At 45.8% G+C, this 57671-nt stretch carries 48 protein-coding genes (2 of these 48 cut by a window edge); 27 read left to right on the top strand and 21 right to left on the bottom strand.

Annotated elements, in window-relative coordinates; all coding sequences use genetic code 11:
• Positions 1 to 1044: the 5' portion of a response regulator gene (locus HQN90_RS15285; protein ID WP_173220101.1), read on the bottom strand. It extends 2703 nt beyond the left edge of the window; only the first 1044 of its 3747 coding nucleotides appear in the window; it begins with the start codon at positions 1042 to 1044; its stop codon lies off the left edge, out of view.
• Between the two features lie 161 nt (positions 1045 to 1205).
• Between HQN90_RS15285 and HQN90_RS15280 the strand changes: the two genes are divergently transcribed.
• From HQN90_RS15280 to HQN90_RS15265, 4 genes are all read left to right on the top strand, one after another.
• Complete coding sequence (locus HQN90_RS15280; RefSeq protein WP_173220098.1) at positions 1206 to 2912, top strand: methyl-accepting chemotaxis protein; 1707 nt, start codon at positions 1206 to 1208, stop codon at positions 2910 to 2912.
• A 180-nt stretch (positions 2913 to 3092) separates the two neighbouring features.
• Positions 3093 to 3413 (top strand): SPW repeat protein, encoded by a 321-nt coding sequence (locus HQN90_RS15275; protein ID WP_173220095.1) that lies wholly within the window; start codon positions 3093 to 3095, stop codon positions 3411 to 3413.
• Positions 3414 to 3496: 83 nt separating this feature from the next.
• Complete coding sequence (locus HQN90_RS15270) at positions 3497 to 4942, top strand: nicotinate phosphoribosyltransferase (protein ID WP_173220092.1); 1446 nt, start codon at positions 3497 to 3499, stop codon at positions 4940 to 4942.
• A gap of 86 nt (positions 4943 to 5028) precedes the next feature.
• On the top strand, positions 5029 to 5868 hold the full coding sequence (locus HQN90_RS15265) for an aldo/keto reductase (RefSeq protein WP_173220090.1): 840 nt from the start codon (positions 5029 to 5031) through the stop codon (positions 5866 to 5868).
• A gap of 56 nt (positions 5869 to 5924) precedes the next feature.
• Here HQN90_RS15265 and HQN90_RS15260 read toward each other — a convergent pair whose 3' ends face one another.
• The 3 genes from HQN90_RS15260 to HQN90_RS15250 all read right to left on the bottom strand — a co-directional run bounded on the left by HQN90_RS15260 (position 5925) and on the right by HQN90_RS15250 (position 8051).
• Positions 5925 to 6719 carry a hypothetical protein gene (locus tag HQN90_RS15260; RefSeq protein WP_173220087.1) on the bottom strand — a complete coding sequence of 265 codons (795 nt, stop codon included), beginning with the start codon at positions 6717 to 6719 and terminating at the stop codon, positions 5925 to 5927.
• Positions 6720 to 6866: 147 nt separating this feature from the next.
• Positions 6867 to 7079 carry a hypothetical protein gene (locus tag HQN90_RS15255; protein ID WP_144028689.1) on the bottom strand — a complete coding sequence of 71 codons (213 nt, stop codon included), beginning with the start codon at positions 7077 to 7079 and terminating at the stop codon, positions 6867 to 6869.
• A gap of 690 nt (positions 7080 to 7769) precedes the next feature.
• The gene (locus tag HQN90_RS15250; RefSeq protein ID WP_173220084.1) at positions 7770 to 8051 is read right to left on the bottom strand and encodes a hypothetical protein; all 282 of its coding nucleotides are present in this window, start codon (positions 8049 to 8051) and stop codon (positions 7770 to 7772) included.
• Positions 8052 to 8288: 237 nt separating this feature from the next.
• Here HQN90_RS15250 and HQN90_RS15245 point away from each other — a divergent pair, with 237 nt between their 5' ends.
• Positions 8289 to 8876, top strand: a complete 588-nt coding sequence (locus tag HQN90_RS15245; protein ID WP_173220081.1) for a Uma2 family endonuclease — start codon at positions 8289 to 8291, stop codon at positions 8874 to 8876.
• A gap of 78 nt (positions 8877 to 8954) precedes the next feature.
• Here HQN90_RS15245 and HQN90_RS15240 read toward each other — a convergent pair whose 3' ends face one another.
• Together HQN90_RS15240 and yhbH are read right to left on the bottom strand one after the other, a co-directional pair.
• Positions 8955 to 10373 (bottom strand): SpoVR family protein, encoded by a 1419-nt coding sequence (locus tag HQN90_RS15240; protein ID WP_173220245.1) that lies wholly within the window; start codon positions 10371 to 10373, stop codon positions 8955 to 8957.
• An 8-nt stretch (positions 10374 to 10381) separates the two neighbouring features.
• Positions 10382 to 11539 (bottom strand): sporulation protein YhbH, encoded by a 1158-nt coding sequence (gene yhbH / locus HQN90_RS15235; protein ID WP_079421254.1) that lies wholly within the window; start codon positions 11537 to 11539, stop codon positions 10382 to 10384.
• 459 nt (positions 11540 to 11998) lie between these two features.
• Between yhbH and HQN90_RS15230 the strand changes: the two genes are divergently transcribed.
• From HQN90_RS15230 to HQN90_RS15210, 5 genes are all read left to right on the top strand, one after another.
• Positions 11999 to 12268: a hypothetical protein gene (locus HQN90_RS15230; protein WP_173220078.1), complete on the top strand. Its 270-nt coding sequence runs from the start codon at positions 11999 to 12001 to the stop codon at positions 12266 to 12268.
• A gap of 69 nt (positions 12269 to 12337) precedes the next feature.
• Positions 12338 to 12490, top strand: coding sequence for a hypothetical protein (locus HQN90_RS15225; RefSeq protein ID WP_173220075.1), 153 nt, complete (start codon positions 12338 to 12340; stop codon positions 12488 to 12490).
• Between the two features lie 322 nt (positions 12491 to 12812).
• Entirely contained in the window at positions 12813 to 13388 is a 576-nt protein-coding gene (locus tag HQN90_RS15220; protein ID WP_173220072.1) for a Uma2 family endonuclease, read from the top strand.
• 29 nt (positions 13389 to 13417) lie between these two features.
• Positions 13418 to 14455, top strand: coding sequence for a DUF7309 domain-containing protein (locus tag HQN90_RS15215; RefSeq protein WP_173220069.1), 1038 nt, complete (start codon positions 13418 to 13420; stop codon positions 14453 to 14455).
• 342 nt (positions 14456 to 14797) lie between these two features.
• On the top strand, positions 14798 to 20098 hold the full coding sequence (locus HQN90_RS15210; protein ID WP_173220066.1) for an S-layer homology domain-containing protein: 5301 nt from the start codon (positions 14798 to 14800) through the stop codon (positions 20096 to 20098).
• 84 nt (positions 20099 to 20182) lie between these two features.
• On the opposite strand, the gene HQN90_RS15205 is transcribed toward HQN90_RS15210, so the two are convergent.
• Genes HQN90_RS15205 through HQN90_RS15195 form a run of 3 tightly spaced genes read right to left on the bottom strand, consistent with a single transcriptional unit; the run spans position 20183 to position 23632 of the window.
• Positions 20183 to 21484 carry a protoporphyrinogen/coproporphyrinogen oxidase gene (locus HQN90_RS15205; RefSeq protein ID WP_173220063.1) on the bottom strand — a complete coding sequence of 434 codons (1302 nt, stop codon included), beginning with the start codon at positions 21482 to 21484 and terminating at the stop codon, positions 20183 to 20185.
• 14 nt (positions 21485 to 21498) lie between these two features.
• A complete protein-coding gene (locus tag HQN90_RS15200; RefSeq protein ID WP_173220060.1) occupies positions 21499 to 22611 on the bottom strand; it encodes a glycosyltransferase family 4 protein in 1113 nt (370 codons plus the stop codon).
• A gap of 10 nt (positions 22612 to 22621) precedes the next feature.
• Complete coding sequence (locus HQN90_RS15195; RefSeq protein WP_173220057.1) at positions 22622 to 23632, bottom strand: MraY family glycosyltransferase; 1011 nt, start codon at positions 23630 to 23632, stop codon at positions 22622 to 22624.
• Positions 23633 to 23862: 230 nt separating this feature from the next.
• Between HQN90_RS15195 and HQN90_RS15190 the strand changes: the two genes are divergently transcribed.
• The 4 genes from HQN90_RS15190 to HQN90_RS15175 are packed head-to-tail and all read left to right on the top strand — an operon-like array spanning position 23863 to position 31576.
• Positions 23863 to 24903 carry a Wadjet anti-phage system protein JetD domain-containing protein gene (locus HQN90_RS15190; protein WP_173220054.1) on the top strand — a complete coding sequence of 347 codons (1041 nt, stop codon included), beginning with the start codon at positions 23863 to 23865 and terminating at the stop codon, positions 24901 to 24903.
• Positions 24891 to 26417, top strand: a complete 1527-nt coding sequence (locus HQN90_RS15185; RefSeq protein WP_173220051.1) for a replicative DNA helicase — start codon at positions 24891 to 24893, stop codon at positions 26415 to 26417. Before HQN90_RS15190 ends, HQN90_RS15185 begins: the two co-directional genes overlap by 13 nt.
• Positions 26401 to 27162 (top strand): DUF6063 family protein, encoded by a 762-nt coding sequence (locus tag HQN90_RS15180; RefSeq protein WP_246362435.1) that lies wholly within the window; start codon positions 26401 to 26403, stop codon positions 27160 to 27162. The genes HQN90_RS15185 and HQN90_RS15180 overlap by 17 nt, the downstream gene beginning before the upstream one ends.
• Positions 27146 to 31576 carry a coiled-coil domain-containing protein gene (locus HQN90_RS15175; RefSeq protein WP_173220048.1) on the top strand — a complete coding sequence of 1477 codons (4431 nt, stop codon included), beginning with the start codon at positions 27146 to 27148 and terminating at the stop codon, positions 31574 to 31576. Before HQN90_RS15180 ends, HQN90_RS15175 begins: the two co-directional genes overlap by 17 nt.
• A 78-nt stretch (positions 31577 to 31654) precedes the next feature.
• On the opposite strand, the gene HQN90_RS15170 is transcribed toward HQN90_RS15175, so the two are convergent.
• From HQN90_RS15170 to HQN90_RS15155, 4 genes are read right to left on the bottom strand one after another with little or no spacing between them, the layout of a single operon-like run.
• Positions 31655 to 32413 (bottom strand): PHP-associated domain-containing protein, encoded by a 759-nt coding sequence (locus tag HQN90_RS15170; RefSeq protein ID WP_173220045.1) that lies wholly within the window; start codon positions 32411 to 32413, stop codon positions 31655 to 31657.
• A complete protein-coding gene (locus HQN90_RS15165) occupies positions 32410 to 33525 on the bottom strand; it encodes an ABC transporter ATP-binding protein (protein WP_173220042.1) in 1116 nt (371 codons plus the stop codon). Before HQN90_RS15165 ends, HQN90_RS15170 begins: the two co-directional genes overlap by 4 nt.
• Position 33526: 1 nt before the next feature.
• On the bottom strand, positions 33527 to 35362 hold the full coding sequence (locus HQN90_RS15160) for an ABC transporter permease (RefSeq protein ID WP_216855329.1): 1836 nt from the start codon (positions 35360 to 35362) through the stop codon (positions 33527 to 33529).
• Positions 35363 to 35396: 34 nt separating this feature from the next.
• Complete coding sequence (locus HQN90_RS15155; protein WP_216855328.1) at positions 35397 to 36599, bottom strand: ABC transporter substrate-binding protein; 1203 nt, start codon at positions 36597 to 36599, stop codon at positions 35397 to 35399.
• A 225-nt stretch (positions 36600 to 36824) separates the two neighbouring features.
• Here HQN90_RS15155 and HQN90_RS15150 point away from each other — a divergent pair, with 225 nt between their 5' ends.
• The 6 genes from HQN90_RS15150 to HQN90_RS15125 all read left to right on the top strand — a co-directional run bounded on the left by HQN90_RS15150 (position 36825) and on the right by HQN90_RS15125 (position 42640).
• On the top strand, positions 36825 to 37661 hold the full coding sequence (locus tag HQN90_RS15150; protein WP_173220039.1) for a MurR/RpiR family transcriptional regulator: 837 nt from the start codon (positions 36825 to 36827) through the stop codon (positions 37659 to 37661).
• Positions 37662 to 37765: 104 nt separating this feature from the next.
• Positions 37766 to 38632 (top strand): phosphatase domain-containing protein, encoded by an 867-nt coding sequence (locus tag HQN90_RS15145; protein ID WP_173220037.1) that lies wholly within the window; start codon positions 37766 to 37768, stop codon positions 38630 to 38632.
• Positions 38633 to 38647: 15 nt separating this feature from the next.
• Positions 38648 to 39448, top strand: coding sequence for an HAD family hydrolase (locus tag HQN90_RS15140; RefSeq protein WP_173220034.1), 801 nt, complete (start codon positions 38648 to 38650; stop codon positions 39446 to 39448).
• 254 nt (positions 39449 to 39702) lie between these two features.
• A complete protein-coding gene (locus HQN90_RS15135) occupies positions 39703 to 40746 on the top strand; it encodes a FecCD family ABC transporter permease (RefSeq protein WP_246362433.1) in 1044 nt (347 codons plus the stop codon).
• Positions 40746 to 41777, top strand: coding sequence for a FecCD family ABC transporter permease (locus tag HQN90_RS15130; RefSeq protein WP_173220027.1), 1032 nt, complete (start codon positions 40746 to 40748; stop codon positions 41775 to 41777). Before HQN90_RS15135 ends, HQN90_RS15130 begins: the two co-directional genes overlap by 1 nt.
• A 29-nt stretch (positions 41778 to 41806) precedes the next feature.
• Positions 41807 to 42640 (top strand): (2Fe-2S)-binding protein, encoded by an 834-nt coding sequence (locus HQN90_RS15125; RefSeq protein WP_173220023.1) that lies wholly within the window; start codon positions 41807 to 41809, stop codon positions 42638 to 42640.
• 58 nt (positions 42641 to 42698) lie between these two features.
• Here HQN90_RS15125 and HQN90_RS15120 read toward each other — a convergent pair whose 3' ends face one another.
• The 4 genes from HQN90_RS15120 to HQN90_RS15105 all read right to left on the bottom strand — a co-directional run bounded on the left by HQN90_RS15120 (position 42699) and on the right by HQN90_RS15105 (position 47465).
• Positions 42699 to 44045, bottom strand: coding sequence for an LLM class flavin-dependent oxidoreductase (locus HQN90_RS15120; RefSeq protein WP_173220020.1), 1347 nt, complete (start codon positions 44043 to 44045; stop codon positions 42699 to 42701).
• Positions 44029 to 45186 (bottom strand): NtaA/DmoA family FMN-dependent monooxygenase, encoded by a 1158-nt coding sequence (locus tag HQN90_RS15115; protein WP_173220016.1) that lies wholly within the window; start codon positions 45184 to 45186, stop codon positions 44029 to 44031. Before HQN90_RS15115 ends, HQN90_RS15120 begins: the two co-directional genes overlap by 17 nt.
• A 178-nt stretch (positions 45187 to 45364) precedes the next feature.
• Positions 45365 to 46099, bottom strand: coding sequence for a WYL domain-containing protein (locus HQN90_RS15110; protein ID WP_338042326.1), 735 nt, complete (start codon positions 46097 to 46099; stop codon positions 45365 to 45367).
• A gap of 52 nt (positions 46100 to 46151) precedes the next feature.
• A complete protein-coding gene (locus tag HQN90_RS15105) occupies positions 46152 to 47465 on the bottom strand; it encodes a helix-turn-helix transcriptional regulator (RefSeq protein ID WP_173220010.1) in 1314 nt (437 codons plus the stop codon).
• Positions 47466 to 47622: 157 nt separating this feature from the next.
• Between HQN90_RS15105 and HQN90_RS15100 the strand changes: the two genes are divergently transcribed.
• The gene (locus tag HQN90_RS15100; RefSeq protein WP_173220007.1) at positions 47623 to 49041 is read left to right on the top strand and encodes an RtcB family protein; all 1419 of its coding nucleotides are present in this window, start codon (positions 47623 to 47625) and stop codon (positions 49039 to 49041) included.
• Between the two features lie 58 nt (positions 49042 to 49099).
• On the opposite strand, the gene HQN90_RS15095 is transcribed toward HQN90_RS15100, so the two are convergent.
• Together HQN90_RS15095 and HQN90_RS15090 are read right to left on the bottom strand one after the other, a co-directional pair.
• Positions 49100 to 49498 (bottom strand): PIN domain-containing protein, encoded by a 399-nt coding sequence (locus HQN90_RS15095; RefSeq protein ID WP_173220004.1) that lies wholly within the window; start codon positions 49496 to 49498, stop codon positions 49100 to 49102.
• On the bottom strand, positions 49488 to 49712 hold the full coding sequence (locus HQN90_RS15090) for a hypothetical protein (protein WP_079421228.1): 225 nt from the start codon (positions 49710 to 49712) through the stop codon (positions 49488 to 49490). The genes HQN90_RS15095 and HQN90_RS15090 overlap by 11 nt, the downstream gene beginning before the upstream one ends.
• A 414-nt stretch (positions 49713 to 50126) precedes the next feature.
• Here HQN90_RS15090 and HQN90_RS15085 point away from each other — a divergent pair, with 414 nt between their 5' ends.
• The 5 genes from HQN90_RS15085 to HQN90_RS15065 are packed head-to-tail and all read left to right on the top strand — an operon-like array spanning position 50127 to position 55061.
• Complete coding sequence (locus tag HQN90_RS15085) at positions 50127 to 50909, top strand: nucleotidyltransferase domain-containing protein (protein WP_173220001.1); 783 nt, start codon at positions 50127 to 50129, stop codon at positions 50907 to 50909.
• A 15-nt stretch (positions 50910 to 50924) separates the two neighbouring features.
• On the top strand, positions 50925 to 52346 hold the full coding sequence (locus tag HQN90_RS15080; protein ID WP_173219997.1) for an RtcB family protein: 1422 nt from the start codon (positions 50925 to 50927) through the stop codon (positions 52344 to 52346).
• A complete protein-coding gene (locus HQN90_RS15075; RefSeq protein ID WP_173219994.1) occupies positions 52343 to 53659 on the top strand; it encodes an AAA family ATPase in 1317 nt (438 codons plus the stop codon). Before HQN90_RS15080 ends, HQN90_RS15075 begins: the two co-directional genes overlap by 4 nt.
• 36 nt (positions 53660 to 53695) lie before the next feature.
• Positions 53696 to 54286 carry an RNA 2'-phosphotransferase gene (locus HQN90_RS15070; protein WP_173219991.1) on the top strand — a complete coding sequence of 197 codons (591 nt, stop codon included), beginning with the start codon at positions 53696 to 53698 and terminating at the stop codon, positions 54284 to 54286.
• Positions 54267 to 55061, top strand: coding sequence for a TatD family hydrolase (locus HQN90_RS15065; RefSeq protein ID WP_173219988.1), 795 nt, complete (start codon positions 54267 to 54269; stop codon positions 55059 to 55061). Before HQN90_RS15070 ends, HQN90_RS15065 begins: the two co-directional genes overlap by 20 nt.
• Positions 55062 to 55077: 16 nt before the next feature.
• Here HQN90_RS15065 and HQN90_RS15060 read toward each other — a convergent pair whose 3' ends face one another.
• Positions 55078 to 55887, bottom strand: a complete 810-nt coding sequence (locus HQN90_RS15060) for a hypothetical protein (protein WP_173219985.1) — start codon at positions 55885 to 55887, stop codon at positions 55078 to 55080.
• Positions 55888 to 55977: 90 nt separating this feature from the next.
• Between HQN90_RS15060 and HQN90_RS15055 the strand changes: the two genes are divergently transcribed.
• On the top strand, positions 55978 to 56934 hold the full coding sequence (locus HQN90_RS15055; RefSeq protein WP_173219982.1) for a 3'-5' exoribonuclease YhaM family protein: 957 nt from the start codon (positions 55978 to 55980) through the stop codon (positions 56932 to 56934).
• 383 nt (positions 56935 to 57317) lie between these two features.
• On the opposite strand, the gene HQN90_RS15050 is transcribed toward HQN90_RS15055, so the two are convergent.
• A protein-coding gene (locus HQN90_RS15050) for an Lrp/AsnC family transcriptional regulator (protein WP_173219979.1) crosses the window boundary here: on the bottom strand, positions 57318 to 57671 show its 3' portion. It continues 108 nt past the right edge of the window; only the last 354 of its 462 coding nucleotides appear in the window; the start codon falls outside the window, past its right edge; the stop codon is at positions 57318 to 57320.

The following is a 57671-nucleotide window of genomic DNA, read 5'->3' as shown; positions in this document are numbered from 1 at the left end:
TAAATTCTCAATCATGCCATTGATGGAATGGGCAAGAGCGCCCAAGTCATCGTTGCTCTTGATTCTTAGCGGCTTGATGTAAAAATCACCTGCTGCGACAGATTCCGTTACATGCAGAATTTGCTTGATGCGCTTAATAATAAGCGTATTCGCTGTGAAGGAAATAAGCAGAAAAATAATCGCTGCAGCCAGTACGATCAAACCGATTGTTGACCATAGCAAAGGGCTGGCAGGAGCCTCGAAGTCTGAAACAGGCATGGAATAAGCCAAATACCAATCTAATTTCGGTACGCGTGCATAAAACCAACGGGCTTTTTGACCGCCATCGTAAGATTCATCCATATAGCCGGCATCTTGCTGAAACGCGGTTTTAAAGATAGGGGTCAAAGAAGGGTACTCTGTGAAGATGTTAAGGCCCAATAATTGCTTAGTAAAGGTATGGAATAAAACAAGTCCCTGGTGATTTACAATAATGATTTCACCTTTCTCAAGAGGCGTATGGAGATGTTCAAGAAAAGCTTGCTGCGCATCCAGAGAAAAATGGACAAAGCTTGTTACTTTATTATTTTCATCGAAAACTGGTGTTAGGATCGAAATGAGATACTTTCCTGTTATTTTACCGAAATAGGGGTCGGAGAGGCAGGTCTTTCCCTGAAGGGCATCTTGAAACCTCTCTTCATTTCTAATATTTAAGGTTTTTCCGGTGGTCAGCACTAATTGGCCGTTAAGATCGACAACGCCCATAGAAAAGTAGCGATTTCCGCCTGTTTCTAATTCTTGGGTCAAGTAGCTCAACTGCTCGCTTTGCGTTCCGTTTTTCATGACGCTTACACGACTGACAAGCTCAACCTCGGCAACCCGAATAGAGAGAAAATCATATAGGTTTTTTGCAGAATTGGACACCGAGGATATGGATTGTTCTTTTAACTGATCAATTAATTTGTTCCTGGACAGCACATAATTGGTAATCCCCACAACAGCAATCGAGATGGAAGTGATCAATACGAGGAGTGTGACAAGCTTAAAGCGCAAGGACGATGACATGAAAAACCTCCGGAAAATGCTTTAAATGTTAGGAAAACTCATAATTTAATAATGATTTTAGCGTAAGTCCTCTAATGATTCTCGATTAAACTAGAAAAAACAGGATGATTTGAGTATACAACATAGTTCGATCATTCATTCAAATTTGGAGGGATTAACTCATGCGATTTACAGTTCGAACGAAAATGATTCTGGTGTTTTCAATCATTTTTATCCTGATTGGAGGGTTAAGCTTCACGGATATGAGTCGGATGGGGGCCTTGAAGGATAATAACCAAAAGCTTACAAATGATTGGATGAAAGGGATTCAAATGATTGATCAGGTTCATTATAATTCTGAGCATATATTAACGCTCTATTATCAGAAAAAGTTAGAGCCTGATACGAAAAAACATGAGCCATTGGATGCGGGAATTGAGAAAGCAATTGGAGAGATCGATAAATTGTTAGCGAAATATAAGGAATCTTTATCTGGGCCAGAAGATGAGAAAGTGGCCAAACAACTGGATAAGGATTGGGATGATTTTAAAGCAGCTTATGTGACAAACAAACAGCTATCCGCGGATCCAACCAAAGTAAAGGAAGCTGCAGAAAGCTTTCAAGTCTTGTCGACATCCTTCGGCAAAGCGCAAAAAACGATGGCGGACATGGTGAAATATAATCAAGATGGCGGCGTGCAGGCAGAACAAGATAGCATAAATGTATATAATCAAAGCGTAAAAACATCACTTATCGTGTTAAGTATAATTGTTCTATTCATGCTGGCAGCGTGTTACTTTCTAGTCAGCAATATCTCCACCCCTGTTCGTAAAGCTTCTCAAGCCTTGAATCGGATTGCGAACGGTGATCTGACAATTGAGCCTATTCAAATTAAAAATAAGGACGAGATCGGCATGTTAGTCAACTCCGTTAATCTTATGGTGGAGCACTTGCGTCACTCGGTTACGCAAATGCTGCAAGCCTCGAATAGCGTAGCGGCCTCTTCACAGCAATTGTTCGCCAGCTCAGAGCAAAATGCATCTGCTTCGGATCATGTAGCTAAGGCAGTTCAGGAATTCGCAACTGGTGCTGATAGTCAAGCTCAAAGCGCGATGGAGTGCGGCAGAGCGATGGAAGAAATGTCCTCCGGGATACAGCGGATCGCTGAGACGACTTCCGATGTGTCTGATTTATCGATCACCGCAACGCAAATGGCTGAACAAGGAACCCACTCTATGGAGCGTGTCTTGAACAAGATGCAATCTGTCAGCGGATCTGTGAATGCAGCAAATCAAGTGATTCAAGAGCTTGAAAAGCATTCGCAGAGCATAGGGCAAATCTCCACCCTCATTGGCAACATTGCTTCACAAACGAATCTGCTTGCATTGAATGCGGCAATTGAAGCGGCGCGTGCAGGCGAAAGCGGCAAAGGCTTTGCGGTTGTCGCTGGCGAGGTCCGCAAATTAGCTGCACAGACGGATGATTCTGTCCGTGATATTACCCAGCTGATTTCAAGCATTCAAAGAGATTCCGTACGTGCCGCTCAAGTGATGAACGCAGGGCTTTCAGATGTGGAGGATGGTTTGAAGGAAGTTGGCGCCGCAGAGCATGCATTTGGGCAAATCGTAAGCGCCTCTCAAGAAGTGGCGAGCAAAATTCAAGAGACCGCGGCAGCTGCGCAACAAATGGCGGCAAGCTCTGAACAAGTTGCAGCTACTGTAGCAAGTGTTGGTTCCGTTGCGCAGCAAACAGCCGAAACGGCGCAATCTGTAGCAGCCGCTACAGAAGAGCAACTGGCTTCCACAGAGGAAATTACGTCTTCCGCCAAAAATCTGGCTGACATTGCGATGGATTTGCATCAAGTGGTGAATTCTTTTAAAATTTCATGAACAAATTAATTTGATATTTTAAACGTAAGCCTCTATTCACCTAATTATTTAGGTAAGATAGAGGCTATTCTCATAGCACATATGTGTAAGCGTTTGCATATACTATAGTAATTCGAAGCTTGCCTATTGACGAAGACATTTTTAGGCTCAGGCAAAATGTTCTGGGAGGTAGAAATGACTATGTATATGAAAAATTTATTATGCGCCTGTATGGGAATTTGGTTTCTGGTAAGCCCTTGGGTATTCGGTTTTGAGGCAAATGCTAGCGCCCTCTATAGCTGCGTACTGTTTGGGAGTTTACAGTTTGTATTAGCGATTTTGGCTCTAGGGAAATCTGGAAGCAAGGTATGGCCAAATTGGATTTGCTGTGTAATCGGCGTGTTGTTTATTTTTGTTCCCAATGTGTATCATCTGGAATTAATGGCATTTTTCTCATTTGTAGTGCTTGGCTTCATGACGATACTGGTGAATTATTCGAATCTTTATCCGGATCAGAGCTAAAGCTTCCACCGATTGTGTGAATAGCTTTAGGTTGGTTTATACTGGGTATATAGAATTGTCGTCAGTGGAAAGGATGAGTACGGATGAGTGAGAGCAATTTAACGCTGCATACGGATAAATACCAAATTAATATGATGTATGCCCACTTTCTCCAGGGGACAGATAAAGCGAAGGCCGTTTTTGAGGTGTATTTTCGGAAGCTTCCGTTCGAAGGGGGCTATGCGGTTTGTGCAGGTTTGGAGCGGGTGGTCCAGTATATCCAGAACTTGCATTTCGGTGAGGAAGAGATCGCTTACTTGCGGATGCAGGAAGAAAATTACCGAGAGGATTTCTTGTCCGCGCTGCGTGATTTCAAATTTCGCGGTGATTTGCAAGCTATACCGGAAGGCACGCTTGTCTTTCCTAATGTGCCGCTCGTTCGTGTTGTGGGGAGTATCTTTGAAGCGCAGCTCGTGGAGACAGCGATTCTCAATTTCGTGAACTACCAAACCTTAATTGCGACGAAAGCATCGCGAATTAAGCAGGTTGCGCCGAACGATGTTTTACTGGAGTTCGGGACAAGACGCGCCCAAGAGGCTGACGCCGCGATCTGGGGCGCAAGAGCCTCCTATGTCGCTGGATTCCATGCGACATCGAATCTTCGTGCCGGGATGCTGTTCGGCATCCCGACCAAGGGCACCCATGCCCACGCGTGGGTGCAGGCGCATGACACGGAAGAGGAAGCCTTCCGTGCTTATGCCGACGCGCTGCCGGAGCAGGTGACGCTGCTTGTCGATACTTACGACACGCTGCGCAGCGGTGTGCCGAACGCGATCCGAACGGCGCGGCGGCTACAGAGCCGCGGCAAGCGCATGAACGCGATTCGCCTCGACAGCGGCGATTTGGCGTACTTATCCCAGCAGGCTCGGCACATGCTGGATGAAGCGGGCTTTCCCGAGGTGAAGATTGTCGCATCCAATGATTTGGATGAGAACATCATCGAGGGGCTGAAAGCCCAGGATGCCAAGATCGACGTGTGGGGCGTCGGAACACAGCTGATTACCGCTGCCGATCAGCCTTCCCTCGGCGGGGTGTACAAGCTTGTGGCACGGGAGAAAGACGGTGTTATCGTGCCCGTCATCAAGATTTCAGGCAACCCGGAGAAGGTGACCAATCCGGGCTTCAAGGATGCTTATCGCATCATGAATAAGAAGACTGGCAAAGCAGAAGCTGATTATTTGGCGCTACAGCAAGAAGAAGATGTGAAGAATGGCGAACGGATCAAGCTATTCGATCCGATCCACCCCTACATCTTCAAATTCATTGATCATTATGAGGCGATTCCCCTGCTTCAGAACATTTTTGCAGGTGGCGAGCTTGTCTATAAACTGCCATCCTTGGATGAGATTCGCGCTTATCATGCTGAGCAGATGAAATCCTTCTGGCCCCAGTATCTTCGCAAGCTGAATCCGGAGGGCTACCGAGTGAATCTGAGCACAGCTCTGTGGAAGCTGAAAATGGATTTAATCCACGAGCATACGAGTATGTAAACAGAGCCAAAAATGGTAAACTAGTAGGTAGCGCACTCTTCCTAGAGCCGTCCTACTATTATACTTTTATTGGAGGTTATCTGTTTATGAGCACTCATGCCAATCAAGCATTCACGGAAGGTGTCATCCTCAATAATGGCGTACATATGCCGTGGCTGGGTCTTGGGGTTTACAAAACCAAAGAAGGCCAGGAAGTCATTCATTCAGTGAAAACAGCCCTTGAACTGGGGTATCGCAGCATTGATACAGCGGCAATTTATCGCAATGAAGAAGGTGTTGGACAAGGTCTACGAGACAGCGGCGTGCCGCGTGACGACATTTTCGTAACGACCAAAGTATGGAATGCAGACCAAGGTTATGAATCTACGCTGCAAGCGTTCGATGCCAGCCGGCAGCGGCTAGGTTTGGAAACGATTGATCTGTACTTGGTGCATTGGGCGGTTACCGCCACTTACCGGGAGACTTGGAAAGCCCTCGTTCATTTGCAAAAGGAAGGTTTCGTACGGGCGATCGGCGTAAGCAACTTCCAAATTCATCATCTCCAGCACGTTATTGAAGATACAGGCGTCATCCCTGCTGTGAATCAAGTGGAATACCATCCACAATTAGCACAAAAAGAGCTGCTCGCTTATACGCGTGAGCATGGCATTCAGCTGGAAGCTTGGAGTCCGCTGATGCAGGGCAAACTCGATGTGCCAGTACTGCAACAGCTAGCTGACAAATACGGCAAATCTCCGGCACAAATTGTGCTGCGGTGGGATATTCAGCATGGTGTCGTCACCATTCCGAAATCAGTTACAGAGCATCGCATTCGCGAGAACGCAGCTATTTTTGATTTTGAGCTAAGCGCTGAGGACGTAGCTCTTATTGATTCGCTTAATGAGAACAAGCGGATTGGCCCTGACCCCGATCATGTAACCTTCTAAGTGAACTGAACCCATATGCTCGGATTGTACAGAACCTAGCCGCAGGCTAGGTTTTTTCATTTCAACAAAGCAATCATCTGGAATACATCGCGATGGTCCCCGGGAAGCGTATAATCGGCGACTCTGAGCTGTGAAGAGCCATCTCCATCTAGGAAAAGCCCGTCGACCAGCTGTCCGTTCCCCACCTGTTCCAGCACCGCTGTGCGGAATTGCTCACCGGTACAAGGTGTAGGTGAAACGATAAGATAGACGTTGTTGTTATGATCGTAGACAATGCCTGAACGCATTCGCTTCTCGTCGATGACCGGCATCTCTTCGGATACGGCTTGTGCAGCCCAGCCATCCGGATTTTGGAGTCCCATGCTGACCCCTCCCTGCGCCCAGTAATGATTGCGATCCATCACCTTCAGATCTTCTGCATTTTCCACGACTTGAATCGTGAAGGTTTGGGCTTTCTCATCCCAGACGAGCGTCCCGCGTTTGCGGTCGATATTAAACCAGCCAGAGCCGTAGTCCCCCTGTTGTCCTTTGACAGGATGATCATTAATGACAGCGATGCTAAGGAGATATCCTTCCCAGAAAAACCCGCCATTGATCCCGTTGATCTTGGTGTCCACGACATTCGAAGTAATCGCTTTAAGTCCGATGTTCTCGGGCGGCGTGCGAATGCTATGGATCGTCACACCATTGTTGGCGTGGGTGATGCTATACGAAGAGTATGGGGGATTCGGGGTTGTTTTCACCCAGAGATGGATGCCTATAATAAGGGTCCATATGAAACTAGCAATCATGATAAGGAGGCAGATCAGTAAGTAAGGTGCGGGCTTTTTGGCAAATTGAGTTAATGGCATGAGGGCAACTCCTAATCTCTTGAATCAGCTTATTTCTATTAGTCTATGAATCCTGTTATAGAATATTCTATTTTAACCAAAAAAACCCTTCCGGCAAGTGAAATATCACTTAACGAAAGGGCATCACGCTTATGTAGGGATCATGTGTTAAAAAATTGGGATTCTAGCTTTATTTCCATCTTTCGCATATAAAATCGCTTCCGAACTAAACAAATCAACACGTTCAACGGAGTGAACCAAGTTCATCGTTGTGAATTTGTTATAACGAAGAGCGTTGATCAGAGAGGGAATTAATTTGTGGTCCGTTCCAATGAAATTAACAGAAATTGGCTTTTTGTTGAATAAAATATTCATTCTCACCTACAACTCATCTCCTTCAAGAAAATTAATTCAAATGAATTAGATATTAAGAATAGCATCTCTTTGATTGGATGTCCGTCGATTGGCGTTGTCGGAATCACACTACTTTTGTCGTAGTCGTGATTGCCGTACTTCAGCTATATGAAGAGCGCGACTCTTGATATATATTTATTAATATATTTACTAGAAAATGATTTGAGGGGGAGTAGTTTCTTAAGTGAAAAAAATGATTAGTAACGTAGTCCTATCATTTTTAACAGGATTGTTTGCTTATTACATACTAACTCGAACAATAACGGTAATAGCCGTACTAGTTTGTCTAGCAAGTGCAGGAATAGTTGCCTTAGGGTATCTCATTATGTATTTTATAAAGAAGAATCGGAGAGTGAATTAGCATTTACAAAAAAGCAAAGCCCGAGCGTTGAGGAATTATCCTGGGTGCTTGGGCTTTTGTATTATGAACGGAGGGCATTTATTTTTTGTCTGTAGATGGATACATGATAAGTTCAGCAAGATCAAGAATAATATTTGCATCCATCAGCAGATCTAATCCGAGAAGCCCATTGATGTCAAGTTTTTCATGCAATGATCCTATATCTAGTTTGAAGTTCTCAGAATGGAAAGTACCTAATTGGACAACATCAAACAATTTTCGAAAGCAGCTCTCTTCACCGCCAATACCGAAGGCAGTTACGATTTCATCACCAGTTTCAAAGTAGATTCATGTTGTACGACTCCTCGCAAGCCTCGAAGTGTACGCAGTTCAATTTTTAGTTCATTATTTGAGGTGTGAGATACAATGACCCCATCCTTCGCACTTAGCAATTCTCGTGTTGCTTCCTTCGGGTCCTGAATAGCTCGAATTAGGGCAACCTCGTCTACAAACTTGATGTTTCCATCCGTATGGGACGTAAGGATTTGCAGCTTCACATATTGATCGGGATAAATTGTGCGAACTTCTTCCCATTGCATAATTAGCGCCTCCAATTCGATTCTACTCTTTCATCTATTTTAGCAGAAATCGCACAATAAAACAGTTCCCTCTATTGTTGACGTTAATTATTGAAGTGCTTTCCCTATCCACTGCACTGAAGGATTTTAATGCATTGTTGACCCCCTGTCAAAATACTGTGAGAGATGTGAAACAACTGTTATTATTTTGGTAATACTGATCTTAAACATGTTACACTTGTTTAAGTCATATATTGAATGATCAGAAGGAGGTTGAACATCGTGTCAAATCCGGACGAGAAGAAAATCCACACTTTTCAAGACTGGCAAACATGGGATGGAGCATGGGAGTTAATCAATGGCAAACCCTATAATATGTCGCCGGCTCCAACCTCACTACATCAATTTATTGTTGGGGAACTTCATTTTGCCTTGCGGGCATATTTCCAGAATCAGAGCTGCTACGTGTTCGTGGCTCCATTTGATATATTTTTTAGCGAAAGCGATAATTACGAGTCGCCAGATCATGTTACACAGCCTGACCTCTCGGTTGTTTGTTCCAAGGATCAGATCACCAAAAATGGCTGTCTAGGTGCTCCGACGTTAATTATTGAAGTGCTTTCCCCATCCACTGCACTTAAGGATTTTAATGAAAAATTCAATTTATATCAGAAGTATGGGGTTCAGGAATACTGGATCGTCGATCCAGGGAACCAAACGGTTCATGTGTATTCACTTCAGGATGGAAGCTATCAGATTCGTCAACTGTATACGGAACAAGAAACCATACAATCCAACGTCTTCAAAGAATTGCATGTGCCAATGCCTCATTTGTTTGCATTATAACCAACTTAGTGGGCCGAAGTAGATGCCAAAGAACCTCCAAGATCACGATGATTTCGTGAAATCGGAGGTTTTTTGAGCTTACAGAAAACGCCGATGATGCTTCTTCCCATCAAAGCTGAACAACACCGGCTTATCCTCCACCATGGTATGCATATGAATGGTTTTCCCCCAAAGCTTGTAAATATAGGGCAAGGTTCTCTCCACATATTTGAGATCGAGCTCTACGCCTTCGAAAGCATGTTTCAAATACAGCTCGCCGCTTCGCTGGTAATCGCCATCCTCAACAACGATATAGGGAAAACCGCCGTTGACACGGGAGTAAATAAGTTGATCGCGCGTATTTTCCCACGTTTTATCGGTAATCTTCCACTCGGGGCCTTTCTTCTCGAACACATATAAATCAAGTTCTTCCACCAACGGTTTATTCAAATAATTGCGGATAAAAGAGGTGTCAGATTCGTACTCGCGGACTTCGAATATTTTGGCGCGGCCCTCTCCGGGCTTGCGGCCTTGGATTCGGATTTCATCCGGTGTCGGATCGTCCCAATGCTTCTCAATATCTTCGAAAATCTTAAGCCCGAGATAATACGGATTCAAAGTATGGCGGGAAGGAACTACAACGGATGAATTGAGCTTGGAATACTCAATGGTTTCCTCTTCCGTCAGATCCAGCTCACGCAGGATGTGTTGGTGCCAGTACGAAGCCCAGCCTTCGTTCATGATTTTCGTTTCCAGCTGCGGCCAGAAATAGAGCATTTCATCGCGGAGCATCGTCAATATATCCCGTTGCCAGTCTTCCATATAGGGCGCGTTTTCCTCAATGAAGAGCAAAATATCTTTCTCTGGCTGAGGCGGAAACCGTTTGTTTTCGTCTTTGTCCGTCGGTTCGGAAGGTTTGTTTCTCCCATCAAGATCCCACAAATCTTCATACCCATAAGTGGCCTCAGAACGGGCATTGGGTGTGGAGGCTTTATGTGTTTCCTGACGCTTGCGGCTCTGTCCATACGATAACGTTAATACAGGATCGATATGTTCTTGAATCGCGAGCACGGCATCAATAAATTGTTCGACCTCATCAATACCATGCTCAATCTCATATTGACGAATGCGCTCCGCTGTAGCGGACATGCTTTCAACCATGTTGCGATTCGTTTTGGAGAAGCGAACGTTATTTTTGAAAAAGTCGCAGTGCGCTAGAACGTGGGCGACAATGAGTTTATTTTGGATGAGCGAGTTGCCGTCTAGCAAGAAAGCGTAGCAAGGGTCCGAGTTGATGACCAGCTCATAAATTTTACTTAAACCGAGATCATACTGCGTTTTCATTCGGTGGAAATTTTTCCCGAAGCTCCAGTGGCTGTAGCGGGTTGGCATGCCATAAGCGCCAAATGTATAAATAATTTCCGCCGGACATATCTCATATCGCATGGGGAAATAATCCAAGCCAAACCCTTTGGCAATCTCGGTAATTTCATCAATGGCGTATTCAAGCTGCTGCATTTCGGTTTTCACTGAACAGCCACCCCTTCCTGCTTGGTAAAAAAGGTTTTTAGCGCTTTGTAAACTTCGCCTTTCTCACGGATGACATAATGCAGAAATTTGGGGTCATGGATATGGCGGAAAGCAGACATCAAGGTACTGCTGCGATTATATTGATTGACCTCCCCGTACCCGAACATATTGGAGCGCTCCATCAATTGGGTGATCAGCTTCACACAGCGTTCATTATCCGACGTCAAATTATCACCATCAGAGAAATGAAACGGATAAATATTGAATTGCGAAGGCGGATACCGCTTGTCGATAATATCAATGGCAGTCTGGTACGCCGAAGAACAGATGGTGCCGCCGCTTTCTCCTTTGGTGAAAAATTCTTCTTCCGTGACCTCCTTAGCCTCGGTATGGTGGGCGATGAACACAATCTCCACATTCTGATATTTTGTGCGAAGGAACCGCGTCATCCAGAAGAAGAAGCTGCGGGCTATATATTTCTCAAAAGAACCCATGGAACCGGACGTATCCATCATCGCGATAATAAGCGCATTCGAGTGAGGTTTCTCGACTTCATCCCATGTCTTGAAGCGAAGGTCATCCGGGCTAATATGATGAATACCGGGCGAGTTGGAGCGCGAGTTGCGACGTAGATTCTCAATGATCGTTCGCTTTTTATCGATGTTCGACATGATGCCTTTCTTGCGAATATCGTTGAAAATGACTTCAGTCGTCGTCATGTTGCGCTTCTCTTTTTTTTGCAAATTCGGCAGCTCCAGCTCGGAGAACAGCATTGCCTGCAGCTCTTCCATGCTCACTTCCGCTTCATAATAATCCTCGCCTGCCTGGTCTCCCGCGCCTTCACCCTTGCCCGGACCTTGCGCCGGCTGCGGATCTGTACCGAGCACATCGCCAACTTGGGAGTCGCCGTCTCCTTGACCGACATGTTTACCTTTGTTGAAATTGTATCGGAAGCGATACTCATCCAAACTTTTGATTGGCACCTTTACAACTTGCTTGCCATTAGACATGACGATACTCTCGTCAGTTACGAGATCGGGCAGATTTTGCTTGATGGCTTCTTTCACTTTCTCTTGATGCCGTGTTTGATCTTGGTATCCTTTGCGGTGCAGCGACCAATCCTCTTTGGATACGACAAATAGGGGTTCTGTCATGTGGGCCCTCCTTGGGGTTGATCTTTGGAATGATATGGCAAGCTTGACGCTGAAACAGACCTTGATGGGAATAAAGCTTGTTACTAAATATATTCAAGTGTGCTGGTGATATGTGGTATAGGATGGGAATTTCTCGTCAGAATAAAAGGGGCGGGAGGCGGATTCGTCATTTTCAATGGAAAACATCCAACAGGAACCCTATTCGAGTCTTGAGTACATTGGAGATACTGGAGTTTCTCCAATGGTATTCACGCCCGGCTGCCTAAATGGATCCTTTCCGCCATATTCTATTGGACAAATTCCAGTAGCACGCCTCAACCATCAGCCAGACGGGGAGAAACATTGGATGAAATCCAATGGAGAGAGACTAGAGAGGCAACCAGTGAGATGGCCGGCTGTTACAAGTACATAAAGATGTTATAATCAATCTATAAGTGAAGATAATTGGTGGTGATAATAATGGAAAAAATAAATAAATCCGAAGAACTTATGGAAACTATTTCTACTATGGATAGTGAGCATTCCGTTCGTCAGTTTTTTATACCTGGAAAAGGGATATTTACGGTTGTTCTTCAAGAGGAAGATCATCTTTCCATTAGTTCTGAAGTTAAAGTGAACCCGGAACTTAAGCGCATGATTAATGAAAGTCGTGAAGAATACAATCAAGGTAAGGGCATGTCAACTGCGGAGCTTTTAAAATCATTGTCCCCTAAGGATTTTGCTGAATGACTACTCGCTCGGTCAATGGGTTCAAACATTCGATTTCATCACTCAAGTTGTTTTGGAGTTGAAGATTACTTGAAGAATCCGGTAATTGGTAAGGCTTATACGGAGCGGTTTGGTGAATACAGGGGAATAACCCGTATTTTGGTTAGGGAATTCAGAGTTTATTTTGAGCAAGTAGATGACGTGATCGCCATTGCTGCTGTTTTGTTTCCGGGAGAAAAGTAACTAATTCATTTGCCATTCAAAAGTCTGCTTGATCTCCGCGGCAACATACATCGGAGATCAAGCAGACTTTTTAGTTGCTTTTGAAATCCCCATGAAACTAGACGTATCCATCTTTGGAATAATAAGCGCGCACGATGCGGCTTTACGATCTCATCCCACGGGTGATATTTGTAAAAGAGACATGGTTTGAACGATCACGCTTGGTTATAATGTGAGAGTAGATAAGATTTGAGACGAATGAAGCCCAGTGTGTATGCAACTTCGAGTTTTCATCTCATTGTGTTAAAATAAGGGAAATAGTGTCGAGAGCGAGGAACTTTTCGTGAAAGTGCCTGAACAGGATCATCGCTATAAATTGCAAGATCTGCTGGAGTGGGAAGGCAGATGGGAGTTAATTAATGGAGTACCATTTAATATGACACTTGCTCCCTCTACAACACATCAACGGATCTTAAGGAGTATGTTTCTTGAGCTTCACACATGCCTGCAAGGTTCATCATGTGAGGTTTTTATCGCTCCGTTTGACGTGAGATTAAGTGAAATAGAAGAATACGATAATCCCGATACGGTCTGTCAGCCAGATCTAACCGTAATCTGTAATCCAACTCAAATAGATGACAAAGGAGGCAAAGGCGCTCCCAAGCTCATCGTTGAAATATTATCTCCATCTACTGCGATTAAAGATAGAAACCAAAAATATAAAACATATGAAAAGTTTGGAGTTCTGGAATACTGGATTGTTGACCCAGCTCATCAAACGGTTGAGGTGTACGGATTAGAACAAGGTTTATTTCAAAAGCGAGAGGTTTTCGGAAAAGAAGACAATTTGCGTTCGTTTGCTTTTACGGCGTGTGTCTTTGATTTGGGAAGTATATTGCATAACGGAGATATTAAGTAGATTTTTTATGTATGGGAGCTGAATAAATAATGAATCAGTTGAAAGCGACTTCGGAGCAATGGAAAGGTCTTTTTGAGGCAGCAACAGCGTTTAAAAAAGCAGAATGCTGGCGTTATGTAACAAACAGTCATATTTTTGGTGTTGAGAACCCGTTCAACAAAGAGATAGGATATTGCTGCATTCTAGGCAATGGAGGCGAGATGTATGGCCTGGCTGTTTATTTAGGGACAGAAAGCCTGGAGACGTTGTTAAGCATGCTGAATGGGACACAGGAGATAGATCCGATGTTCTCCCAGCATTGCTTGATGCTTTCATTCGACTCTAGGACGGAGTTGTATCCCGCCGAGTTAAAACAAATAAAAAAGCTTGGTCTGAAGTTCCGAGGAGCGAATGCTTGGCCGACGTTCAGATTATATGAGCCTGGTTTTTTTCCGTGGCCGATTCAGAATGAGGAAGAGGTACTGTTTCTAAGTTTGGCGCTGGAACAAGCGATTGAAGTAGTCCAAGCATATAAGAATAACCTGGATGCTATTTTTATAAGAGAGGATAATGTTTTCCTAACAAGGGTTTCAGATGGAGGTAGGCAGAATTTGGTTTGGTCAGATGAATGGCTAAAACCAATGATTTTGGAGAAAGCAAATGCAAATGAGTATCTGGCAAATCCAATAGATGAGTTTCGTCTAGCCAAAGCAAAAAAATTGCTTAAAGGGTTTGTTGGGATCTGGGAAATAGATTGTTTTTTTTCGTATGTGCCGATTGACGAAGGTCAGAGGCCGTACTATCCGATGATAGGTTTGATCGTTGATCAAGAATCTGAACAAATCTTGCAATTCGGTTTAACTGATCAATCTGGAATTCAAGGTAAAATGGCGGAATTTCTCCTAGAGATGATCGAAAGAGTTCAAGTCGTGCCAAAAGAAGTATGGGTTTGTAGGGAAGAAGTTTTTCATTACTTAAAGCAAGCTCTTATCTCATTTGAAATTCAAGTGTACTTGAAAAGTGAACTTCCGGCTATGGAGGATGCGAGAATAGAAATGATGGATTACCTAATTGGCGGAAGAGGATAATAGCAGCATAGGAATGACAACAAAAAAGCCCGCTTAACCTCCCGCAGCCACGCTATGGAGATCAGGCAGGGCTTTTTAGCTGCTTTGGCAGCGCCCACGGAATCAGAAGTCCTCCATACAGGGAAATAGGAGTACCTAAAAATTTGACAACTAAGTATGGGAAAACTTCTATGTCCATCGTTTTAAACGTGATATAAAAAAGAGAGTTAATTGTCGAAGAACGTTGGTTTTCTTTGTCCAGAGAGGGGATGGAAATGAAGCGTCGTATTGTCCGATTAAAATTGTAAGCGTTTTCCGAAGAGATGGGTTCAATTTTATGAATGATCAAAAGGGGTGTTTAGAATGAGGTTGCAATTAATTAGAAAAAAAATAAGTATTCTTCTCTGTATGACGCTGCTGATCATGTTTATACTACCCGTACAGTTGATTACAGCAGCTACGTTAAATACGGCAAATGAATGGGCTGAGGATTTTGAAAGCTTTACGACGGCAGCAACATTTGGAACAAGTGGAAATGGGGACACGCAATTCGGCTGGAAATCAAATGCGGGTACGAATCCTTGGGGTATTGTTCAAGATGGGGCTTCCAAAGCATTAAAGGTAACGAATCCAAGCACAGCATCTACAACCGTATTTATTGGGGGAACAGGAAGTTACGTGTTTGATGCTACGGATGTGCTAGTATCTGCTGATATCAAAGTAGTGACAACAGGAACAATCGCCAGCCCTTCGGGTCAAGTAGGTATCGATGCGAGACAGGCCAGTAACAGCGATTACTACAGCTTGGTTATTAAAAATGGGAATTTGCAGCTGCTTAAAAGAACTAGCAGCACTACTGCAATTATAACGCAGCAGCCCATTCCCAACTTTACGGCTAATAAATACTACACTTTAACGCTGCTTGTAAAAGGCTCTCGATTGATCGGTTCCATAGCCGGCGGACCAACTCTCACAGTTACGGATACGAGCATTACTACCGCTTCGACTAAGGTCGGCGTTAATGCAACTTCGTCCATCGAAGCTTATATAGACAACTTTCATGCTATGAAAGTGTTTCCTAACGCGCCTACTGGCTTAACTGCGGTAGCTGCTGTAGACAATCAGATAAATCTGACTTGGTCTGGAGCCGTTGGAGCGGAACAATATACGGTGAAGCGCAGCACAACGAGCGGTGGTCCGTATACGACAATTGCAACCGTCACCGATGGGGTTTATACAGATAATAGGGTGATCAATGGTACCCAATACTATTATGTTGTTAGTTCTGTTGCCAAAGCCAACAATGAGGATTACATCGACGGGTTGATCTCTTCCGAACTTCCAGTCAAAGCTCTGGCCTCCACACAAGCTCCACCTGCTGCGCCGACGCAATTCCACGGGACGCCTGGTGACGGGCAAGCTTCCTTATCTTGGAATGCAGTAGACCAAATAACGGGCTATCATATCAAACGCAGCTTAGTAAGCGGTGGTCCATACGGCGCTGAAACTGTTGTTGGCACGGTATATCCCACTTTAACCAGTTATATGGATACAGGACTAAACACAAGCAGCACCTATTATTATGTGGTTTCAGCTTTTAATTCTAAGGGAGAAAGCCCAAACTCATCAGAGGTTTCTTTATATATAGCCCCGGCTTTAGACGCACCGGAAAACTTAACGGCCATCCCAGGATATAATTCTGCCAAGCTGCAGTGGCAGCCTGTCGTCGGCGCTATCAGCTATGTGGTGAAAAGAGCGAGTACCTCTATTGGTGCTTACAGCATTGTTGCCTCTAATGTTACGGACACCACGTACACGGATACGAATCTTCAGAATGGGACGACTTATTTCTATATCGTTCAGGACGTGAATGCAAGCAGCATTCATAGTGCGAACTCCAATGAGGCTGCGGCTACCCCGCAAATGAAATATGAGTTAGACGATACACAAATTACAGCCAGCAGCTATGATGGCACACGGGATCAAGATCCGGCTTCTGGCAATAAGCAAGTCAATGTGAAGGATGATTTAACGACTCGGTGGGGAGCTGATGGGAAAGGCCAGTGGATTCAATTCGACCTCGGTAAAATATCATCCATTGGATGTATAGGTATCGCTTTTTATAAAGGGAATGAAAGATCATATTCCTTTCAAGTTCAAGCCTCGAGCGATGCAGTAACATGGCATACCCTATATAACGGAAATAGCAGCGGTGCTGTATTGGAGATGGAAAATTTTGATCTGCCTGATACGGATGCGCGTTATGTCAGAATTATTGGGAACGGGAATTCCGCTACAGACTATAACGGGTACACGGTAGTGCATCTGTATTCCCCGAATCCGAACGGTCTGGTCAATGCGCCATATTCGCAAGGAACACCTGTGACGCCAAGATCAGCCGTACGCCCATCCAAAGCGGGTTTGTATAATCCAGATGGCACCGTACATGTACTGCCTGAACCAAATAAAGTAGTGGGAAGAACCTTGAATGTCAAGGACACTGCCTATGGCGCAAAGGGAGATGGCGTGAGTGATGACAGAGCAGCCATCCAAAAAGCAGTTGACAATGCCCAGCCCGGTGATGAGGTTTATTTGCCAAATGGCGTGTATAAATTGCTCTCTGCTCATCCTACGGATGCAAATTCCCATATCCGGCTAAAGACTGGGGTGAATGTCAGAGGAGAAAGCCGTGAAGGTGCTGTTCTGCTTTCAGATATGGATAACGGGTTTGGCCCTCCTAATGACACAGGTCATGTTACAAGTACCGGCATTACGGCAGGAAGCGGTAGGGTACTATTGATATTCAGTCTCAATAATATTGTCATCTCTAATTTAACGATTACGTCTACTTGGAATAACACGTATTCGACAGACCCAGGTATTTTAAGTCCTAGCAGTGGCGGTCCTAAGACTGGCATTTATATCGATCAAGCGAATGCAGCTTCTCCTGGGCCCAATAATATTGTGATCGATCATGTGATTTTCGAGAAATTTCAACAAATGGGTATACGACTTAGCAAAGCTAGCGATGTTACCGTGAGAAATTCCATCTTCCGCAAGGCTACGGATATAGGTCCAAGTGGATCGGGCTATGGCATATCCATCCAAGGAAAGCCGAAGGACGATCATTACGGTATGAATGATGATTCGCTGAACGCTTTGGTGGAAAATAACTTCTTTGATGGAACAGTTGCTTTGCGGCATGGGGTCATTATTGAGTACTATTCGCATAATAATGTTGTAAGAAACAATCAATTCTCCAGCACGACACTCGACTCTATCGACCTTCATGGAGAAAATGAGTACCTGAATGAAGTGTACGGAAACACGATTGACGGGGTACGCAGAGGAGCCGGTGTTGGCTTGGGTAATACAGGCGGCGGTTTCCCGAGCAATCACAGTGAATCAGGTCCATACAACTATATTCACGATAATACGATTAGAAATTCAGCAGAAGGCATTTCTCTCACGATGAATTCGCCTGATACTATCATTGAGAACAACAAGATTGAGCTTGATGATACTTTAATTCGTACAAACGACAATCAAGATATTATCGGGATTAGCATTTTGAATGCACCTAGAAGCGTTGTAAGAGGAAATATTATACAAAATTTCACCAAAACAGATCATCCGATTGTAGCTGACTATGATATCGGTGATACGAATGCCAATTTCGTCGGAGCTGGGGATCCGCGAGATATTCAACTGATTGGCAATACGATTGTTGGTAATGCCAATGGTATTAAGATTATCAAAGGGTCTGGCATGGTCATGCAAGATAACCATTTAAACAATACTCTTTATAACGTGGATAACTCTTCAGGAAATGTCGTCTATGACTCGCTAATTCATGCCTCTGAAGATGCATGGGTGGAGGCAGCGAATCCACAGCAAAATTATGGCACAGGATCTTCTGACAAAGCGAAGAATCTTACAGTGAAAAGCAGTGGTAGTGTCAACGGCATAGCTTATTTCAAATACGATTTGAGCGGTGTGAACGGGAAAACGAATGCCGCGCTGCAGTTAAGTGGAAAGCTAACAGACAGCAATCCAGGTGATGAAACAGTCGTCCTAAGCGTGTATGGATTGAACGATAGCAGTTGGAGTGAAAATACGATAAATTGGAGCAATTCACCCAATCATAGCCCGGGCAGCGCGGATGTCGCAGGCGAAGGTCAGACCGCTTTTTATCTCGGCAGCTTTACAATGAAAGGCTATAAAGTAGATTCTTATGATATATCCACCAAGACATTATCTGATTTTGTCCTTGCCAAACAAGGTGGTATGGCAACATTTATGGTTGTAGACTCGAAGAAACAAGGAATAAACCTAGAAATTTATGCAAAGGAAAAAGAATTTGAATCGCTCAGACCATCGTTGAAATTAGCTTCTTCTGTGTCAATGAACCCAGATTCAAGGGACACGCCAACTGTTATACCTAATACTAAAACGGATCAAGTCAGTACAATTAAATCAGAAATTAAAATCGTTGACGGGAAGCAGGTAGCTCTAGCTCAAGTAGACGATCAGATCATTGATGCTGCGCTGAAAAACAGCAGCAGCGGCAAGCTTATTCTAACAGTGGACACTAGTGTGAACGTAGATCAAACTAGGGTGACCTTAACGAACAACGCGCTGCAAAAAGTCGCAGCGGAGGCAGCGATCAAATCCGTAAGAGTGCAAACCAAAACAGGGAGCTATGAGCTTCCGGCAAAGCAGATCCATGTTCAAGATTTGGCAGCCAAGCTTGGTGTATCGAAGGACCAAATCACTGTAGAAGTGACTATTGGCAGAAATGCGGCTGAGGCGGAGAAGGCGAGAGCGAGAGCTTCCGCTCAAGAGGTGCTTGGCGCAGTCGAGTTTACAGTTAAGGTCATGTCTACGGACGGAAAGATGGTAGAGATTTCTAGCTTCTCGCAATATGTGCCGCGTTTCATTAATACGGAGACGGTTTTAGCCGGGCGTCCTATGGCGGCGGTTCGCGTGGAGACGGATAGCAACGGGAATGTCGTGTACCAACCGGTTCCTTTCACTGTTTCCGGAACAGAAGCTACGATCTACAGCAGAACGAACAGTACTTACTTGCTGCTGGATAACAATGTCACCTTTGCTGATGTGAATCATCATTGGGCCAAAGATGACATTGAGCGCATGGCGAGCAAAATGATTGTGCAAGGCGTTTCCAAGGCGGATTTTTTACCGGACCAAGCGGTAACCCGTGCGGAATTTGCCGCACTGATCGCTCGGACAATCGGACTGAACGCTGTCGCTTCGCCGAAAAGCCGATTTGCCGATGTTCGTTCCAGTGACTGGTTTGAGGGCCAAGTGTACGCTGCAGCGGAAGCAGGTATCGTAACTGGTTACGAAGATCAGACATTCCATCCGAATCAGTCTATATCTCGCCAAGAGATGGCAGTAATGATCTATCGTGCAATGAACTTTGCCGGATACACCAACAGCAGCAATCCAGGCGAGAAAATAACGTTTGTAGATGAGCAGTTGTTTGGAAATTGGGCAAGGGAATCCATTTATATCATCGCTAACAACCAAATTGTAGAAGGTGTGGCTTCTGGGAAATTCGATCCGGCGGCAATGGCGACTAGGGCTCAGAGCTCAGTCATTTTAAGTAGAATGCTATCCAAACTTCAATTCACTAATTAATAAATACAAAAGTCATCTTGGGCATTTATCATAAGCTCAAGATGACTTTTGTTCTTATCAGCAAAGTACTTTCACGTCGCGCATTCAAAATGTTTGTGTGACTAATGACTGCTGCGTCATTTTTTTGGTTTTCGTTAAGTTACGCAAAGTTAGTTTATTCGCCAAGTCCCAAGCCTGCTGCATATCCTCATGCTGGCTTGACCAATGCCAACTGCCATATCTTCCAATACTATAGATGCCTGCACTCTCCAAATAGTGATGAATGACTTTCGTTTTTGATGTATCTGGCAGACAATAATTGTGATCAAGATAAATGGCTTTCGTAGTGACGATCTCATCTGCATGACCGATAAACCCAATTTCAATAAGTTCCTTAATGATTGTCGGCACAATGGCTAATGCTTCCTCTTTATTGCTAAAAAATAAGGGAGAGCACTCAACATACATCGAACAGTATCCCAAAGGTGCTAGACTTGATTCAACATTGCTGTAGAAACCCACCCGATAAAAGTGCAAATGGGGGTCGGGAAAGTAAACCCAGCTCATGTCCTCTTGCAGTTGAGTTCTTTTCACCCCGAGATTCAAAATCATCCCTTTGCTGAATTTTAATTGTTTCGATAACGCTAAGATATGGTCATCCACATCGTTAATCATGCCAATTAATGAATTTAATGGCATCGTTGATACAATCGTATCCCATGACTCCGTTTCATTGTTAATGTTCATGGTCTTGTTTGTAATGTTGATAGACTTGACCTTTTTGTTGTAGTTAATTCGTAAATGATCAGCTAAAAAAAGGGGGATGCCACTCGCACCTATATCTCCTTTTGGATATACAAAATCGCCGTTATACCCAGTAACATTTCGATTCGTTCGAACATTACGGATGGTTTCGAATCTTCCGACACCAATCACTGACAGGTCCTGTATGCCGTACATTTTGGAATTATAATCTTTAAAAAATGAATCATATAAGGTTAAGCCATAGGATTGCTGCAGCATTTCTTCATAGTTCGTGTATTCATGATCATAATTGACCATTTGCAGCTCTTTTTTTACAGTACCTACAAATTTTTCGTCGGGGTGCCAGATATAACTTTGCTGAATAGGGAACTTGAAAAATTGTTCATGCAAATAAACAAATGCCTTGCGAGTATGTGCTTTTAGATCGAGACCTTTGAGGATATCCAAAACTGCAGGTGATCTTTGATAATGGAACCAGTGACCACCTACATCAAATCCAAAAGTTCCAACGCTTGTCTCTACTTTATAAGATAAAGCCTTCCCGCCGATACGCTCACAGGATTCAAGTATATTGACTTCATCTCTAGAAGCCTTTGCAAATGAAAGACCTGTCACTCCTGCTCCAATAACATGAATAGTCATTGTGTTCCCTCACCTTATTCTAAGCCTAAGCTTTGTATAATAAAATGATTTACTTTCCGCACATCGTATTTTCTCTCGGCAATCTCTCGGCTCTTTTTTCCCATAATGGGAACAAGACCGGGATCAATTATGAATTTCTCCATTGCCATAGCAAGCGATCGAGAATCTTTTGGAGGAATTAAAAAGCCATTTTCATTGTTTTCAACGGTTTCTCTGCATCCAGGGCAATCTGTAGTGACAACTGGCAATCCCATGGCCATAGCTTCCAATGTGGATTTTGGTGTACCTTCTCGATAAGAGGGTAAAACAAATACACTGGCATCGGCTAAAAATGGACGTACATCTGTTGTTTCGCCTAGATAATCGATGATTCCTTGATGTACCCATTCATTTATTAAGTCTCGCTTTATTGCACTAGGGTTATTAACAAAAGGACCAAGCAGTTTGAATTTAATATGGGGGTACTTTTGTTTTAGTATCTTTGCGGCTTCTATAAACTCAAAAATACCTTTGTCAGCTATAATTCTAGAAATAACTAGGAAGGAAAGAGGATTAATTGTAGGAGGAGAGTAGGTGAATTTATGTATGTTTACACCCGACCCATTTACAATTACCGCTTCATTGGATGTGCTGATTAATTGAAGAGATTTAAATAATAATAGATCGTCAGGATTCTCGAAAAAAATTTTATGACTAGTTTTTAATGAAAACTTGTATAGTATTTTCACGATAAGGAGAAGAATTTTATGCATCATTGTGTTCCCGATAAAAACGTACCCTATTCCTGTTACGAATGAGCATGTACTTTTTATTTTGGCCAACCGTGCGGCATATGCTCCATAAAGGATAGGCTTTAAAGAGTAACAGATAACCATGTCTGGTTGCAGGCTCTTTAGTCTTTTGACCAGCATGTAAATGGTGTAGATATCATAGAATACATTTAAGCCAGTGTTATTGAGTGGGGTTTTGATGAATTTGACGCCAATCGCTGCAAGCTCGTGCTGAAAGCTATCATCAGGTGCTAAAGCTATTATTTCATTCCCATCTTTCATTAAGTTTTCTAGCAAGTCCCAGCTAAAATGGATATAGTATTTAGAATAAGGAACAATAAATACAATTTTGGCCATAGTCCCTCCTTTAAGAATGTTGTGATTCGCTAATATCAACGTTGCTTAAGAGCCATCCGATTACGGTTAAAAGGATTGTGATTAGAAGGAAGCTATAGAGCGCCGGGCTGCCTGAATAAAAGAACATCAAGGAAATGGAGCCTAGTAATATACCAAATAAGTAGGTTGATATGACCGTACGCTTGACCGAATAACCGAGTTTAACTAACCGCAGCGCGAAATGATCTTTCGTACCCTGCCATGGCGGAATGCCCGATTTAATGCGTAAGAAAGAAATGAATATCGTCTCGAAGATGGGTATGCCAAGTATAATAACTGGCACTACGACCTGACTATTTGCCTGATATTGGAACATAGTTGTTGTTGAACAGGCAATGAGAAATCCTAAAAATAAACTTCCCGTATCCCCCATGAAAATCTGCGCAGGATTAAAATTAAAGATCAGAAATCCGAAACAGGCCCCCGCTATAGATAAAAACAGCAATGCACTCATGATTTCTCCGAGTTCCAGACAAATTATGGCTAGGAAAATAGATGAAATAGCAGCCACACCAGAGGACAAGCCATCCATGATGTCAATTAGATTAAAAGCATTAGACAAGCCTACTATCCATAGAATCGTTACAATAATGTCTAGTTGTTCTAGTCCGGTTAAGTGGATTCTAATTCCAATTAACCATGCCAAGGATGCCGCGATGATCTGAAAGGATATTTTAGTTAGAGGGCGAAGATTGTACATATCATCCGTTAAACCTGTCGCAATTATCATAAAACAGGCAATAAGCAAACCGATTAGCACCAAAGAAATCATCATCTTGTACAGTAAAATCATGAAGACAGATGTAATCAAAACGGAAATAAAAATAGATATCCCGCCTAAATAGGGCGTATTTATTGTGTGTGTCTTTAGCGTGGTATTCGATACATCTAGTATCCTATATCGTAAAGCAATACCTTTGACGAATGGCGTAAATAATAAGCTCAATAGAAAAGAAGTCAATAAAGTGATGCCTATAAACATATTTAATGGTTCCTTTCCTACGTATTTGTATTTAATTCTAGATACATATCGTATCATTTCATAGGTAAATAGTAAATTAATTTTCAAAAATTTCCCTTTTTATGGCCGGCTTGAGCACCGCGGCTGTACTTCGGAGATTAAGCGGAGCGGCTTCCTAGAAGGTTCCAAATCCTTCTGCCATTGATATTTTGCTATAATAGGCATATATTCTCAAACAGGAGCATTTGGACATGGAACTCATTTCGAAAATACGATCGCATTTACAATCTATAAAGAACAAGAAAGTGTCTCTTGAAGAATTAGAAGCCATAGCTCAACCGTGTACCTATGAAGAATTCTCTAGGTTGATACTAGAGCTTGAAACTGCGGGAATTCTCCAGATCGTTCAGCGTTCAGGGAGAACGGTTAAGCCGCCGTTTCTTGCCTATCAATATAGCGTGCAGAAGAGTCATTTCATGCAAGATATGCATAAGGATATCCATCGAGTCAGATTGCAACTGAGCCCATTGATAAACCTTGATGCTTACTATTCATTGACATCTAGCATTTGGGAGGAAGATAGGCCTTTTATTGAACGAATAGATGCTTATTTGAAGAATAATACGCTCCCAAGCATTCCCGCACCCGAACCGGAGCGAAGCTTCGAGCTTGTGGCTGATGAGAAGTGGATAACGGAGAAGCAGGGGAAAGAACTGCTGACCCGAATTGGCGTGTGGGACAAGCTGCTAATTCTCCCTGTGGATGATCCTTTGATGTTTGCTGTGAATCCATATGGCTTAGCAGGTGCCGTTCATAAGCATCTTATTGTTGAGAATAAAACGACCTATCAAGCGCTGCTGCAAGTTTTGCCGGATGTTCCGTTCGCGACGCTAATCTTCGGTGGCGGTTATCGCGTTACCAAAAGTATTGAGCTGCTGCCGATGCAGCTTCCGCTCAGAGACGCTGCTCATGAGTTCTATTACTTTGGCGATATCGATAAAGAAGGAATCCATATTTGGCATCTGTTCAATGAGCGTGTGCTTGCTCTATTTGGCAAGCCGGCTAGCCCGGCCCTTCCCTTCTATAGAGCATGCCTGAGCAGGGAGTCTGCTTCCGGCAAAGAAAACCAACGTGATAATGAGCAGGCGTTAGAGGCATTTGTGTCTCATTTTACAGAGCAAGAACAAATGATAATTAAGCGCTGTTTAACAGCAGGCGGTTATTTCCCACAAGAAATATTGCCTACACATGAGCTTTGTACGATTTGGAGGAAGACAGCATGGATTACGTAGAAATTGGTCAAGTTGTTTCCGGGTTTCGGGAGCGCATGACCAAGCTGGCACTTTTTGATCCTCTGTATGAGCTGCAGAGAAAGCGCCAAACAGATCGGCAAAATAAACCAATTGATTTCATGGAGCTTGGGCTCTTGACGCTGCTGTACTTCTTTGAGCAGAAGCTGATGCGCAACAATAAGGCGAGTGTCAAAGATTTAGCTGAGTTTCTTGTGAAGGTGACGGGGATTTTCATCGATTTGGACGATGTTGGATTCGAGGATCTCGCCAGACAGATCACGCAAGTGTTTCGCCCGACGACGGGGAAGAAACGGGATTTTACATTTATGAATTGGGAATCTGGGTTGACGGAGCATATTTATATATCGATTCTGAAAGCCAATGCCTTCGATCTAAAAACGAACACGCAGTATTACACGCTTGACGAGGATGGGTTGGAGCTTATTTTCGCGACCAAGGAATTTTATACGGAATTTCAACTGTCGATTCATCAGCTGGTGCTGCGTAAGCAGTTGGAAAAGGGCGAGTTCGAAGGCGCACTGCGACAAATTAATGAGATGCGGATTGATGTGGAAGCTCTGCAGGAGCGGATGGTCAAGCTGGAGCACGAACTCAAAAGAAATATCGTGTCGGAAGAAACGTTCGGACGGTATAAAGGTTTGCTGGAAGATATTTATTTGCGCTTGCAGATGGAGAATGAAGAATTTGAAGAGCTGCGGCAATTTGTGAAGGAAACCAAGGATCGTGTTCAGGCACAAACCGTCAGACAAGCGGATCAGCGGCCATATGAGTTGATTTTACGCATATCCAATGAGCTGGAGAAGGTGCATGGCGAGCATTCGGCTCTTTTTCATCAGAGTATGGTGCTCAAATCCCATGCCCTAGGCGCGGCGCAAGAATCTTTGTATTATACGGGGCTGGATTCGTTTAATTTTGATCAGGACATTGCTTCGCTTATCTTCAGTACGCCACTGCCTTTGGAGACGATGAAAGGTGTGCTGGCTCCGTTCTTGCCAGTTCAAGAGACGAAGATGTGGTCGCTTTTGACCGTATGGGCGGAGCAAAATATGCTCGAAGACGGCAGCGGACAGGAGCGGGATGACAAGTTCCTGGAGCTTGGCGGAGACAGCGAGGAGTATCGATATCAGACGATGCAGAAAAAGTTGTATAAGTTGCTTATGGAGCTGCTGCTGCAAAAGATGGAAGATCAGGGCCAGGTGGAATTGCATTCGTTTATTCAGCTATTTCAAACGAGCGAGCATGCCAATTTGCTGGGTGAGAGAGCTTTTTATGATTTTTGGATTTATTTGCATCAAAGAAGCCCCCTTCGCGCAGATGACGAAGCTAATCAGCCAAATGAACAGCAGGGAACGCTGCTGGAAGACATGTATATGCTTCTGGGAAGCCGCTGTTTGGTCATAACAGAACTTAAGGAAATTAGGAAGGTCAACGATAGATTTAGCATACAGAATATGTTGATTTCGTGGGGAGAACAGGATGACAATCGGACTTGAGAACGAAACAGTAATGAGGGCTTTTCGCATCTATACCTTGCTCGCTCGCGATAACGCGGTGGGCAAAGAATGGCTTCAAACCTACATGGCAGACGACGTGGTACGTGGACTTGTGGATCAATTTGCGCGAGAAGTCGACTGCGTAACGATCATTGCCGGCGAACAGCTGTATATGATACCGGAGACACGGCTATCGCCTTTTCATATGAACAACGAAGTGATTAAACGCTCTTATCTGCGGGCGAATGCCGTGAATGCGGATCTGTATTTGATGTATGTCAGCATCATTGTGCTGGTTGGCGCCTTTTATGACAGCTACCAAACGATGGAGCCTACGAGAAGTTTTATCGGAATTGAAGAGTGGACAGCGCTTGTGAATGAGCGAATTGCGTTATTGAAGGCTCATCCTGAAGCAGAATTAAGAGAGATGGAGCAAGAATTTTCCTACAATTGGACGGCTTTGATTGAAAAATGGAGCGCCATGGACGATATCAAAGAGACTGCGGCAAGGCAAAGCGGGAATACGATTAGTCGGGTCAGCTTTATGGACTCTGTCCGCAAGTTTTTGGTCGCGCAAGAGCTGGTCATCGATATCGGCAATCAGGAAATTACGTTGACCGAAAAGGCCAAAGTCGTGGTTCAGCGCTATTTTATGGAACTGGAATATAACCGTGGCATTTTAGAGTTTTTATATCAAAGTGTTGCGTTTGAGGGGGAGGGAAGCGAACATGCCAGCGATCTCTAAAATACGGTTTACGAATGTGGTCTATGAGGATGGAAATAAGCGCTATAATGACGAATTGTTTCATTTCGATGGGCATAATGGTGCGATTTTGCTGGAAAATGGCGGGGGCAAGACGGTTTTTATTCAGTCTGCCATTCAAGCCATACTCCCGCATGCGGAGCTTGCCGGACGTAAAATGAAGGACACGTTAAGTCTCGAAAACGGGCCTGCGCATATCGCGATCGAGTGGATTCTAAGTGAACGGCCGCGTCGCTATGTGGTAACGTGTGTCAGCTTATTTTTGACAGCAACAGGAATAGACTCCTATCGGTATGTGTATGATTATCCGGAGCTTGATGCAGATGCCATTGACCGGATTCCTTTTGTGAAGGAAAGTGCGGGCAGTCTTCGATCAGCCGATAAAGGCGAAATTCATGATTATTACCACCAAATGACGTCGAAAAAAATGAACGCGAAGCTGCCGTCCACGGTGAAGGAATACAAGAAAATATTGGAGAACGATTACCACATTATCGCCTCAGAGTGGGACCGCATTGCCAAAATCAATAGCTCAGAGGGCGGTGTTGAAAGCTTTTTTGATGAATGCAAAACGACGAGCCAATTGTTCGATCGCCTGCTGATCCCGACGGTCGAAGACGCGATGGCTGGTTATGAGCAAGGCGAGTTTGCCAATAATTTTGAAATGCACAGGGACAGCTTCAAAAAATATAAAGAGTTAAAAGAAAAAATCGAGGAAAATAAAAAAATTCTCGTTGAGTTGGATAGCTATGTGCTGCATTTTGCCAAAATGGATACGAAGCAGTTGGCCTATGCAGCCACTCAAGCTGAAACGAAGGCCTATTGGCTGCTCGTGAATGAGCAGAAGAAGGAGGAAAGCGCCAAGCTATCGCAATGGCATAATCAGATGTCAGAATGCGATCAGCAGCTGCAATTGTTGGCTCGGAAGAAAGAATCCCTTCACATTGCGAAGCAAAAGCAAGAGCTGGCTGCCTTGGAAACTAAGCTTAGATTGGTTGAAGAAGATGTTGAGCAGAAAGAAGTGCAAGTACGAGGTGCTAAGCAGCACTACTACTCTTTGCGTTTGGCTGATTACAAGCAGCAATGGACCTCTGCGGAAGAGCGGATGAACTATTTGCAGCGGGAGCTTGACCAGTTCGGCAATACCCAAGAAGAAGATGAACTTCGGGAAGCATGGCTGAGCAATAGTGGGCAAATTCGCAGTATTTACATGAAGCTCGAGCAAGAGCTGCAGGCTGAAGAAGAGAAACTTAAGCAGGAAATAGAGGCTCATCAGAATAGAATGGCCTTAGAAGAAACCATTTTAGCAGAATTATCAAACGAACTGGAACAGTTGAATAAACAGCTCATTGAACATAGATCTATCGTGCAGGCACGTGAGAAAGATAAAGAGGCGATAAGGGCCGACGTCTTGGCCAATCCTGCCGTTGAGAGCATGGAGGGCAGTATGACAGACTGGATTCTGCGCTATCAGAAGTTGGATGACAGCAATGTGCTGCTTGTGCAGAAGAACAAAGACTTGACATTTGGTAAAGAAGAAGGGCAGCGAGAGCTGGAAAGCGTAAGTGAGAACCTCAAGATCGCCTACGTAGAACGTGCCAGTTCAGAGCAAAATCTCGAGGCCTTTAAAAAAGAGCAGCACGCCATGCTGTCTGAAATTGCAGCGTACAGGGCTTCATGGGGGAGACTGTCATCTGTTTATGAGAAGCAGAGTTCAATTGAAGAGCGGCTTCGGGAGGATTTGGAAAAGCTGCACCTACAGAAGGAAGCCTACTTGCTCAAAGAGCGCCTGGCTTTCCGCTATATTGATGATTACAGCGAGCAATTCACCTTTTTTGCAGATACTTATGTGGCTGGCTTGGCAGACAAGTGGAGAAACCAGTTCGCGCTGCTGGAGACAGGAATTCAATACTTGCAGGGCTTGGAGCTGACTGAGCGGGCGATGACGCATCCCCTCTGGTCCGTGACGCTAATTACGACGGAAAATGAGGTTGAACGATTAGTTAGCAAGCTGCGGATGCATGCGGAAGATATGCAGTTTCCGATTCAAGTGATTTCTTCGCTGGAAGCATCGCAAATTGCCAATAGGGAAGTACCGGCAGCTGTGGAAGCCAGAGCTTGGGTTGAGCCGCAGCATTGGCGTGATAATGCGGATGAAACGGAATTTGCAAGCTGGAAGCACGCGATCGTCCACAAAGGGGAAGAGGTTCGAACGACGCGAAAAGAAAAGGAACGCGACTTGCAGCGCACATCCGATCTTCAAGCCTCTTTTAGCCGATTCATCATGGTATACCCCCTAGAGGTAGTGCAAGAAATGGAAAGATTAGTAGGGCTTAAACGTGAACGCGTGCGTGAACTAGAGAGCCAAGGGGATGCTGTCAGAAAATCTGTACATCAGGCTGACCAGATGATTCAGCAGCACAATGCCATTATGGATGAGCAAAAAGGCGAAATGGTTCAGCTGCAGATGTGGATTGAAAAAGGACGGAAATATGTCGAGCTGGGCAAAGAAATCGACGGCTTGAACGAGGCGATTGATCAGCTGGCTGAGCAGGCAGAAGATCAGCAAAGCAAATGGAAAAGCAGACAGCGCTCTCTGGAGCAAGTGAAGCTGCAGAGCGAATCTGTGAAAAACAGAATGAACAATGTGAGAACCGAGCAATCGAGTTTGCAGAGTCAAGATCTGTATAACGAAACTACGGATATACAGCCAATTGAAGCGAGTCATAGCCTGGATTGGCTCAAGACAGAAAGAAAAGATTTGCATCTCAAATTAAATCACATATCGCAAGGGCGCCAGCAGCTGGAAACCGAGTGGAATCATGCCAAGACCAGCCGAATATCGCTGGAAAAGGAGATGAATAAGCTCCGATTGGAACAAGCGGACTTGAAATTGAATGAGGATCTTGCTTACTCCATTACCGGCGAAGAACAGATGTCGCAGCTGCTGTCGGAGCTTAAGGATCATGAAGCACGATTGTCTCGCAACAAGGAAGAATTCACGCGAGTTGAGAAGCAATATGATGCGCTGGCAACAAGGATCAAGCTGCTCATTGAGCAGTTTGGCGCTGCCCATTCGGGCGGGCTGCCGGTAGTCTTCACGGACTCGCTCACTGTGGTGGATGAACAAGTTCAACGCGAGGATACACGTCTGCAACAGCAGAAGACAGGCCTACAGCAGCAGCATCTGCAAATACAGGCTCAATTAGGTAAAATCGAAGACGTTATCCAATACCTCAATCAATACAAAATCATGCACGGGTTTGAAAATCCGCTCATTCAGGCAGCATTTATCACGCAGGAGCAGAAAGCGGAATTCCCTTATGACCGAATGAACATCGTCAAAAAGTCAGTCCATCTACTGTCTGGCGTGATAAAGGAGTTGGAAGCCGAAGAATCATTCGTGAAAAAGGCCAGACTTCATTTCATTGATTTTTGCCGGAAACAAATCAAAGATGTCAAAATGAGAGAAATGGCTGAGCAAGGTGTCGAGAAAAAAGACAATTATCAGGAACTGACGCAATTCCAGCACAAAATGCACAGCAGGATTGAACGTGTCAATCACGTTGCTGAAGAAACGATGCGTACGCATAATCAGCAGCTCGAGCAGTATATCATTCATGTACACAGCCATATGAAACTGATTGCTTCAGAACTGCGAGACATTCCTAATAAAACCAGAGTCAAGGTTGAGGATCAGTGGAAGCACATTTACTCATTCCAAATTCCCGAATGGGATGAGCTGGAGGCCAAGGATCATCTGCGCAAGCATTTGGAATGGATTTTGGCCGAGCTGGAGAAAGGGCATTACCGCGATGACAACGGGCAGGAAGTGAAATCGACGGTTCGCAAGGAGATTGAAAAGTGGCTGGATACGAAGCAGCTGCTTCAAATTGTTCTGCAAGATCAAGCGATGAAAGTATCGTGCCGCAAAGTAACCAATGAAAACAACGTGACGAAAGCTTCTTTCTCTTGGGAACAGTCGAATAACTGGTCTGGCGGGGAAAAATGGAGTAAGAACATGACTTTATTCTTGGGTCTGCTCAACTATGTCGCAGAGAAACGCCAGCATATTCAAGCGAATATGAAGCGGCATCGTACCGTGATCCTGGATAATCCTTTCGGTAAGGCATCGAGCGACCATGTACTCAGTCCGGTATTTTTTATTGCCGAGCAGCTTGGTTTCCAAATCATTGCGCTAACCGCGCATGCGGAAGGCAAATTTCTCAAAGACTATTTCCCAGTTGTCTTTAGCTGCAGACTTAGACAAGCGGCGAATGGAAGCAAGCTGGTCATGACCAAGGAGAAGGAAATTAATCAGGCTTATTTCCGCGACCATGCGCCGATTACGTTGGAACGGCTTGGGGATATCAAACAGATCGAATTATTTATTTAGCTTATACACAACAAAAAAGTCTGCTTGATCCTCAGCTGTTAGGCTGGAGATTAGGCAGACTTTTTCTCTGAATCCGTCCTACGGATGTCCTCCTGAAGCTTTCATCAGCCGCTTGACGGTTTCAGCAGCTTTCACCTTAGTATCCAGACACGGAGATATCTCTAAGCGATACGTTCCTGCTTGCAAACAGCTTTTCAAGTCATCGATGGAGCCGCAGTCTGCCTGCATCACGTTCCATACACTGCCGAATTGCAGAGGATGATGCGTGTCGCTTCCGGCTACAACGGGGATTCCGAGTGTTTGACCTAGGGCGTTGACTTTATTTTGCATGACGTCAATGCCATATTTGTATAAATCCTTGGCATTCAAATCCAAGGCATCAAGCTGCTGGAGCGATGCATGCGGAATACCGGTTAGCGGATTATCCGCACGATAGGGATGCGCTCCAATTTTGAGTACGTTGTAAGATGAAGCCATGTCTAGCAGAGCTTCCATGCCAATGAACTGACCCTCGGCTTCATAGCCGTTCAGCTGCTGGCGAAGTTCACGGATGGTATCACGGCAAGCGATGAACAGGATGTGCCCGCCTTCTTTCACATCGATCTCCATGCCCGGAAAAAGCTTGAAGCCGTCGATATCATAATAATGCTGCTTGTACGCAAAGTGTTGATCCAGTGTCTCATAGATATCATTGAAACGAAGGGTGTTGAAGTGCTCGGTTAATGCTGTGGCGCTTAGTCCTGCCTGACGTGCTTCTTGGATGCTTTCCAGGAAATAAGAATAAGAAAACATTACACTTTTGGTTAGTTTTACGTGCGTATGAAAATCAATCTTCATCGTTGCAGAGCTCCTCCTTGCGGGATCAAACTTCCTGACTTGCGGTTGTAGACATTTACTTTTTCACTGGGAAAGGTAACCCAAACGGTGCTGTCGGTTTCGAAATCAGCCTCGCCAATGGTTTTAGCCATCAGGGTGACCTCGCCATGCTGAAGCTGAATCAATGTTTCTGAGCCAGCAGGAAATACGGAATAAATTTGGCAAGGAATGCCGCCTGGAATCGGTACTTCAGACAGATGAAGGTCCTCTGGCTTCAGCGCCAGGACAACCTCATCGTCAGAGGGCTTATCTTGCAGTGGGAGGTGGAGTAATCCAAGTTCGGACTGGATCTGCCACAGTTCCCCGGCCTTGGCAATCGAGGCTGGGACGAAGTTAATGCTCGGATTGCCAATGAAGTCAGCCACTTCGAGTGTAGCCGGATTGCGATATAACCCTCGCGGAGTATCGACCTGCACCAGCTGCCCTTTGAAGAACACAGCAATTTTCGTGGAAAGCGTCAGCGCTTCGACCTGGTCATGGGTGACGTAGATAATCGTTGTTTTCAAATCCCGATGCAGTCGTTTTAGCTCGGCCCTCATTTCGATCCGCAGCTTCGCATCGAGATTGGAAAGCGGCTCATCCAACAGCAAAATTGTGGGTTCGGTCACGATGGCACGCGCAATCGCTACCCGCTGCTGTTGGCCGCCTGATAATTCAGAGGGATAACGGTCTTTCAACTCCCGGATCCGCATCTTCTCCAGCGACTCTTCGACCTTGCGCTTGATGTCGGGCTTGCCCAGCTTTTTGATGCTGAGTCCGAACGCGATATTTTCATAAACGGTCATGTGCGGCCATAAGGCATAACTTTGGAACACTAGGCTAAGTCCTCTGTCTCCGGGAGCCGTATGCTGATGCAGGGCAGCGTTATCTACGATATTGCCGCTGATAGTAACTATTCCGGCATTGGGCTGCTCAAGCCCGGCGATAATTCGAAGCGTCGTCGTTTTACCGCAGCCGGACGGGCCAAGAAAGGTCATGAAGTCGCCTTCCTGTATCGTTAGGTTCACATTGTTTAATACGTGATTTCCGTCAAAAGTTTTGCCTACTTGCTTCAGTTGAATCATCGTCCCCATGTTATCCTCCAATACCTTTGGTCAGGTCCGCTTTTCCAATCTTCGTTGCCACGGCATATACCACCATGATAATGACGATGATGATCACGATGATCGCATTCGTCAGTTGAAAGAAGCCTTTTTCTGCATACCAGAAGGTGAGTGTAGTCAGCGTCCCGGTCTTAGGTGTAATTAATAAAATAATGGAATCCATCTCTTTCATGGCGCCAATAAAAACAATGAGAAAGCTGCTGATCAGACTATTGCGGCTTAACGGCAGCAGGATGCGGTAGAAACGCTTGAACCAGGAAGCTCCTTGCATGCGTGCCGCTTCTTCCAATTCTCCGCCGATTTGCAGCATGGCGCTGCTGCCGGCTCTTGTCGCGAACGGCAAATCCTTGACGACAGTAATCAAGATAATAAGCGATAAAGTCCCATACAGCGCTGGGAGCAGCAAGGTTGGTTTGGCGAACATCGAAATGTATATCGCGGCAAGCGAAATGCCTGGAATCAAGTAAGGCAGAAAGGAGACATGCTCTACCGTGCGGGCAAGCCGCAGCTTGCGTCCCCGTGACACGACATAGCCGAGAATAAGTCCGGCAACAGCGGCGCAAGCGGAAGAGACGAGCGCGATATGTACCGAATTTTTGAGCGCCAGCAGCAGCTCATTATTGCGCAGAACACCCACTTCACCGGAGGCAATTTTGAAATTGGATTCACCGATCCACCAGTGCAAGGTTAAATTGCTCAGGCTATAATTGCCATCCTTCAGCATGAACGTTTGCCATACAAGCAGTAGGAGCGGAGCAATGCCGATGAGCAGCATGAACAGCAGGATACCGACGGCCAGAGGCATTCTCCACTTGCCCAGCGGCGTAAGCGTTCTGCGCCCGCCTTTGCCGCCGATGGTCACGAAGCTTTTGCGTTTGCCGATCATTCTTTGATTCAAATAGATCGTCAGCATCGAGATCAGCATGAGAATGAGGCTCAGAATATACGCTTCCGTCACCATTCTGTTCCTCATCGCGCTATAGAGCATGGTAGAAATCGTGTAGTATTTAACGGGTAATCCGAGGAGCGCTGGCACGCCGAAGGAGCCCATTGCTTTGGTGAACGTCAAAATAAATGCGGACAAAATAGCAGGCAGTACTAAAGGAAGTGTAATTTTTCGTAAAATCGTCAGGCGGCCCGCTCCGAGCAGGCTTGCGGTTTCTTCAAGCTGACTGTTCATTGAGCTTAAAGCTACGGCGACAAGGAGATAGAAGAAAACACTGTCATGAATCGTAAGCGTTGTGACAATCGGGACATAGCCATAAGAAAGCCAATCGGGCGGCTGGACATGGAAGACAGCTTGAAAAATGCCTTCGCTGCCGCCGATTTTTTGATTTTTGAACACCATCATCCAAGCGATCGACAGGATCCAGGATGGAAGCATATGCGGCACGACCGCAAGGAAAGCGATCGTTTTCTTAAAAGGCACATCGGTGCGCGTGACAAACCAGGCAAGAGCCGTACCTAACGCCATAGAGGCGAAAGATACGACTACACTGGTGCTAATGGAGTTGAGCATGGGCTTATAGAATAAAGATTTGCTTAAATCGCTCGTTAGAATGCGACTCCAATGATACCAGGTGAAGTAGCCAGGTTTGGCATCCGGCGAGACGCGGACATCCTGCTGCTGCCACAAAAAGGTGGTCTTCACGATTTCCCATAAGGGGACAATGATCGTATAAGTAAGAAAGCAGAGTGCCAGCAAGCCGATGAGATATACCGGGTTCGTGAGTAGGCTTTTTGCCATATTGAGTGTGCGTCTCAGGTATAGGCTCGAAGTGCGGCCCCGGCCTTTGCTTAATTCCATGGATGTAATCTCCTTAGCAGGATCAGCTTGACCCTTATTTCAATTTGATGACAAAATCTCTGACTTTCGTGGCATTGTCGTAGAAGCCCTTATGATCATAAGCCCACATATTTAATTTCTCGTAAGGTATGGCATTTTTCGTTTTGACATCGGACCGTGGAACCCATGCGCCTAGTTCGTTGAAAGGCTCCACGCCTGCGCCTTGCCCGTCGGTTTCGCCCATCATCCAGCGAATGAACAGCTTGCCGGCATTTTCGTGCGGCGCATTTTTGACCATATAGAGATAACCGGCATCCGGTACAGAGGTCTTGGGCTTAAGGTCATAAATAGGCGCTACCTTGAGGCCGTCGTCTTCAATTTTGCGCTCGTCGCCAGAAACGGCAATCCCTACTGCCGGGCTTTTTGTGCCTGCTTTGCCGATAGCATCGAGCACGTCGCTGCTGCCTTTGAGAATGACGGGATTGTTGGCATACAGCTGTTTGATAAATTCATATCCGGCATTCGGAGTTCCGGTTAATTCAATGTCCTTACCGAATTTATCTTTATAAGCTTTCTTCATATCCTCACTGTTGACGACCATGGCGGTAAACAAGTCCATAAATGCAGGGGAGATTAACGGATCGACCAGGTATGATTTGCCTTTCCACTCTGGCGTAGTCAAGTCCCACCAATTGGAGACGGGTGCTTTACTGTAAGCTTCTGTATTGTAGTATAAGGTGCGCATTTCCAAATAGTTGGCATACCCGTCTTTGGTTCGAAACGGCTCATCCACCTTAGGCGCAATATCCTCAGGCAAATAGGTATACACGCGGCCAGGCTTCACCATTTCTTCGCCAACAGCACCGCTGACTTCTTTGGTAATAATGACATCGGCATTGTTAAGTCCTGCATCTTGCTCACGCATCAGCTTGTCCATTAATTCATTGGACTTAAGCTTGAATACTTCCACGCTAATGCCGGGATATTTGGCTTCAAACGTTTTCTTTGCATCGTTAGCGCGTGCGGAAGGCGAGTAGACAACAAGCTTGCCTTCCTTTTTTGCTTTTTCATAGAGCTCTTCCGATGTCTCTGTTTTCATTTTGGCTGCCGCAGTGGCTTGTGTGGTGGCTGCTGCTGTGGGCTTCACGCTGCTGTTAGCAGCTTGATCCTTCGGGGGAGCCGTTGTTCCGCAGGCAGAGAGAACGGATAGAGCCATGAAGCTGGCAAGCAGTGCAGTTGGTTTCATGAATGGATGCATAGTTTGGTAAACCCTCCTGATTCGTTGATAGCTTCATTGTAGATGACGTTTATTAAATGGGTGTAAAATACATGTGTTGAATATGTAAATTAAATTACAAGAATATAAATATGTAAATTATTTATCTATAATCTCGTTTTACAATGAAATAAAACTTACATTCTCTATTTTGTGAGTGGAATACGGTATAATGGAATCATTATTGCCATAAGGAGTCCTATAACCATGACGAAGAAGTTTAATTGGGATTTGGAAGCTTTGACCAAGAATCAGCAAAAGATCGCTGACTATATAGAAAAAAATGTGAGCCGACTTCCTTATCTGACCGAGCTCGATATGGCGGAGGAATTGAAAATCAGCATCGCTTCAGTGTCCCGTTTTTGGAAAGTAGTCGGCTACAAAAATTTGAAGGATTTTAAGCTGTCGCTTATTAGAAGCAACCCGATATCCCCGGCTAATAAAATGCAGCATACGATCGACGAGGTTGAGACCGAGGATCTGCCCGGCAGCATGCTGGAGCGCGGCATCCAGTATTTGCGAGAGACGGGCTCGGAGCTGTCGCGCGTGGATTTTCACAAAGCGGTGGAGGCCGTTTACCAAGCCCGCAGGGTCTACATTTTTGCGCCTGGCCCCTCTGAAGGTCTCGGGAATTTGCTGCAATTCAGGTTGAGTCGGTTCGGATTCGCTGTCCACATGATGGCCAAAAGTGGTCATGAGCTGTATGAAGCGCTGATGCACCTGAGCGAACGGGACACCGTAGTGATCTTCGGCTTCGTCAATATGCTGCCTGAGACGGATGTTCTGCTCCAGCATGCCAAAGAAGCAGGATACAAGACGATTCTGATCACAGATTGTCTGGTTTCGGAGATGAATGCGAATGCGGATATGGTCTTGTATGCGCTGCGGGGGCAAGTGTGGGAGTTCCATTCCATGGTCGCGCCAACGATGCTGGTCGAGAGTCTGGTCATCGGTGTCGGCATGCGCAGCAAAGAATCGGCGTTAGGCAAATTGGAGAAGCTCAACAAGCTTCGCAAGCGATATGCGGCACATATACCTAAATAATACCTTTACAATTCAAGGGTTGTTTGTGTAATGAAAATATAATAACATGAAAAATGTAATTTATTTTTCATTTCTATTGGAATGATAGTGAAAGAGGGTACCCCGTGATAAAGCAGGATCATTTGAAACTCATTGTAGATACAGCTCATACCGAAGAGCTGCCAGCACGATTTCGCACATCAAGATCACCTGTCTTAGACGTAGAGAGCCCAATTAATTTGAGCGGCTTGGCACAGCTGCAAGCTTCGGCAGGCGGCAGGTTTTCCTTGCAAGGCTTAAAATATATGAAGCAGGTTATTGGTGATCAGCCTATAACCATTGTTGATTTACGCCAAGAAAGCCATGGTTTCTTGAATGGTATGGCGATTAGCTGGTTCTCTGAGCATAATGCTGGCAATAAAGGCTTGCTGCCGCAGGAAGCGGCCAAACAGGAGAGGGAGTTGCTGAACGGGCTCAAGCAGCTGGATTCGATCCCATTTGCTCATGTGGAAGGCAAGTCGGTCGAGATTGGAATCGTACAACGTATCGATGAATGGCTTGTTCAATCCGAAGAAGAGCTGGCACATGCTGAGGAATGCTCCTATATGCGTTTCTATGTGACGGATCATCACAAGCCGTCGGATAGCGAAATTGATCGGTTTGTTGCGTTCGCTTTGGCACAGTCAGAGGCCAATTGGCTGCATTTCCACTGTCGTGGAGGCTCCGGCCGCGCCACTACATTTATCATTTTGTATGATATGATTCGCAATGCGCGTGCGCACGGTATTACCCTTGAGGATTTTTTCAGAAGGCATGCTCTCATCGGGGGCAAAGATTTCGGGAAATCGCTGCCTAAGCCGGATTCTTACAAATATGAACCGGCGATGGAGCGGATTCGATTCATCGGCACCTTCTACCAATACTGTTTGGAACAGGGTGAATTGGACTACAAGCTTTCTTGGTCCGAATGGCTTGATGGACAAACGATTTAAAGAAGGAGCATGAGCATGCATCGCATTTTGCTGGTTTCGGATATGGATGGGACGCTGCTGGATCGGGAGCAGCGAATCAGCGCAGAGAACGCGGAGGCAATCCGGCGATTTCAAGCGCAGGGCGGCTTGTTTACATTAGCTACGGGAAGAACGGAAGCGGCTGTCGCGCCGTATGTGCGCGAGTTAGGTATTCGCGTGCCGCTTATTTTATATAACGGAGCTAGGTTGTACTGTCCGGCCGAGGATAAGGTGCTCGAGGAGAAATATCTGGAGCTTGATCCATCCTTATGGGGAGAAATCGTTGACCTTGCGGGAGCCGATGCCGCCGTCCTCGTTTATCACTGTGGCAGCGTGTTCTCTGCGAACCGCAACAGCTGGTTGGACGCTCATGAACGGAAGGATGGCGTCGCCAGTCAGTCGATATCCGAGCTGGCTGAGTGGCCCTGCCCGATTACGAAGGTACTCATCGTTGCGGCAACGCCGCAAAAGGCTCTTCAGCTCGAGGAGCTTGTGCATAGCAGCGGATTGCCTTGCGAGCTGGTCTATTCCGAAGAGACCTATTTGGAAATTCTGCCATTCAAGGCTTCCAAAGGGGAGGCGCTTCAGGAGCTGATTCGCCATCTTGGCGTAGAAGGTCTTCGCACAATTGGGATTGGCAATCATCTGAACGATATTTCCCTCATCCAACAAGCGGATCTTGGTTATGCTGTGGATAATGCGCACCCTAAGCTGAAAGAGGTAGCGGATGCCCATACGGTGCATTATGAAGAGCATGCGCTTGCCGATATTATTCATCGGCTATTCGATTCCAATTAAAATAGAAGCACAAAACATAGGTCTGTTTAATCTCCCGAATTCGCACAAACGGAGATTAGGCAGACTTTTTAGTTTTTTAAAATCTAATAATGATAATCATTATCAGACTGTGCTATAATAGTCAAAGAATTTCGAATAGCTTTGATGTATTTGTAATAAGCAAGGCGTAGATTTGCTGTAAAAGGATATGGAAGCAAGCCTGAATTTAGCTTTCTTACCTTTTTACGCCTACATAGTGGAAGGGGATTATGTTCATGAGTTTACCCAGCGGAGTAGCCGATACTCCACGGCCCAAGCTTCGGACGCGGCCGTTCGTGGCTTCGATTATACTAATTGGCGGTCTTGCTGCTTTATTTCTCGGGCTTGCCGTGTCTGTGTCGGTAGGAGCGGCAGACATTAAACTTTCTATGGTTTGGGAAGCCATTTTCAATTTCAATCAAGAGCTTACACAGCATCAAATTATTCGCGAGCTGAGGCTCCCTCGTGCATTGGCTGGTGCTCTTGTAGGTATTGGTTTTGCGATATCCGGGGCAATCATGCAGGGGATGACGCGCAATCCGCTCGCAGATCCTGGCTTGCTTGGGATTAATGCCGGATCTGGCTTTGTATTGGCCATTTGCTTCGCTTTTTTTCCAGGGCTGCCTTTTCATTATTTGATCTTATTCTCATTTACAGGCGCGGCAGTTGGTTCAGGACTTGTATACGGCATCAGTTCGCTGGCCAAAGGTGGTCTCTCACCCGTGCGTCTTGCCTTGGCAGGCGCAGCGGTTAGTGCCTTGCTGCTTGCGCTTAGCGAAGGCGTTGCGATTTACTTTCATATTTCGCAGGATTTGGCTTTCTGGTATGCCGGTGGTGTTGCCGGAACGAAGTGGCTGCAAATCAAAATTATTTGGCCGTGGATTCTGGCTGGTGTCACTGGGGCTATCTGGCTGTCGCGTTCCATAACCTTGCTTAGCCTTGGGGATGAAATTGCTGCTGGATTGGGTCAACGAACGCGCTGGGTGAAAGCTGCCGGGATGCTGCTGTCGCTTATCTTAGCCGGTACGTCGGTATCGGCAGTTGGTGCGGTCGGTTTCGTAGGGCTGGTCATCCCGCATATGGCACGATCGCTTGTAGGCGTGGATTATCGCTGGATCATCCCCTGCTCTGCTGTATTGGGTGCGCTCCTTATGGTTGTAGCTGATATTGGCGCCCGTATGATAAATCCGCCATTTGAAACTCCTATTGGCGCTTTGATTGCGCTGATCGGCGTTCCGTTTTTTCTCTATTTGGCGCGTAAGGAAAGGAGGGAGATGTAATGTCTTCTCTCATAGATGTAGCCAACCGCAAACGTTCAGTAAGAGCCTATACCATGATCGCCATCTTATCCGCGGCGATTCTCATTGCTTTTCTCCTCAGCATGAATACAGGGTATATTCGGTTATCGCCAAGCGATGTCATTCATACTTTCTTCGGGCAAGGAACGAGCAAGCAAGAGCTGATTCTTTTCGAGTTTCGTTTGCCGCGGATTATTATTTCTGTGCTGGTTGGCGCGGGACTCGCTTTATCTGGGGCTATTCTGCAAGGACTTTCGCGCAATGCGCTGGCCGATCCAGGTATTCTAGGCATTAATGCCGGAGCTGGGCTTGCAGTAGTCTTGTTTGTTTCATTTTATCCTACCAATCTGGCCGCTCCTGTGTTTATGATGCCGCTTCTGGCAATGGCTGGGGCTGGGCTCGCTGCCGCTTTGATCTATAGTCTCTCTTACAAAAAAGGCATAGGCATTTCGCCAACCAGACTTATTCTGGTCGGTATTGCCGTAGCGGCAGGCATCAGCGCGGCGATGATTGTCCTGACGATCCGGATGAATCCGCAAAATTATCAATTTGTGGCGGTTTGGCTCGCGGGCAGTATCTGGGGGACGAATTGGAAATTCGTCTTCGCCCTGCTGCCGTGGATTGTCGTGTGTATCCCCTTCGTTCTATATAAAGCTCGAACGTTGAATGTTCTCCATCTGGGCGATCAGATTGCAAGCGCACTTGGGACACGTATCGAAAAAGAACGGCTCAGCCTGCTGGTCGCCGCTGTTGCCCTTGCGGGAGCTTGCGTCGCTGTCGGCGGAGGCATCGGCTTTGTCGGATTGATCGGTCCGCATCTAGCCAAGCAGCTTGTGGGACCGAAACATCAATATTTGCTGCCGGCCTCTATGCTAACGGGAGGGCTGCTGCTCATTGTTGCCGATACGCTTGCACGCTGGATTCTCCAGCCAACCGAGATTCCAACAGGCATTGTTGTAGCGGTCATCGGAGCTCCTTATTTCTTATATTTGTTGGCAAAATCCAAAGCTTGATGCAGGCTAACCCGAATGGAGGTAGAATTATGAGCTCGTCCCTTGTACATGTAATTGCTGAAAAGTTTAGTGTTACGACGGAATTTCATCCAGAACCGCTATTTGAAATAGCAGGGAGTCGTCTCTCAACAGAAGCGGGCATTGAAGAATTGGTCGATGCGTACTCGCCGCTTATGCTCGCATTGGAACCCGCGGCGGCTGGTGTGTATTTTATTAGCAGAATTGCCATGTTGAATGGTGCTATGCAGTATATGGTCTCGCATGATGAGTTAATTGATCTGGCTCCAGAGCTGTGGACCTTGCAAATTTATCGGCATGAGAAGGGGTATGTCGAGTTTCGCTATGTGCTCAGTGAAATTCGGTGGATGGAAGGTCCGCAGTCTGATCAGATCAGTTTATGGCGTGAAGAAAGGTTAAGCCATTGGTACGAAGCTCATATTCGGCCAATTGTGGAAGCGACTTCCCGTGCGGTGGAGGTGGATTTAACTCATCTCTGGAGACTGTTTCCGATGCGGCTTCGGTATATGTTTGACCAATTGGAGGAAGCGACTAGCTCGGAAGAGCTGTTAAAGCGTTACGAAGAGGATTGGACGTTCCTTACGAAAGGACTGAGCGGCGATCCGTTCGGGCGCAGCCGTAATCCCCTGGATGTGAAAATTAACTTTGTGGACTATCCAGGTGCTCCTGGCGAGCCAGATAAGCAGCTGCGGATGAAGATGGCATGTTGTATGTATTACCGCACGGAAGGCGGCAATTACTGCTATACATGTCCGCGCATGAAGCCCGAAGAACGGGCGGAGCGGAAAGAGCAATTGCGAGTGAAACTGGCGGAAGAAGCCGCCGCTAAGATAGCAGTGAACTAGAAAAGCGCCGATTCCCTGAGTTTAATAGGGTATCGGCGCTTTTCTTTGACGCTTTTTCTTACCGCTTGGCATGACGATTGATCGGCTTTTCTAAACCAAGATGATCACGCAGTGTTGTACCTTCATACTCAGTACGGAATAAACCACGCCGCTGGAGCTCAGGAATAACGAGATCAACGAATGCGTCCAGTCCACCTGGGAGGTAGGGAGGCATAATATTAAAGCCGTCACAGGCTTCGTTAACGAACCATTCCTCCATAAGATCAGCAATTTGTTTCGGTGTTCCTGCCATAGTGCGATGCCCTCTAGCGCCTGTGACTCGGTGAATTAACTGACGGACAGTCAGATTTTCTCTGCGCGTCATATCGAGCAAAAGCTGATATCGGCTTTTCCCGCCGTTGATTTCCGCAGCATCTGGCAATGTTGGCAGAGGTGAATCTAGCGGATAAGAGGAGAGATCAACTTTTAACATATTCTGCAGCATGCCGTAACCGACTGTGGGAAGAACGAGGTCTTGGAATGCGGCCTCTTTTTCTTGCGCTTCTTCTTCTGTTGAGCCTATGAAGGGAAGGATACCGGGCAGGATCTTCAGTTCCTCAGAGGATCGACCGTAAGCTGGTAGCTGGCTTTTCAACTGGGTATAGAAGCTTTGCGCCTCCTCCAAGGTCTGCCATGCTGTAAAGACAACTTCGGCGGCTTGAGCGGCAAAAGCTTGGCCAGTCGTGGAAGAACCAGCTTGAACGATCACAGGCTGCCCTTGCGGGGGGCGGTGTATATTCAGCGGACCCCGAACGGAGAAGTGAGTTCCCTGATGATTAATTTCATGTACTTTATCCGGGTTTACCCAGTGGGCACCGGCTTCATCCATAAGAAGGGCATCCTCTTCCCAGCTATCCCACAGCGCTTTGACCACATTGACGAATTCTTTGGCACGTTCATAACGGAGGGAATGTTCGAGATGCTGGTCGCGCCCAAAGTTCTTGGCTGTGTGATCCAAGCTCGTAGTGACGGCGTTCCAACCCGCACGACCTTGGCTTAAGTGATCCAGCGAAGCGAATTTGCTCGCGACATGAAAGGGTTCATTATAGGTTGTAGAAACGGTGCCTACAAGGCCAATGTGCTTTGTTGCGGAAGCCAAAGCCGACAGAAGTGTCATTGTTTCTGCCCTGACAGGAAGTGTGTAGTTGACAGCCCTTTCCCATTGCTCCGGAAGAACGGGAATATCTTCGACGAATATTAAATCAAATTTGCCGCGTTCCGCTGCTTGGGCGAATTGACGGTAGAAATCCAGCTTTAACAGTCCATTCGTATCGGACTCGGGATAGCGCCATGCTGCTACGTGGTGGCCAACGCCAAATATGAATGCTCCTAAGTGCAGCTGCCGCTGTTTACTTAATTTTCCCATCTTGGACCTCCTTGGAATGCAGGACTTCGCTGCTTGCGCGAGCCGCTTGGAAACGGCTTTGCGGTCTGCTCAGACCAAGGTGCTCGCGCAGCGTTGTACCTTCATATTCATATCGAAACAAGCCTCGGATCTGAAGCTCAGGAATCACATTTTGCACGAAATCCTCGAGACCGCCAGCTGAGTTCGGGGGTGTGATGACAAATCCGTCGCAGGCCTCTTTGGCAAACCATTCTTCGAGTTGATCAGCAATTTGTGAAGGGCTGCCATAAACGAGGCGGTGGCTAGAAGCATTTGTTAACGGTAAATGGGCAAATGTTTGCAGCGCTTCTTCTTCGGAAATACCGACAGCGGGATAGATGCCAGCCATCACTTTAATCTGGTCGGCGGACCTCCCATGTGCGGTAGCCAAGCTTTTTATCTTCTGATAAAAATGCTGCGCGTCTTCCAACGTCTGTGATGTCGTGAAGACGACTTCGGCCGTTTCAGCTGCAAAAAGGGTACCTGCCTCCGAATCGGCATCTTGCAGGATCACGGGTCTGCCTTGCGGAGATCGCGGCAAGTTTAAGGGGCCGCGAACAGCGAAAAATTCACCGCGATGATTAAGCTCATGAACCTTAGTGGGATCAGCGAAAATCCCGCTTTCTTTATTAGCCAAGATGGCGTTGTCTTCCCAGCTATCCCAGAGTGAATAAGCAACATCCAAGAACTCCTGAGCTTGGTTTTGACGCTGCTGAAGAGCAGGCGGGTGATCTTGATTGAAGTGATGCGCCTCAGCTTCGCTGCCGGAGGTAATAACCTTCCAAGCTGCGCGCCCTCCGCTCAAATGGTCCAGGCAACAGAATTCACGAGCTAAGTTGAAAGGCTCGTAATACGTAGTTGAAACGGCAGCTGCCAAACCAATTCGCGTCGTAATTCCCGCTAAATAGGATAGGAAAGTAAGAGGTTCCGGGCTTGGAGCCTGAGAATCGGCTAGATAAATGAAATCCAATTTTCCTTGCTCGGCCGAGTAAGCGAGATGCTCATAAAGCTTAAATGGCTCTATATGCTGAGCATCCGTATGGGTGTAACCCGATGGCTTTATGTGAGCGCGCGGATGAACGAGAAACGCGCCCAAATGCATAGTCTGCTTGGTTGTACGCATCTTTCAACCCTCCATAGTTGTCGTTTAGCTCCCGGTCCATACTTAAAAAGGCTCTCGCAAGCATGCCGTATTAGAACGGTGCTGGGAGAGCCTTTGGTGGACCAATGGGCTGTTAGTTATTGTGTAGTTAATCTAGCATATTAATTCCTATTAAACAAGTGGGAATTAAGTTTATTCGTTACTTTTCCTCATATCTGGCAAGCGCACGTTTAACGGTTTCCGCCATTCTTTTCTGCAAATGCTCGCCTTCTGTGACGCGGACCCGCAAACCCAAAAAGCGAATTTTGGTTAGCACGTACTCGGCTTCATTATTCATAAAAGTAAGCTGGATCGTATAGGTGTCCGTTGCTTCCTCATAGTTAACTTGCTTCTCGAAGCAAGAAAAGGCATAAAGAATCCGCGATAACTCGCGATTATACGTATTGACGACCTCGATTTTGGCTTGAATCTGGCGCTTTTGCAATAATTTATCAATGTTCGCGCCTATCTGTGCGATTCGTTCTGGAGCAATGATCAGTGCTTGGAGCGATTCGATATTATCGAGCTTGCTGCTCATCATTGCCCGGTTTCTGATATGGTACCACAGCAGATACCATTCCTTTTTGACCAGCGAATATTCCAGCTTATATGGAAAAGCCAGTTCATCTGTGAAAACCCGCTCATCTTTTACTCGATAGGTAAACTGAACAGCCGTTTGGCTGGCAATAAATCGGCGCAGCTCGCGCAGATGTGGATGATAAATGTGCTTCTCGCGACTGCGGGCTTTCTCCAGGAAAGCCTCCGTCAGATCGAAGGCGGGATCTGCTGCCAGCACGGACTGCAGCTTCTCGCGTGTGATTGGAGTGAAGGCATGAGCCGCAGTTGGGTGGTTTAGCATCGTTTTCAGCCAAGATCGCTCTTGCGATGTAATCATGAAAGTGCCTGAATCCTCAAGCCTTGCTATCATTTGGTAGTTAAATATCTTCTCAAACAGATTCATAATAAGCGCGAAGCGCCTCCCATTCTGCCATCATTTCCTTCCGAAAGAAGGGGGGCTCTAACACCTCACAGCTCGATCCGAAGCTGCGGATCCAAGGCTTTATTTCTGTCGTGCCATTGACCTGAATCTCAAAAATAAAAGCATTGTTCGTTTCTTCCGTAATGATCCCCCACTGCCCCTGAAGTTGGACACGCTGCTTGATGAAATTGGAGGGGGTATCGACCGGATTGAAGAATTTGACTTTCACAGTGAGCGTTCGTCCGGTATCGATGACCCAGCTATGGGTAATCCGCTCTTCCAATTCGCTGCACTTTTCGGTAAAAAAGTCCGAAGGGACAGGCTCGCCCAGCTCAATCTGTGTCATCCCTTCCATACGATATTTCTTAATCCCGTGCCTGGCATCATAAGAAAGCATATACCACCTGCCATATTGGTGATCATAGACGATTTTGAGCGGCAGCGTGGTTTGAAGCTTTCCTTCCATTTCCCGCTCGAATAATGGATTCGTATTTTTGGAGGAATAGGATTGATTATTTTTAGGTGAAAAATAAAAAAATGCGACCTTGCGGCGGCTCTTTATGGCGGAAAGCAGAATGTATAAGTGAGCTTCATCCAAAATCCTCGAATGATAATGATATTTATAGAGAAATGGCTCCACTTGCGCTGGTTTGGATGAAGTCCGATTCAACTGCTTTTTGAGTCCATCTCGCAGCAAATAACCTTGAACCGAGGGGACTTGCGTATTCGACATCACATCAACGAAGTCATAGAGATCAATCAGCTCATCCTGAGTTAGTTCCTGGACTAAATCATTATGGATGCGATAGCGATTGGGGCGTGGACCTGGCACTTTTTTGATTACACCGACGTCTTCTAAATATTTCAAATCGTTTCGGATGGTCTTCTCGTCAGGAAGGGCAGCCTCGGCAAGCAGATCTGCGCAGCATATATCCAACAGCTCCATCGCCGTAAGTGCTTGATCCTTCAAAGCAGCAAGAAGTTTGGAGATCCGCTGGCTTTCTGATTCTTTCAATGACTTGGCGCGGAACAAGAACAGCAGCATGGGATCTGTGGAGTCGAAATAGCTGTAGCGCAGCATCTCCGTGAATTCTTTCCTCTGTTCATCAGGCACCTGTTGATACATCGCGGCCACAATTTCTTTTAATCGGCGCAATGTTTTATCAAAGGTATGAACCGATATTCCGAGTCTTTCTGCAAATTGCTGCCGGCTGTACGCCCCGCTGGTAAGGACCAGCATTCGCAGAAACTGAATTTCTTTATCAAAGCTTTCTTTAGCCAAAATCAATCCCCCGCTCTGCCTAACAACCTGCTCTTATTGTAACAGGAGCATCATTTGGAGAAAATGGAAACTTTTTAGGTGTCGTCATACTTTCGCCATGTTCGCGCAGTCTGAAATAAGCGAAGATAAGTGCATAAGAACAATGGAGGTTAGTGCAATGGAGTTGAAACCAATCACACATGGAAACAATCATTATGAAATGCCCTTGGAGCACGGCAACCTGCATGTATTTGCAAATGCTGAAGTGTTCCAATCTTTTGAGGATAAAGTATTCGAAATGGCTGACAACAATCTGCGAATTCCGCGGGGCAAGCATATGAGCTACACGCCGGATGCCCACGTGGGGATCGGGACTTGTATCGGAACGACAGCGGTATGGGGGATGATCGATGGCTTCGTATCTCCTTCCATTGTTGGTGTCGATATCGGCTGTGGCATGCGGGTGCATACGACAACTTTGCATAAAGAGGACATTCAAGACAAAGAAATCCGCAGAACGCTGATTAAAGCCATCGAAAAATATGTTCCTACGAATGAACGGACCAATACGAACTATGCGGATATTGATATTATGCAAGTGGTAAAGTACGGGCTGAAGGGGCTTCCTGAGCTCTATAGATCGAACGAGCAATGGTTGACCCATGTTGAAGAGTCGACATTTAAGTTTGATCATGCATACCTCGAAAATTTGCCGCCCAAAATTCAAAAATATGCACATGGACAACTCGGGTCACTGGGGGGCGGGAACCATTTTATAGAAATTCAATATCTGGAGATCGCGGAAGCGCATAAGGATTTGGCGGCAAAATGGGGCTTGTTCGACGGTCAAGTTGTCGTCATGATTCACTCCGGCTCTCGTGCCTGGGGCGCTCGTTTAGGTCAAGAATTTACGAAGGTGTTCAGAGCAGTGATGCAAAGCTGGGGCGTGGAAAATCCGGACAGAGATTTGCTGTATGCTCCAATTGAGAGCCGAGAAGGGCAAACCTATTTGCATTTAATGTACTCGGCATTGAACTTTGCGGTAAGCAATCGACACATGATTGCCTATGGGGTGCAGGAAGCTTTCCGGGAAGTGTTCGGCGCAGAGACTGAACTGCCCGTGCTGTATGATTTGATGCATAACTACGCATTGAAAGAATTTCATCGTAATCAGCCGATGCTTGTTCATCGGAAAGGTGCGACAAGAGCATTGCCGCCAGGTCATTTCCTGAATACGGCAGCATACAAAGAAACCGGTCATCCGGCGCTCATTCCCGGCTCGATGGGAACCTCGTCCTACATTATGGTCGGAAAAGACGAAGGTGCGAAGAACTTCTACTCCATCTGTCATGGCGCAGGCAGAGCTAGATCCCGCAAGGCAACGAAAGCCTTAGTTACTGTTGATCAATTCGCCCAATCGCTCAAAGTGGGAACGGATGAAGAGATTCTGGTGAATCATCGTTCTTTGCAAACGATTCTGGATGAATGCCCACAAGCGTACAAAGATGTGGATCAGATTATTGATAGTGTAGTAGGCGCAGAGCTAGCGGATGTGGTGGCGACTTGTAAGCCGATGGTTGCGATAAAGGGTGTATAGAGGAGCGCGAGGGATAAGATTGGGTGCTATGAGAGGTTAGAGTTTTTTGATAATAAAATTATTTGATTAAAATTACACCGTATTCTTCAACAAAATGCATGCCTCTATCTTTCGTATAAAGTGATAATTCATAAATTCTAGCTGTAGCTATTATTAAGGCATCCGGTGTTTTAATAATTCTGCCGTATCGTTGTTTTTGCTCACGACGGATCTCTCCGGCGATTTGTGCGATTTCATTTGAAACCTCAATAAAATTGTCATTTCCTAGATTAATGATTTGTTCAATTTCTTTTGTATCTTTGGCTCCGCTGAGCAATTCACATTTAGAAATGACTGACATACAGAATATGACGCCCTCATCGTGTAAAAACTGTAGTTTTTGAGAAATTTCAGGGTCGGAAAGAATGAGCCCAATTGCAATATTTGTATCAAGAATAGCACGAACTTTACCAGTCATTTCTTGCCTCCTCAACATCTCTTGCCCATGCTTGTGCTCTTTCTTTGCTGAGTCCTTTTCCAAGTTCCAATAAGTTTTGTATATTCATGCTAGTAAGTTCTTCGGAAATATGTCCATTCTCTAAGTCGATGTTCACTTTTTTATAAGTGACATCCAATTTAGCAAGAGCTTCTTTAATTAGATTTAATGTATATGCATCTAGTTTTTTTGCCAATTCTAACACCCTCTTTCCGTAATTATGTTCTAAGATTAGAATAACAGCAATTCACTATCTGAACAAATAAGGCTTCGCATTAGCCAATGAAGCTTTGATAACTTTTATTGATAAGTATGATCACTATAATTAATCTTTCCGCTTGAAGCGGATTGACAGTTGCTGGCTTTGACTCGTATGATGTTTGTAAATGAATGGAAAGGAGGCCGACGATATGATTCGCAATCAAATTTCTATGAATAACCTGACAATTGAAAAGCAAATTTTACCCTCGGTCTCGACCGGACTTTTGACAAATACGTAGATAGGCATCGCATGGTGCATATTTCGTGTATAGAAGCCGTAGACGCTGTTTGGTCTATGGCTTTTTGGCGTTTTCCTAACACAAAGAAACATAAAGAAAGGGTGAGTCCCATGACATTTGATATCAATAAAATCGATCGTGAGCTGCAACGGATTGAGCAAGAGGAGGGTGTACGGATCCTGTATGCTTGTGAATCCGGCAGCAGAGCATGGGGATTTCCCTCGAAGGACAGTGATTATGATGTAAGGTTCATCTATGTAAGGCCAACAGACTGGTATTTATCCCTATTCGATAAACGAGATGTCATTGAGTGTCCGATCAGCGACCAGCTCGATATCAATGGGTGGGATTTGAAAAAAGCGCTCAATTTGTTCCGCAAATCGAACCCGCCGCTGCTCGAATGGCTGCAATCGCCGATTCAGTATTTGGAGCAGTACCGAATAACGGAGCGAATCCGCGAGCTATCGCCGCTCACTTTTTCCCCGAGATCCAGTGTGTATCACTATTTGCATATGGCTAAGGGGAACTTCCGGGAATATTTGCAAGGTGATTATGTGAAAATCAAAAAGTATTTTTATGTGCTTCGCCCAGTGCTTGCTTGTGGGTGGATCGAGGCGTACGGCAGTATGCCGCCGATGGATTTTGAAGAGTTGGTCCAGCGCATGGTGCCGGATTCAACATTAAAGCAAGAAATTATGACGTTGTTGACGCGGAAAAAGGCTGGGGTTGAATTCGACCTAGAGCCGAAAATTACGGTGATCAACGATTTTCTAGAACGACAAATCGCGTATTTTGAAGAAACCGCCAAACACATCGTTGTCTCTGAAGAAAAGCAGGATGCGGCATTAGATGCCTTATTCCGAGAGGCGCAGAAGGAGGTTTGGGGTTCATAGAGAGGAATAAACCGAATGAAAGAACATTATATTCAGCAGGTCCAGCTCCCGTCGGGGGTTGTACATGTGTATGCAGGGCCGGAGCTGTTCAAAGCTTTGGATTATCAAGTATTTCAAATGGCTAACAATAATTTGCAGATTCCGAATCAAGTTTATATGAGCTATACGCCTGATGTGCATGTCGGTGTAGGTACTTGTATTGGCACAACGGCTGTATGGCGAACTGAAGATGGCTATGTGTCGCCTTCTATCGTAGGAAGCGACATTGGCTGCGGCATGCGGGTGCATATGACGAATCTGCATAAGGATGAGCTGAAAGACGTGAAGCTTCGCCGCAAGCTGGTGAAGACGATCGAGAAGTACCTGCCGGTAGAGGATCATGCGCGCGGGCATTTCTCTGACATCCGATTAGAGCATGTCGTTACGAAGGGATTGCATGGCTTGCCCAAAAAGTACATCCCTGATGGCTATACGCCTCGAAAAGCAACTTCGCTGACGCATGTGGAGAGCAGTAAATTTAGTTTAGACGAAAATGCGTTGAATCGCTTTCCAGACTCGGTTTGGCATCGCTCGCATCGTCAGCTTGGAACACTGGGAAATGGCAATCATTTTGCAGAAATTCAATCGATTGAGATTGCGGAGGAGAATCGGGAGATCGCGGAAGCCTGGGGGCTTTTCGATGGTCAAGTTATTGTTATGATCCATTCTGGATCACGTGCCTGGGGCGGCTCGGTCAATCAGTACTGCAGCAGCGATATGCAGAAAGTGATGCGAATGAATGGGTTAGGTACGGCAGACCCGAAGCTGCTGTTCGCGCCCCTCGAACATCCGGCTGCTCAAAACTACGTCAATCTGATGTATGCTGCGCTTAATTATGCGGTAGTCAATCGGCATCTCATCGCTTATGCGATTCGTGAAGCGGGCAAGGATTTGTTTGGTTCCAAGTTTGAAATGACGACCTTGTATGATCTCATGCATAACTATGCATGGAATGAGGAGCACAGAGAGCAGTCTTATTTTGTTCATCGCAAAGGGGCGACGCGAGCGCTTCCCGCCGGACATCCGGGTAATCCGCAGCCTTATGCAGCTACAGGTCACCCTGCGTTGATTCCAGGTTCGATGGGAACAGCTTCCTATATCATGGTAGGAGCTCCGGGCGGTGATGCGAACTTCCACTCGATCTGTCATGGAGCAGGACGTATCCGCTCGCGCAGCGCGACGAAAAGAGTGGTTACACTTGAAGAATTTGCTGCTTCCATGCACGTAGGAACCAATGATGAAATTGTTGTGAACCAAAGGTCATTAGAGTCAATTCTGGATGAATCGCCTCAGGCTTATAAAGATGTCGATCAAATCATTGAAAGTGTTGTTGGGGCTGGCTTAGCAAGCGTTGTTGCCAAATGTAAGCCTATGGCGACAGTCAAAGGTGCAAAATGAATCAGCTGAATACGAAAACTAAAGTAAAAGAAGCAGGGGCAGCCGTATCCGCTCATGTGAGGTCAGATGGAGGCTCGCTAACCGCATATCGAGATTATGCTTACGTGCTCGAACGCATTCAAACGGTTCTGGGTGAACGATACGGGAAACACTTCGAGCCTTATATGAGCGATGACGGGAAAGAAGAGTATTGGGAAATGCTTGAGCAGGATGTGAAGAGAGGCAGTGGTGATGTCCATTTCGTCACGCGAATCTTTGATCATATGGAATCACGTGCTTTTGGCATGAGTGGAGAAAATGAGGCTTCAAGCTACTGCATCTATCCGACGCTGCGCAACAATGTGTTTGCTTATCCGGGATGGGGAATTGCATTAGCCAGAGTGCCTACCTTTCGCCTGCATGGAATTGGCGTGGAGGATTTCGTCTTTGCGGAAAATGATGCCAGTTTGCATCGTTTTCTGGAACATGCCAGACAGCGGCGGCGGGATTTGGACCGCAGGCAAGTGACAGTTTTCACCGATGGACCTCATGGGATGGAGAAAGAGCTGACTCCGATTACCCGCATGGTGGACCGTTCGGATGTTATCATGAAAGAGGATGTCAAGACCGATATCTATCGTTCCATCGATCAATTTTTTACGGAGGATCGAGCTTTTTTCAAGGAATATCAGCTTCCTTACAAAAGAGGGATTCTGCTGTACGGCAAGCCAGGCAATGGGAAGACAACGCTCGTTAAGTCAATTGCCGGCAGTGTGAAAGCGCCAGTCGCGTATTGGCAAATTACCGAGAACACCTGCAGCGATTCGATTCAAGAGGTGTTTCAGGCTGCGGCCAATATGGCGCCTATGATTCTGGTGATTGAAGATATAGACGCTATGCCGCAGAGAGCGAGATCCTATTTCTTGAACATTTTGGATGGCGCGACCTCCAAGGAAGGGATTTTCCTCATTGGGACAACGAATTATCCGGAGCAAATAGATCCTGCGCTTATGAATCGTGCCGGCCGCTTCGATCGAGCTTATGAAATCAAGCTTCCGGACATCGTGCTGCGAGAAACGTATTTAAAGCAAAAAGGGATGAGCAAGCTTCTAACGGAGGCACTCCTTCACATAACGGCAAAGCAAACAGACGGCTTTACGTTTGCGCAGCTTAACGAACTATATGTATCGGCCGCACTTCAGTGGCACTATGAGCAAAGCGTGGACATCGAGATGCTGGTGAAATCCATGAAAACGGAGCTGCATAAAGGGCAGACGATGTCGTGGATGAAAGAGGAATCGGAAATTCGGGTAGGATTTCTGGTGAATGAATGAGAGAAGTAAACAATTAGTTAGTAGGATGTGAATGATTTGTTAGATAAGGAAAAATATACGAAATTAAGCAAGTTTATGAGCAAAATGCTGAGGCATTCACCTGAAGAGTTTGGCCTAAGCCTCGACCCTGTCGATGGTTCTTGTCCGACAAGCGAGCTGCTGGGTGCCCTTCATAGGCAAACGAAGTGGTCGGGTATTAGTGTCCGTGATATCGAAGAGGTTGTGGAGCGTTGTGAGAAGCAGCGTTTTGAAATTAAGGGAGATCGTATTCGCGCTCGCTACGGACATAGCCATGATAAGGTCGGATATCCGATAGCTGCGCCTCCAACTGTGCTGTACCATGGAACGAATGTGCAAGCGGCCCCCTCAATTCTGAAACAGGGTCTGCGCTCCATGCAGCGCCATTATGTCCACTTATCAGAAGGACTTCATTTTGCCGAACTTGCCGGCAAGCGAAGAGGGGAACTAGTGATTTTGGCTGTAGAGGCTGAGAAGGCTTCGCATGCTGGTGTTGTTTTCTATTATGCAGGTAATGAAGTATGGCTTGCAGATCATGTGCCGGCTCAGTTCTGTTATTTGTATGAACATACCAAGGAGGTAGGAACTAATGAATCCATCCCTCATTGATATTGGTGTTAATTTGATGCATCGCTCGTTTGACACGGATCGGGATACCGTGGTTGCCAGCGCGCTGGAAGCGGGAGTTTCGCCGCTTATCCTCACGGGAACGAGCTTGAGGAATAGTGAAGGAGCGGCGCGATATGCCGAACAATTTCCGGGGAAATTATTTGCGACGGCAGGGGTTCATCCCCATGACACGCGGCATTGCACGGCTGTAACCCTAGGCAAACTGCGGCAATTGGCAAAGCTTCCGCAAGTTGTGGCCATTGGGGAATGCGGTTTGGACTTTAATCGGGATTTCTCGCCTCGCGATGTGCAGAAGAAATGGTTTGAAGAGCAGGTTAAGCTTGCTTGCGAGCTGCAAATGCCGCTGTTTCTGCATGAACGAGAAGCGCATGTTGATTTCGTGCGACTTTTGAAGCCTTACATCGGTTCTATGAACAAAGCGGTTGTTCACTGTTTTACAGGCACAATGCAAGAGCTTCAGACCTATCTGCAGCTAGGTTTTTACATCGGAATTACGGGTTGGATCTGCGATGAACGGAGAGGCAAGCATCTGCGTGAGCTTGTAAAAAGAGTGCCGCTTGATCGCCTTATGCTGGAGACGGATGCCCCTTTTCTAACACCTCGTGATTTGCCTGTGAAGCCTCAGGATGGCCGTAATGAGCCGCAATTTCTCCCCCACATTGCTGCGGCAGTCGCTGGTTGTTTGGGGAAGACGGCAGAAGAAGTGGTCGATGCCACGACGCGGACTTCACGAGAATTTTTTGGATTGGAATAAAAGATAGCTTAAAGCGCTAACTCAGTCTTACGATAAGACCTTCAAGCGCAGAGCTGCCCCACTCCGCATCGGTAGCAAAGGTGGGCTTCTGATGCCATGAAGTATCCAATTGATTTGTGACTAACGCATAAGCCATCGTGACACAGGCGGCGACGGCGTCGCAGGCATCCATCTGCATGCTTGGCTTCAGCCCAGCAATACATGTATAGACCGTATCCTTTACCTCAATGTGTAGAGGATATTTGTCATTGAAAGAAGCGATAAACGTGGAGAGCGGCATTCCCCTTTTGAGCCCCAACATACGCCATGTGTGGGAGGGATAGACTTCATAAACACAGGAACGCGCTGTATGCTGCTCGGAAAAAGGGTATACATTCACGCCGCTGCGCACTAAATGGGCAAGCAGCTTGAACCCGCCATAGGTGAGACCCAACATATTGATCGGCGTCTTGGAGAGTGGGCTTTTGGCGTTCAAGGCGGCATCCGTGCGTCGCGTTGGTGTCTGGGCTAGCGAGGATATGGCATGCTCAATCTGCTCTTTGAACTGTACTCTTGAGGTTTGGACGGCCAAGTTATAGAGCGATGACCAATCCGATAATGTTTCCAAGTGCTCATAGATGAACGCAGGATAAGCGAATGGCATGTCCATTCCCCAATAGGCTTGCTGAGTTGTAAGATGGTAGTAAAGATCCAGCCGTTCTTCACAATGGATGATGTCTTGGATGCGCAGAGTTCCAGCGGTTAGCTCTGCGCGTGCGAGGAAGATTTTCTCAGAGGGGTTAATCGCTCCGCTAAAATCACAACCATAAACGATTTTTGTCTGCATAAACTTCTCCTGAAATTTCTATTGGGTTCCATTCATCCATTTTATCATTTTCGTAGTATAATGTTTCTAATGACAAGTGGAGGATATCAAATGACTTTAATTAAGCAAATGCAAGCACCTGACGAGTTTGTTGGATTTTATCTTATCAAAGAGCTTGAAGTGAAACAAACGAATACGACGCCTGCCAAGGATTTCATGGACATTATTCTATGTGATGCTAGCGGGCAAGTTTCAGCGAAGATGTGGGATGTCAGCGCGACGGATAAAGAAACGTTCTTTCCTATGACCTTGGTGAAGGTCCAAGGAGTCATCCAAACGTACCGCGATAAGCTGCAAGTGAAGATTGGCCGCTTGCGCAAAGCGCTGCCTGAGGATGGCATTCAAATGACGGATTTCATCCGTTCAGCGCCTATTAGTCCAATAGATCTTATTCATACGATAAATCAAGTTCAGGAGAGTATCACGAATCCGACGATCAAGTCGATCGTTTCGTTCTGTGTTACCAAAGTAGCAGATAAACTGAATCATTATCCGGCAGCCAAAACGCATCATCATGCCTATTTTGCCGGTCTGGCTTATCACATCGTGCGCATGCTTGAGATTGGTGAATTTATTTGCAAGCAGCGTCCATTCCTCAATGCTGATTTAATTAAAGCGGGCATTATTTTGCATGACATCGCGAAGCCGGAAGAAATGATTGCACAGATGGGAATCGTTAGTGATTACAGTGTGCAGGGGAAGCTACTGGGACATATCTCGATGGCCTCGAACTGGATAACCGAAGCAGCGCTTAACCTCGGGATTGATCTACAATCCGATGTGGTCATTGGCCTGCAGCATATTGTGCTGTCCCATCATAATCTGCCTGAGTGGGGAAGTCCGGTACTGCCTCAAATTCCGGAGGCGGTTGCTCTTCATTATATTGATTCCATGGATGCGAAGCTGCAAATGGTGGAGGATACGCTGCTAACGACACCGGAAACTGAAGCATGGACACCGATGATTCGCGGTCTAGAGAATAAGGCGATGTATCGGTTGAACTTATGATAAATTCCTGCAAATGTGCATCCTTTTTGGTCATGGAAGGGCCCTAAACAATAGATTCCTGCGATTATGCAGGCTTTTGAGGCTTTTTCTGGATTAGAGGGTGGAAATACTAATAAAGCCTGCATAATCGCAGGCTTTACTATTTTTCAGCCGATTTCGTCGAAAATCCCTGCATTTTTGCAGGCTTTCGCGTATTGGAACCCTACGCCCTGAGCGAATGAAGGCGCAAAATCCATGAAATCTGGAAAAGCCGGAAAATCTCATTTTTTCAACTCACGCTCGTCGTTTACGTAAACAGCAGCAGATCTCGTATATAGAATTAAGCCTATAAGTCCCTTTATTTAGGAGCGCATAGGCTTTTTTGTGTTTTTCAGTGTGCGATCCTACAGTTCCAGTCCAGTGCCCTGCTTAAATCGTTTGATGACAACTTGGGTGTTGACCCGTACTACGCCTTTAAGCTTATAGATATTTTGATAAAGGAAGTCCTCCAGAGCAGCATCATCTTTGAGCAGGGCATGCATATGAAGTGAGCTCGACCCCGTCATTTGATAAATACTGATGACATTGACGTCGTCTGCCAGTAAATTCCCGACCTCTTCGACATACCGCGGCTCCACTTCTACCTCGAAAAAGGCGCTGACCACTTTCCCAAGCTTCGTCACATTCAAACGAACTGTGAAGTTCTCGATGACATCTTGTTCAATCAGATTTTCCACGCGCTTCTGAATGGCAACACG

This window comes from Paenibacillus alba, assembly GCF_013204855.1.
In the GTDB taxonomy this organism is placed as follows: domain Bacteria; phylum Bacillota; class Bacilli; order Paenibacillales; family NBRC-103111; genus Paenibacillus_E; species Paenibacillus_E alba.
The sequence above is the reverse complement of the archived record's forward strand: the minus strand, read 5'-3'. Positions and strand labels throughout refer to the sequence as shown.

Coding starts and splice junctions, on each gene's coding strand:
- HQN90_RS15280 (WP_173220098.1), top strand. CDS start 1,206: ATGCGATTTACAGTTCGAACGAAAATGATTCTGGTGTTTTCAATCATT.
- HQN90_RS15275 (WP_173220095.1), top strand. CDS start 3,093: ATGTATATGAAAAATTTATTATGCGCCTGTATGGGAATTTGGTTTCTG.
- HQN90_RS15270 (WP_173220092.1), top strand. CDS start 3,497: ATGAGTGAGAGCAATTTAACGCTGCATACGGATAAATACCAAATTAAT.
- HQN90_RS15265 (WP_173220090.1), top strand. CDS start 5,029: ATGAGCACTCATGCCAATCAAGCATTCACGGAAGGTGTCATCCTCAAT.
- HQN90_RS15260 (WP_173220087.1), bottom strand. CDS start 6,719: ATGCCATTAACTCAATTTGCCAAAAAGCCCGCACCTTACTTACTGATC.
- HQN90_RS15250 (WP_173220084.1), bottom strand. CDS start 8,051: ATGCAATGGGAAGAAGTTCGCACAATTTATCCCGATCAATATGTGAAG.
- HQN90_RS15245 (WP_173220081.1), top strand. CDS start 8,289: ATGATCAGAAGGAGGTTGAACATCGTGTCAAATCCGGACGAGAAGAAA.
- HQN90_RS15240 (WP_173220245.1), bottom strand. CDS start 10,373: ATGCAGCAGCTTGAATACGCCATTGATGAAATTACCGAGATTGCCAAA.
- yhbH (WP_079421254.1), bottom strand. CDS start 11,539: ATGACAGAACCCCTATTTGTCGTATCCAAAGAGGATTGGTCGCTGCAC.
- HQN90_RS15230 (WP_173220078.1), top strand. CDS start 11,999: ATGGAAAAAATAAATAAATCCGAAGAACTTATGGAAACTATTTCTACT.
- HQN90_RS15215 (WP_173220069.1), top strand. CDS start 13,418: ATGAATCAGTTGAAAGCGACTTCGGAGCAATGGAAAGGTCTTTTTGAG.
- HQN90_RS15210 (WP_173220066.1), top strand. CDS start 14,798: ATGAGGTTGCAATTAATTAGAAAAAAAATAAGTATTCTTCTCTGTATG.
- HQN90_RS15205 (WP_173220063.1), bottom strand. CDS start 21,484: ATGACTATTCATGTTATTGGAGCAGGAGTGACAGGTCTTTCATTTGCA.
- HQN90_RS15200 (WP_173220060.1), bottom strand. CDS start 22,611: ATGGCCAAAATTGTATTTATTGTTCCTTATTCTAAATACTATATCCAT.
- HQN90_RS15195 (WP_173220057.1), bottom strand. CDS start 23,632: ATGTTTATAGGCATCACTTTATTGACTTCTTTTCTATTGAGCTTATTA.
- HQN90_RS15190 (WP_173220054.1), top strand. CDS start 23,863: ATGGAACTCATTTCGAAAATACGATCGCATTTACAATCTATAAAGAAC.
- HQN90_RS15185 (WP_173220051.1), top strand. CDS start 24,891: ATGGATTACGTAGAAATTGGTCAAGTTGTTTCCGGGTTTCGGGAGCGC.
- HQN90_RS15180 (WP_246362435.1), top strand. CDS start 26,401: ATGACAATCGGACTTGAGAACGAAACAGTAATGAGGGCTTTTCGCATC.
- HQN90_RS15175 (WP_173220048.1), top strand. CDS start 27,146: ATGCCAGCGATCTCTAAAATACGGTTTACGAATGTGGTCTATGAGGAT.
- HQN90_RS15170 (WP_173220045.1), bottom strand. CDS start 32,413: ATGAAGATTGATTTTCATACGCACGTAAAACTAACCAAAAGTGTAATG.
- HQN90_RS15165 (WP_173220042.1), bottom strand. CDS start 33,525: ATGGGGACGATGATTCAACTGAAGCAAGTAGGCAAAACTTTTGACGGA.
- HQN90_RS15160 (WP_216855329.1), bottom strand. CDS start 35,362: ATGGAATTAAGCAAAGGCCGGGGCCGCACTTCGAGCCTATACCTGAGA.
- HQN90_RS15155 (WP_216855328.1), bottom strand. CDS start 36,599: ATGCATCCATTCATGAAACCAACTGCACTGCTTGCCAGCTTCATGGCT.
- HQN90_RS15150 (WP_173220039.1), top strand. CDS start 36,825: ATGACGAAGAAGTTTAATTGGGATTTGGAAGCTTTGACCAAGAATCAG.
- HQN90_RS15140 (WP_173220034.1), top strand. CDS start 38,648: ATGCATCGCATTTTGCTGGTTTCGGATATGGATGGGACGCTGCTGGAT.
- HQN90_RS15135 (WP_246362433.1), top strand. CDS start 39,703: ATGAGTTTACCCAGCGGAGTAGCCGATACTCCACGGCCCAAGCTTCGG.
- HQN90_RS15130 (WP_173220027.1), top strand. CDS start 40,746: ATGTCTTCTCTCATAGATGTAGCCAACCGCAAACGTTCAGTAAGAGCC.
- HQN90_RS15125 (WP_173220023.1), top strand. CDS start 41,807: ATGAGCTCGTCCCTTGTACATGTAATTGCTGAAAAGTTTAGTGTTACG.
- HQN90_RS15120 (WP_173220020.1), bottom strand. CDS start 44,045: ATGGGAAAATTAAGTAAACAGCGGCAGCTGCACTTAGGAGCATTCATA.
- HQN90_RS15115 (WP_173220016.1), bottom strand. CDS start 45,186: ATGCGTACAACCAAGCAGACTATGCATTTGGGCGCGTTTCTCGTTCAT.
- HQN90_RS15110 (WP_338042326.1), bottom strand. CDS start 46,099: ATGATTACATCGCAAGAGCGATCTTGGCTGAAAACGATGCTAAACCAC.
- HQN90_RS15100 (WP_173220007.1), top strand. CDS start 47,623: ATGGAGTTGAAACCAATCACACATGGAAACAATCATTATGAAATGCCC.
- HQN90_RS15095 (WP_173220004.1), bottom strand. CDS start 49,498: ATGACTGGTAAAGTTCGTGCTATTCTTGATACAAATATTGCAATTGGG.
- HQN90_RS15085 (WP_173220001.1), top strand. CDS start 50,127: ATGACATTTGATATCAATAAAATCGATCGTGAGCTGCAACGGATTGAG.
- HQN90_RS15080 (WP_173219997.1), top strand. CDS start 50,925: ATGAAAGAACATTATATTCAGCAGGTCCAGCTCCCGTCGGGGGTTGTA.
- HQN90_RS15075 (WP_173219994.1), top strand. CDS start 52,343: ATGAATCAGCTGAATACGAAAACTAAAGTAAAAGAAGCAGGGGCAGCC.
- HQN90_RS15065 (WP_173219988.1), top strand. CDS start 54,267: ATGAATCCATCCCTCATTGATATTGGTGTTAATTTGATGCATCGCTCG.
- HQN90_RS15060 (WP_173219985.1), bottom strand. CDS start 55,887: ATGCAGACAAAAATCGTTTATGGTTGTGATTTTAGCGGAGCGATTAAC.
- HQN90_RS15055 (WP_173219982.1), top strand. CDS start 55,978: ATGACTTTAATTAAGCAAATGCAAGCACCTGACGAGTTTGTTGGATTT.